The sequence below is a fragment of the Acinetobacter sp. IK31 genome (assembly GCF_035615195.1).
Taxonomy (GTDB): Bacteria; Pseudomonadota; Gammaproteobacteria; order Pseudomonadales; family Moraxellaceae; genus Acinetobacter; species Acinetobacter calcoaceticus_C.
The window spans coordinates 1-57,671 of record NZ_JANBOB010000016.1 but is presented as its reverse complement, the minus strand read 5'-3'; the positions used below and the strand labels follow the sequence as shown (position 1 = coordinate 57,671).

Sequence of the window (57,671 nt, the reverse complement as noted above, 5' to 3'; positions counted from 1 at the left end):
TGCAGCTTTTACAACAGTTTCTGGTTCTGTTTTCGCACGTTCACGGTATTCATCCCAAGTCCAGCCTACTGGTAGGTAGCCATTGAGTGGATCGTGTGCACTTGTTTGGTCTGTCACCATGTCTGGACGCACACCACGGCGAACAAGCTCAGGTAAAATCTCTGCAGCATTGCCATGAAGTGCAATTGAAATTACTTTGCCTTCTTTCGTGTAACGATCAATACGCGCTAAAGCGTCATCTAAATCAGTTGCTTGTTCATCTACATAACGTGTGCGTAAACGGAAATCGATGCTTGCTTGTTGGCATTCAATGTTTAAAGAACAAGCCCCTGCAAGTGTTGCAGCTAAAGGTTGAGCGCCACCCATGCCACCTAAACCGGCAGTAAGAACCCAACGACCGTTTAAATCGCCGTTGTAGTGTTGACGACCTGCTTCAACGAAAGTTTCGTAAGTACCTTGTACAATGCCTTGGCTACCAATATAGATCCATGAACCTGCTGTCATTTGACCGTACATTGCTAAAGCTTTTGCATCTAACTCGTTAAAGTGTTCCCAGTTTGCCCAGTGCGGTACAAGGTTTGAGTTTGCAATTAAAACACGTGGCGCATCTTTATGAGTTTTAAATACACCTACTGGTTTGCCTGATTGAACCAATAGAGTTTCATCAATTTCTAGATTTTTTAAAGTATCTACAATTTTATCAAAACATTCCCAGTTACGTGCAGCACGGCCAATACCACCGTATACAACCAACTCTTTCGGGTTTTCTGCAACGTCCGGATCAAGGTTATTCATCAACATGCGTAATGGCGCTTCAGTTAACCAACTTTTAGCTGTCAATTCAGTGCCGCGTGGCGCACGAATTTCTACATCACGAAATTTTGTTGTCGTTGTTGTCACAGGCGGACTCCTTCCTTTGAGCTTACATCAGCAGAACATCACTTGTTTCTGCATTTGTATAGTAATGTATTAACTTGTATATACATCCATATACTACACAAATATTTTAAAACGTGAAGAGGGTTTCAAATATTTTTTAAAAAAACTTAATAAGCTATTGAATTAAAATAATTTATTTTTATAATTTGCATAAAAAAAGCACACATCCTTTCACTAGACATGTGCTTTTAAAAAGCTATTTTTTAAATTTTAACGTTGAGTTAACTCAATAACATAACAATTTTTTGCCCAATTTTGAGGAAAATGAACTGATGTAATCGCAGTGGTTTTCTCAATTTTTAAAGTCTCGTGAGCAGTGAGTACAAAGGTTTTATCCTCAATCGCTACTTCTGTTTCTGAACCACTATTAAAAATAAAAATCAGGTCTGCCGAGCTTAAAAAAGTCTGTGCTTCTGTACCATCTACTCTCTGAAAGCGGGCATGAAATTTTGCAGAATCATAAATTAGATTTAAATCTCGAATTGCACCGTCAACTAATTCACTTTGTACCTGACTTTCGCCGTGGAAAGCAAAAATATCGCCCAGCTTTAACGACCTAGCAGGCAGATCATCGACATGTAATTCAATACCTTTCCCATCAAGTACAGTAATAATTCGCTGCTTATTTGGGAACAAGGAAAATGGTCCAGAAGTTGTCACATCTGCCATCGAAATTCGCCAGTCGAAATCAAGATCACCTAGGCTTCGCGCAATTTCTAAAGTATAGCCTGCACCATTTTTCCAAAGCATTTTTGTATATTGGTCTGCCTTGAGTACTTCAATCATTGCGTAAATTTGCCTTCGAGATAATAACGACTGCCGGGATAAGTCAGACGGGCACTAGAAATGAGTTGTTTGTTTGACCACGTACGGCGACGGATCAGTAAACATGGTTCAGTTTTAGTAATTTTTAACCACTTACACTCTTGCGGAGATGCTAAAACGGCTTCAACAATATGCTCGCCTTCTGTCACAGGTGCTTTCGCCATTAAGTATGCATTTGGAGTAATGGTTTTAAAATCTTGTTCTAAATAATCTGGGATGAGTGCTGCATCAACCAAACGATCTTCGACCTGAACTGGCACATCATTTTCATAATGCACAATAATTGAATGAAATAGCTTTTGCCCTTCGCGAGTCTGCATTAATACACTTTGTTCTGCATTTGCATAAATTTGTTCTAAAATTAAAACTTCCGCATGGTGCTTATGGTTTCGTGCAACAATCTCTTCGGCAATATTATTAATTTGAAAAAGCGCGGTTCGGCCTTGCCCTTCAGCAACAAAAGAACCAACACCCTGTATACGTACCAATAAACCCTCAGTCGTTAATTCGCGTAGCGCACGATTGACTGTCATGCGACTGCAACCAAGTTGATTGACCAACTCACTTTCAGAAGGAATTTTTTTATTTACAGCCCAAGAGCCTTCATAAATCTTTTGTGAAATCAGCTGTTTGACGCGTTGATATAAAGGAACTGGACTATCAGCTTCAATCGAAAGCTCAGCATGTTCTTGTTTTGATGTTCTGGGCATAGCAAAGTCTCAAAAAGGCAGCAGGCAAAGTTATATTTTAGTTGACATGTTATGTATATACAACCAAATACAACATGTGAATGAATAAAAATAAAAGATTTAATCTGGCTAAAAAACAAGCCAAATACAATATAAGCTAATTTAAAGTTTTATGTAGAGAAATTCAATTATATTAATATCTTATCAATATTTTCATTTAAGCAGTTAGTCGCCTTAAGCTTTGCCCAATTCAACTGTTTTCTATTCGTATTATTTTAATTACTCAATGATACTTAAAAATTTTATTTAAAATAACTGATCGATAGTATTCTTCTGCCACACAGTATATTAATAAACTGGAAGCACATCGAATGCGTAATTATAAAATAGATATTCTGCGAGGAATCTCTATCCTTTTGGTTCTTTTACATCATTTTAATATTCCCTATAAACTTAAAGACACATGGTTAGGTTTTAATTTCTTGGGTGAAGCATTTAGCACCTTACTTGCAAGAAATGGAAATTATGGCGTCACCATGTTTTTTGTGATTTCGGGTTTTTTAATTACCCATCACACTTTAAAAAGAGACAAACAATTCTCCGCAATTAACCTCAAGCATTTTTATATCCGACGAGCAGCCCGCATTTTACCGTGTCTGGTTTTACTCATTCTAGGTGTAAGTTTACTTGGGTCATTTGACTTAAAACCCTTTATAAACCAAGCCCCCAATGGCATTGAGGTCTCATATCCCTTAACTATATTTGCAGCTTTAACCTTCTGGATGAATATCCTGATTATCAAATTTGGTTGGGTAAACTACGCTTTGGGCGTGTTGTGGTCACTCTCTGTAGAAGAAGTTTTCTACTTTGTGTTTCCATTATTGTGCCTGCTCACGCGTAGTAATAAGGTATTTATTGCTGTACTTGTTGGAGTAATTTTATACGGACCTTATTTTAGATCTCTACATTTTGGAGAAGAAAGCGGTGCCTATTTATATCATTATTTTTCGAGTTTTGACGGCATAGCTATTGGTTGTTTAACAGCGATATTTTCTCATACATATCGACCAAATTGGACCTATAAAAAACCTCTTTCTTGGTTCATTATTTTGAGTATGACAGCCCTTTATTTATATGCTCCCATTAAAGAAGTCAGTACATGGGGTATTAGCTTATTTGCTTTCGCCTCAGCTTTACTCATTTTATGTTTTCAGCATTCTGCGGGAACGCAAACACATAGTCTGTTTACAAAAGTGATGGTCTGGTTGGGGCAAAGAAGTTATGAAACTTATTTGTTTCATCTGGTGGTGCTTGGTCTCATGAAGGTTGCTTTTATTCCAGCTCAAACCGACTCTAGCATCAAAATTATGCTTTTAATTGCCTATCTCATTGTGACTTTCATCATTAGTGCAGCAATTGAAAAATATTATTCCACCCCACTTAACAGCTACATTCGTAAGATATTTATCAAAGATAAATCATAAAAATAAGCCCCTTTTAAATAGGGGCTTTTCTTTGTTAAGCGATCAACATGGTTTCATCTTCTTGTTTAAAAGGATTCGACCAGCTCTGCCAAACTTGTGGACCTAAAGCCATTTCTTCATCATTTAATAAACAATAGTCTAATTTTTCTATTAAAGCTTGCTCATCCATTTGCATACCAATGAGAACCAGTTCCTGACGTGCATCACCTGTTTTTGCATCCCAAACCTTTTTAATTTGTTCGATGCTATCTAAGTCACTCGGCCAGTCTTCTTCTGCAACAGCAGCCCACCAATAACCTGCTAAGCCGTGCCGTGCCATTGCGCCCGCTTGCGACCATGAATAAGCCAATGTCGGTTCGGCAGCCAACCAGAAAAAACCTTTAGAACGTACAACACCCAGCCATTCAGCCTGTACCAAATCATAAAAACGCTCTGGATGAAAAGGTCGGCGCGCGCGGTAAACAAAGCTACTGATTCCATACTCTTGGGTCTCTGGCGTATGTTCGCCACGCAATTCTTTTAACCATCTCGGCGCTTGTGCTGCTTCATCAAAATCGAATAGCTGTGTATTTAAAATTTTATCTAAAGCAATCTTTCCAAATTGAGCAATTTCAATTCGGGCACGTGGGTTTAATGTCTTTAGAATTGCGGTGAGCTGCTCTTGCTGAGCTTGGTCAATCAAATCAATTTTGTTGACTATAATCACATCACAAAACTCAATTTGATCGATAAGAAGATCCACCACAGTTCGTTCATCTTGTTCGCCTAGCGACTCTCCGCGTTGCTGTAGTGAGTCCAGAGAGCTGTAATCTTTAAGGAAGTTAAAAGCATCGACCACGGTTACCATGGTGTCTAGTCGAGCAAACTCATTTAAAGAATTTCCATTTTCATCTGCAAAGGTAAAAGTTTCTGCAACAGGCAATGGTTCTGAAATACCAGTCGACTCAATCACCAATTGGTCAAAGCGTCCTTCATCGGCTAAACGTTTAACCTCAACCAGCAAATCTTCTCGTAGCGTACAGCAGATACAACCATTACTCATTTCAACCAGCTTTTCATCTGTTCTTGAAAGCTCCGCTCCACCTTCGCGTACTAAAGCCGCATCAATATTCACCTCAGACATATCATTCACAATCACGGCAATACGGCGGCCTTCGCGATTATTTAGAATATGGTTGAGTAACGTGGTCTTTCCTGCACCCAAAAAGCCAGATAAAACGGTAACAGGAAGCTTGGCAGATGACTTGGCGTTTGCAGTTGGCATGGCTTAATCTCTTAATAATATTAAAAACTTGGTCATCACTGATGATTTAAACGATCTACTCACAGGAGGTATTCATTTCTAAACCACAATAATGTTATGTTATGTTATAACATAACTATTAATCAAGTTTTTTATCTTCCTCCTTGTCTCGTTTGAGTTAACAAAAGGGAAGATTTAATATTTAAAAGCCTTGGCAAATTGACGTTTTATAGTGATGGTCAGGCCCCCACGCACGGAATCCTTGACTATCAATATGAATTTGTCCTGAAGCATAAACACCAAGGCCCATATTGAGTATTTGGCCTTTGGTTGCCCAGAACTGACAAAGTTTGGTTTTGGTTTGTTGGATATTGAACTGATCTAAATCACTAGGTTGTTCTGGCCCAATTCGGAAATCAAGCGCTGCATTAAAGACATGTCGAGATGCATCGGCACCCCCAGCACAGCGGTTTAAAGATAAAGCTCGATAGGCCGATGTCACCTCAAAATCATTAATTACCCCATCGTCAACCAATGCTTTTAAAATGCTGAGTGTCGGAACAATATTGGACCAAATCTCGCGTGGAGGCACTGCATAGGGTTCAACTCCACATTTTTGCCAATCTCGAGCTGAACGCAATAATTCATGGTCTGGAATTAAATCTGCGAGCCCTTTTTGCTTAAGAAACTGCTTATAAGCTTGTACAGACTGTCCATGATCTGCGGTTGCTACCCAAGCAACATAATCTTCGGGTTGCTGTTTTATTCTGACTACTTTTTTTGTAGGTTGAGGTAAAGTCTGCGTGTGCGGAGGAGTCGTTGACTTGGGTGGTTGAGTGCTACAAGCTGTGAGAGATAATAAAATTAAACCTAAATAACGCTTCATAAATATGCTCTATCTTCACTAATACTGGGAAAGATGCTCATCATTAAATTCAAGAAATGTTATATTATAACAACTATAAAATCTTTTAATTTCTGTTATTAAAATTTAAAAATAAAAAAGGACGTATGAGATACGTCCTTTTATAGCTACAACTTAAAATTTTATTAAATATCTGCTTCTACAGCAGTTAAAGACTGCTCTGCTTTCAGCTTACGACGTTTAAATTGATAAGCCATCATTAAACACAAAATCCAGCCAGGAATCATCATGACTGCAATACGCATGTCTGGTGTTAAAGACATTACAACTAAAATGCCCAACATAAACACGATGCATAGATAGTTGCTAAATGGATACATAAAGCTTGGGAACTTAGTCGTTTGACCTTGGCTTTGCATGTATTTACGGAATTTTAAATGTGTCCATGAAATCACAACCCAGTTAATCACAATGGCTGCAACCACGAGCATCATGAGCAAACCAAATGCTTTTTCAGGGAAAATATAATTTAACAATACACATAAAATAGTCACCGCAGCAGAAAGGATCACTGCATTGGTTGGAATACCACGTTTATTAATGTGTCCAAATGCTTTTGGTGCATTTCCTTGTTGTGCAAGGCCCAATAGCATACGGCTACTGCAATAACTTGTACCGTTATAAACTGAAACCGCAGCAGTCAAAATTACAAAGTTCAGCAACGTTGCAATACCTTGGCTATCTAAAGAAGCAAAGACCATCACAAACGGGCTACCGCCTTCAGCCATCTGGTTCCATGGAAATAGCGAGAATAAAACAAAAAGTGTCGCAATATAGAAAATCAAAATACGGTAAATAATTTGATTCACAGCTTTAGGTAAGGTTTTGTCCGGATCACGTGCTTCAGCAGCAGTAATACCAAAAAGCTCAATACCACCAAAAGCAAAAATAATGACCGCCATTGCCATCACTAAGCCTTCAACACCAAATGGGAAAAAACCACCGAGTGCCCAAAGGTTGCTAATACTCGCTTGTGGGCCAGCTGTACCAGTTGCTAGTAAATATGAACCGAAACCAATCATTCCCAGAATCGCCAAGATTTTGACAATAGAAAACCAGAATTCCATTTCGCCAAAAAACTTAACATGGAGTAAATTAATGCCATTAATTAAGACAAAGAAAGTTAAAGCAGATGCCCACGTTGGGATTTGCGGCCACCAATATTGTATGTAAAGACCAATTGCACTCAGTTCTGCCATACAGACAAGGACATTCAGTACCCAGTAATTCCATCCAGACATGAACCCAGCAAATGGTCCCCAGTATTTGTAGGCAAAATGACTAAAAGACCCACTTACTGGCTCTTCAACCACCATCTCGCCAAGCTGACGCATCATTAAAAAAGCAATAAATCCTGCAATCGCATAGCCAAGGATGACCGATGGACCTGCTAATTTAATCGATTGTGATATACCAAGAAAAAGCCCTGTGCCAATCGCCCCACCCAATGCAATAAGTTGGATGTGCCGATTACTCAAACCATGTTTCAGGTTTCCTTGCTCTTGTGCTGACATATGATTATTCTCATCCTTGTCACGTAATTTTTTTCCAATAAATTACGTATATCATAAATTAATCAAACTTTCATAGAGATTCATGAAAAATAATTGCGTGACTTTTCTCATGACCGCGAATGAAAACAGAAAATACAAGAAATGACAATTATTATGAAATGTGTAATCAAATTATGTATTGCGTAATTTTATGAATTCAGTATTATAAGGACATGAAGCAATTGGTTGTGCTCGGTCTATATCAAACTCATAAGACAAAAGTTGATCTAAATAAAGATTAAAAAACTTATTGAGTAGCTCAGTCCTAGACCGAACTTTTATTTATATAAGACCTGAGATGAAGACAAGGACGCGAAAATGGAACAAAAACTAAATTCTTTTATTGAAGTTTCACCTCAATCTGATTTCACTATTCATAATTTACCTTATGGTATTTTTAGCAGAACTGCCGAAAGCGAACGCCAAGTGGGTGTAGCTATTGGTGATTGGGTCATTGATCTCGCTGCTCTTGAAAAGCACGGTCTTTTAAAAATTTCAGATCAAGATACTTACTTTAATCAACCGACACTGAATAAATTTATTGAGTCTGGTAAAGCAAACTGGTCAAAAGTGCGTAAGACACTACAGTCTCTTCTCTCGACTAATAATTTAACGCTTCAACAAAATGAAGCATTACGTCAGGAAGTTCTGGTTAAGCAAGACAGCGTTACTTTGCATTTACCAATTCAAGTACCTGGTTATACCGATTTCTACTCTTCTAAAGAACATGCGACCAATGTGGGTTCTATGTTCCGCGATCCAAAAAATGCCTTACTTCCAAACTGGAGCGAACTACCAGTTGGTTACAATGGTCGTGCCAGCTCTGTTGTGGTAAGTGGTACCAACATTGTTCGCCCATCTGGTCAAATTAAACTTCCAAATGAAGAACGCCCTGTTTTCTCGGCAACCCGTAAACTCGATTTTGAACTTGAAACGGCGTTTATTGTGGGTAAACCGACAGAGCTCGGTCAGCCAATCGCGATTGAAAATGCTTGGGATCATATTTTTGGAATGGTATTGCTCAATGACTGGTCAGCACGCGATATCCAGCAATGGGAATATGTTCCACTTGGCCCTTTTAACGCTAAAACTTTTGCCAGTTCGATTTCACCTTGGGTCGTGACACTTGAAGCTCTTGAGCCATTTAAGGTTAAAGGGCCTCAACAAGATCCGAAACCAATGGGCTATTTACAAGAAAATGTCGCTAATAGTTACGATATTAATTTAAGCGTTGAAATTCAGACTCCAAAATCGACACAAACTGACGTGATCTGTAAAACCAATTTTAAATATATGTATTGGTCTATGTCTCAACAGCTCACTCACCACACTATTGCAGGCTGTAATGTTCAGGTTGGTGACTTGATGGGCTCAGGCACCATTTCAGGTTCCACACCGGATTCGTATGGCAGTTTGCTTGAGCTTACATGGAATACGACTAAACCTTTAACACTTGCCAACGGTGAAACTCGTGGTTTCTTACAAGACGGCGATACGCTCATTATGAAAGGTCACTGTGAAAAAAATGGGATGCGAATCGGCTTTGGTGAAGTGAGAAATACCGTTCTTCCTGCATTAACGTTCAATTTTGCAGAAACTTCGGAGCCTGACTATGAAGCTGTATAGTTACTTTCGTAGCTCTGCAGCCTACAGAGTACGGATTGGTCTAAACATTAAAGGTTTAGCTTATGAAACTGTTCCGGTACATCTAGTAAAAAACGAACAGCGAAGTGAAGACTATTTAAAGTTAAACCGCAGTGCTCTGGTCCCGACTTTAATTGACGGCGATTTAACCTTGTCTCAATCGTTAAGTATTTTGGAATATCTGGATGAACAATATCCAGAAACCAAATTACTCCCAAGAGATGTGCAAGAGAGAGCCAAAGTCCGTGCTTTTGCACAAGTGATTGCCTGCGATATGCACCCATTAAATAACCTGCGCGTACTGAAATATTTAAAAAATGAGTTAAATGTTTCAGATGAGCAAAAAAATTATTGGTATCAGCACTGGATTCTTGAAGGATTTCAAAATCTGGAACAGCAACTACAAAATTCAAATGGCCAATTTTGCTTTGGACATGAAGCAACAATTGCCGATTGCTGCCTGATTCCACAGATTTACAACGCGAAACGCTTCAAGATTGATTTATCTGCGTTTCCAAAAATTGAATCGATTTATCACCATTGTTTGTCTATCCCAGCCTTTTATAACGCGGCGCCAGAACAACAACCAGATTGGGAATAGTAAAAAGGAGTTTTAACATGACATTTGCCATTAAAAAAATACATCACGTTGCATATCGTTGTAAGGATGCGAAAGAAACTGTTGAGTGGTATAAAAAAATGCTCAACATGGACTTCATTTTAGCTTTTGCAGAAGACCATGTGCCTTCCACTAAAGCCTTTGACCCATATATGCACTTATTCTTAGATGCAGGTCAAGGCAACATTTTGGCATTTTTTGAATTACCGACTCAACCAGAAATGGGCCGAGACGAAAATACGCCTCAATGGGTACAGCATATTGCTTTTGAAGTCGAAGATGTAAATGCGCTGATGGCTGCGAAGCAACATTTAGAAGAAAATGGTGTGAAAGTTTTAGGTGTAACCAATCATGGTATTTTCCACTCAATTTACTTCTTTGACCCAAATGGCCACCGTTTAGAACTTACCTATAACGATGTACGCGCTGAAGAAAAAATTGCAAAAATTACTGAAGAGATGAAAGCAGAAATGTTAGAGGAATGGAGCAAAACTAAACGCGCGCCTCACCACACACATTTCTTACATGAAGCAGAGTTAGGTACCTAATTTTAAAAGAACGATCTAAAAAGTCGGCATTGATTAGAATTGTTTGCATGAACTGTTCTATATCAATGCCGATTTATATTATTTAAATCTGCTAAATTGCTAGAAAATTGCGCTATAAATGAGAGCAATATGATTTTCGAAAATTGTTGATTATTAAACATGTCAATTTCGCTAATAGAAAAAGGTGATTTCTATTTTTCAATAGGCTCAGGCATGATGTAAAACGCAGCAATTTCAATTTATGTTTTGAACATCACTGTTTAACAGTTGAAGTAAATTTATTAAGGGTATTTAAATGATTGAAGAAAAAGTATCTGGGGGGGTTCAATCACTTGAAGTCGGTTTATCTGTACTAAATGCTCTTTTAGAACACAATCAACCTATTATTCTCAAAGACCTGTCCAGTAAGCTAGAAATGCATCCTGCGAAGGTACACCGCTATTTGGTCAGCCTTATTCGCATGGAATATGCAAAACAGCTTGATGATGGTCAATATGCTTTAGGCGATCAAGCATGGCGCTTAGGTCTAAACTGTGTTCAGCATAGCGACACCCTACAACTGGTACAGCATTTAATTTACGACCTACAAAACAAAATTGGTTGCGGCATACAAATCAGTAAATGGTCACCGAAAGGCCCTGTGGTTGTTCAATCTATTGAATCTAACCACCCTATTTCGATTGTTACTAAAGTCGGCTCGATTATGCCTTTAGTCAATTCTGCTGCAGGACGCCTATTTGCTTCTTACCTTCCTGAGCATTTTGTTCGTCCATTAATGGAAGCAGAATGGCAAAAGCATCAAGAACTCGGTCTAAACATCGCACCACAAAACTGGCAAGCGTTTACAGAGCTCAAAGAAACCATTCGCCAGCAAGAAATGTCGGCAGCAAAGGGTGATTTACTAACAGGAATTAATGCAGTGGGTTTACCTGTGTTTAACTCAAATCAAAGCATTGAGTTTTGTATTGTCGCACTGGACAGCGAAATGTTTTTACCAGTTGACCCACAAAGTAAAACGATTGAAATCTTAAAAAGTGAAGTGAAGCTCATCAATCAATATATTAAAAGTCGCTAATCAATAGCCATAAAAAACCAAGAGATCAAACTCTTGGTTTTTTAGATCAGAAACAAAGCTCAGCTTATTTAGTTTCTAGAACACCACGGCGAATCTGGTCACGTTCAATCGACTCAAATAACGCCTTGAAGTTACCTTCGCCGAAACCATCATCATCTTTACGTTGAATAAATTCAAAGAAGACTGGACCAATCATGTTTTCAGAGAAAATTTGCAATAACAGTTTCTTCTGACCATCTTTAGTATTGCCGTCTAGCAAAATACCACGCTGTTTTAACTCGTCAGTCGGCTCACCATGCTCAGGTAAACGTTCTGGTAGCATTTCATAATACGTATTTGGTGGCGGTGTCATAAATTTCAGACCTAAGCCCTTTAACTTATCCCAAGTCGAAATTAAGTCGTCACAAATAAACGCGATATGCTGAATCCCTTCGCCATTAAAGTCAGACAGGAACTCTGCAATTTGACCGTTTCCTTTGTCCGAATCTTCGTTTAATGGAATACGGATCATACCGTCCGGCGCTGTTAATGCTTTAGACGTTAAGCCTGTATATTCACCTTTAATATCAAAGTAGCGAATTTCTTGGAAGTTAAAGATTTTTTCATAGAAATTTGCCCAATACTCCATACGGCCTTTGTAGACGTTATGAGTTAAATGGTCAATTTCGTTTAAGCCTGCACCCACTGGATGTCTTTGCGCGTCATCAAAGAAAACAAAGTCATTTTCATAAATATCGCGGTCAACTAAAAAGATTGGCATGCCACCAATACCTTTAATTGCCGGAATGTTGAGCTCCATTGGCCCAACTTTTGAATACATCGGTTCAGCACCAAGCTCTACTGCTTTTTGGAAAGCTTTTGCTGCATCACGTGTTTTAAAACCCATTGCACATGCTGATGGGCCATGTTCATTAAAGAAGAATGAAGCATAAGATTCTGGCTGATAATTCAGGATAATATTGATATTTCCTTGACGCCATAAGTACGCTTCTTTCGATCTATGTTTGGCTACTTTTGAAAAGCCGATTGTTTCAAAAACTGGATCTAATTCATTTTCTTTTGAAACAAACTCAATAAATGCAAAACCGCATAATTCTAATGGGTTCTCTAAAATATCCATCTAGTTTCCCTCTGGTGATTACCTGTTCCGTTTATCTCTATTGCTGATCAACTCAGCTCCTTTCTCTATAGAATACGTATTGATTGGGGAGTATTTGAACCGTCAAAATGCCTTAACCCAACGCATCCTATGAGAAAAAAACGAATCAATAAAACGAAGATATGATGAGCGTGAAGCTTTTGATGATTAATTCCCGTTCCATTTGGTGTTTGTTTTCCATACACACTGTCCTTTCTTATCTAAAAGTACGATTGAGATTTTTCACTAAACCCTTAAAAATCGTCTTTTCCTAAAAATCATTTATAGATTTATGGAGACCAACATCCTTGTTGGATCTCCAATGGCCATTTACCTTGAATTAGATGCTACTAAAAACAATTAAATTATGCAATACATAACTTAATTATGAATTGCATAATTTTGGTAATCTTTTAATTTGTCTGTTTTAAAATGAATTGTCATATTTCCTATTCTGTTTATGATTCTTTATCTTCAAAAAACCTCACTTGCTTTGGGTTTGGAAAACTATGCTTTTAGTCAGCGCATGTTTAATTGGTGAACCTGTTCGTTACGATGGCCGATCTTGTCTGCATGGTAAGCTTAAGCAGCTTCTTCTTGATAAAAAAGCCCATGCACTTTGCCCAGAGTTATTAGGTGGTTTTACCACGCCACGCTTACCCGCAGAAATTGTGGGAGGAACAGGACAAGATGTGCTAGATGGCAAAGCCAAAATTACCGATTCATCTGGTTTAGATGTAACAACGTTATATTTAAAAGGTGCTTACCGTACTTTAGAAATTGCTCAGCAAATAAAAGCAAACTACGTGGTTTTAAAAGAAAATAGCCCTTCTTGCGGTAGTCAAAAAGTTTATAACGGTAAGTTTCAAGGCGAAAAAATTGCAGGAACTGGAGTCACCACAGCACTTTTACAGCGCCATGGTTTTGAAGTTATTTCTGAAAATGAAATTGAAGATTGGTTAGCCACCAATCCAATTTAAATATAGCTACTCAGCTTTAATTTTAGCTACTTCATTTACATCTTTACGACTCGCCCAATAAGTCGCAAGTGCTGGGCCAGAAATATTATGCCAAAGACTAAAAATAGCACTTGGCACTGCCGTAATCGGGGAAGCCGCAAAATGTACTGCTGCGAGAGCAACACCTAAACCCGAGTTCTGCATACCCACCTCAACCGCAATTGCCTTACTGTCTGCATAAGGTAATTTAAAGAACCGTGCTGCGGTAAATCCTAACAAATATCCCAATCCATTATGCAATATTACAACGGCTAAAATGAGCAAACCCGACTGTAGAATGGCCGCTTTACTCCCACCAATAATGGCTGCAACAATCGCTACAATTGCAATGACTGAAACTAAAGGCATGACTTGAATATAGGACTCGACCTGACGTTTTAGCCATGTTCTTAAAATCAGACCAATCACGATAGGAAGTAATACCACCTGCAAAATTGAAATAAACATAGATGCCGCATCAATTTTTAGCCACTGACTAGCAAGCAAATAAAAAATAGCGGGTGTTAATACTGGCGCTAAAAGTGTTGAAACTGAAGTGCAGGCCACCGATAAAGCCACATTGCCTTTAGCCATATAGGTAATCACATTTGAAGCCGTTCCACCCGGACAACATCCCACTAAAATGACACCAACCGCAATTTCAGGAGGCAAATTAAATAATTTACACAAAACGTATGCTAAACCGGGCATCACCACAAACTGCGCCACTACTCCAATCAACACCGCTTTAGGGCTTTGTAATACCCCTTTAAAATCATCGACGGTCATGGTCATTCCCATACCAAGCATAATAATGCCCAAAATCCATGGAATGTACGCTTTCATCCAGACAAAAAATTCAGGCTGCCATAGCGCCAGAGCGGCAAAAACAATGACCCATAGGGCAAAAGTTTTTTGAATAAATTGGGTAAAGCGCAGGAATGCAGACATATTTTCGTTCCCTAAAAATTAAAACATCAAAGTCAAAACACGAGACCAATAAATTTAGCGCTCACTCAGCAAATCACTAGATTGAATACGGGCAACACCTTGTTGCTGCATGGTTTGCCACGCTTGCTCTAACGAACCATTTAGGTCAATCCCTTTACAAGCATCTTCAACCACTAAAGTTTTAAAACTTTGTTTTACTGCATCTAAAGCGGTCCACGCCACACAAAAGTCCGTGGCAATCCCCACCACATATACCGTATCAATACCACGCTCTTTTAAGTAACTGGTTAAACCAGTCATTGTGGACTGATCTGCTTCCATAAAAGCCGAGTAGCTATCAATATGAGCATGAAAGCCTTTTCGAATAATGAGTTGAGCTTTCGGAATATTTAAATCAGGATGAAAATCGGCATCTTTGGTGCCTTGTACACAATGTTTAGGCCAAAGTACCTGAGGTCCATAAGCGAGTTCAATGGTTTCAAATGGCTGCTTATTTTCATGATTTTCTGCAAAAGAAATATGATGATCTGGATGCCAGTCTTGCGTTAGAACAATATTTTCAAAACAATCAGCAAGTTGGTTAATCGTTGGAATAATAGTATCGGCATTGGCAACTGCTAAATTTCCACCCGGTGTAAAACCATTTTGTACATCAACTACGATTAAAGCCGCATTTTGTGGTTGTTTATTCATTTTCATGTCATCTTCAATCCCAATCGGGAAACTGCATTCTATCTTGCCATAAAAAAAGCCGATATTAAGTAAGGCTCAGTTGAATCAAGCTGTATTGTTATATTTACGAACCCTTCTCACCCCTGCAATAACGAGAACATCCTATCTTTTCCTCAAGTTTACATAGCGATTATCCATTAGGCGTATTGTTCTTATGCGTCTGATCAGTCATAATTTGCATAATTGTCATTCAACAATCTGTTATTGTTAGAACTGGACAATCAAAATACTGCAACCATCCCACATTTTGTTTTTCTTACCTCAGATTCGGATGGATAAATAGGATATTTTTAAAAATGACTCAGCAAGCACAGACCATTCAAGGCTCAATCGTCGCAATCGTCACACCAATGTTGAAAGATGGTGGTGTAGATTGGAAGGGTCTTGAGAAGCTGGTTGAGTGGCACATAGAACAAGGTACAAACAGTATTGTAGCCGTCGGTACTACCGGCGAAGCCTCAACATTGAGCATGGAAGAGCACACACAGGTTATTAAAGAAATTATTCGTGTAGCCAATAAACGTATTCCAATTATTGCCGGTACTGGTGCAAACTCAACCCGCGAAGCAATCGAATTAACAAAAGCTGCCAAAGATTTAGGCGCAGATGCAGCCTTACTTGTTACTCCATATTATAATAAGCCAACTCAAGAAGGCCTCTACCAACACTATAAAGCGATTGCTGAAGCCGTAGAATTACCACTTATTCTTTATAACGTACCTGGCCGTACGGGTGTAGATCTTGCAAACGATACAGCTGTACGTTTAGCAGAGATCCCTAATATTGTCGGCATTAAAGATGCAACAGGTGATGTACCTCGTGGTAAAGCTTTAATTGAGGCTTTAAACGGCAAGATGGCTGTATATTCAGGTGATGATGAGACTGCATGGGAACTTATGCTTCTTGGTGCAGACGGTAATATCTCTGTTACAGCAAATGTTGCGCCTAAAGTAATGAGCGAAGTATGTGCTGTTGCGATTGCCAAAGATGAACAACAAGCGAAGACGATTAACAATAAGATTGCAAATTTACACAATATTCTATTTTGCGAATCAAACCCAATTCCTGTGAAATGGGCACTACATGAGATGGGACTGATTGATACTGGTATTCGTTTACCACTCACTCCTCTCGCTGAGCAATATCGCGAACCTCTCCGCAATGCCCTAAAAGATGCGGGAATTATTTAATAAGAGCAATTTATGATGCAATTACGTCTTGGTTTAGTCCTTGCAGTTTCAGCCTTGAGTTTAGCTGGTTGTGGTCGCTTCGCAATTAATAATCACTCTTTAGATTATAAAAATGCCAAGCAACTTGCCCCGCTTGAGTATCCTGCCGATGCAACTGTACGACCAGCGACACCTTTGTATCCAGCCCCAACTGTAGACCAGCTCGCTATCGAGCACGCGCCGAAGTTTGAAAACGAGCGTGGTAACCGTTTTGCATTGCCACGCCCTGAACAAACACAGGGCAGCAATGCAACAGCAGATGCATCTGCTCAAACGACTACTGCGCTTGGACGCCCTCAGCTTGTGACCGACGGTAATAAAAACCCATTGTTAAAAATTGATGGGAATACAACCGAGATCTGGCAATACGCCAAAGCGACATTAAGTACTTTAAATTACAACATCATCGCTCAAGACAGCAATCAGGCGACAATTAAAGTAAATGACAATACTTATGTGCTTAAGCTGACTGGTGTGGGTTCTAGTCATACTCTTGCTCTATTTAATGTAGACAACACTTTCGCAAGCCCAGATGTGGCGGCTGAAGTGTTAAACCAGATTTACCAAAATTGGCCAGCCTAGTCATTTACTAGGCATTTTTTTTTAAAAGGTTCCCTCATGTTAAAACAAACCTTGCTCTATACTGGTAAAGCAAAATCTGTATATGAAACAGACAATGCCGACCATCTGATTTTAGTCTTTCGTGATGATGCCTCTGCGTTCAACGGCGAAAAAATCGAACAGCTAGATCGTAAAGGCAAGGTGAACAACCTTTTTAACGCCTTCATCATGGAAAAACTTGCTGCTGCGGGTATTGAAACGCATTTTGAAAAATTGCTTTCTCCAACTGAAGTGCTTGTTAAAAAACTTCAAATGATTCCTGTTGAATGCGTAATTCGTAACTACGCAGCTGGTTCTCTATGCCGACGTTTAGGTGTAGAAGAAGGTAAAGAGTTAACTCCTCCTACATTTGAATTGTTCTATAAAGATGACGGTCTAGGCGACCCAATGGTTAACGAATCTCAAGCGATTGCTTTAGGTTGGGCGACGGCTGAACAATTAGAGCAAATGAAAGTGTTAACTTACCAAGTAAACGATGTATTAAAAGCATTATTTGCTGAAGGTAACATGATTTTGGTGGACTTCAAGCTTGAATTCGGTGTTTTCCATGACCGTATCGTGCTTGGTGATGAATTCTCTCCAGACGGCTGCCGTCTATGGGACAAAGACTCTAAGAAGAAACTCGACAAAGACCGTTTCCGTCAAGGTTTAGGTGGTGTTGTTGAAGCTTATGAAGAAGTTGCTGCTCGTTTAGGCGTAGATTTATCTGCTATCTGATCGTTCAAACTTCATGAAAAACCGGGCTAAAGCCCGGTTTTTTTACATCAGGTATGTTAGAAAATAAAATAATGTAGATAGATTTGCCTATTAAAATAAATTAGCACACGAATTGCTTAATCTTCCTTTCTAACTGGTATTTCATCTGACTGATTGCTCTTATTCATGCAGTATTTTGCTTCTTTTCTGTCACAGTATGATTCAACTTATAAAAAAACACAGAAAGCTGTTAGGAATAGACTGGATTTATTCTGAACACTGCTTTAACAATAAATAAAAACGAGAAATATAAAATATTTATTCAGGGAGTAAACCAAATGGATCATAAAATAGAGGAAGAAAAAGTCGATCAAACCTTAAGCTGGCGGGAAAAAATAGCGGTTGAAGAACATGAGAAACTTTCACCCCGACTAGTCTATGAAATTATTCGCCGTGATGGTGCCGAGGAATTGGATCGACCAACCGCCGCACTGATCTTTTCAGGAATTGCCGCGGGTTTGGTCATCAGTTTTTCATTTGTATTTAAAGCGATTATCGCATCTTATATTCCGACTGATGCGATCTGGGCCGATTTAATCACCAATATCGGTTATACCATTGGTTTCCTGATCGCTATTTTGGGTCACATGCAGCTCTTTACCGAGAATACCATCACTACAGTTGTACCTTTATTCAAACCCTTTACCTTGGATAAATTACGAGCAGTAGGTCGCTTATGGGGGATTGTGATTCTATGCAATATCATTGGAACAGGTTTGGCGAGTTTATTTTTCCTAACGACTCACCTGTTTACTCCTGGTATTGACCAAGCACTCGATGAACTCGCCCATCATGTAGGTTCCTTTTCTGCAACCCAGAATATGCTGAAAGGTATTATGTCTGGGCTGTTAATTGCAGCATTGGTCTGGATGCTACCCTCAGTCAGTAATAAATTCCTGCTCATCTTTTTCATGACTTATCTGATAGGACTAGGCGACTTTACCCATGTAGTGGTTGGTTCTACAGAAATGTCCTATCTGGTCTGGCAAGGAGATGCTTCGATTAACCAATATCTGTTTACTTTCCTGATCCCCACCACCATTGGCAACATTATTGGTGGTACAGGCGTGTTTACCCTACTGATTTATGGTCAGGTGACTGAAGAACTGGAACAACATGATCATCGTTAGGTGTAGCTTGATACAACGAATAGGTTATTACTGTTCTTGCTGCCATCTGCGTTGCTGCAAGCGCTCACCTTCAACTTCACGCTTGTTTCTCGCAGACTCATAAACCTTGGTTCCCTTTAACTCTGGCGGCAAATAGTCTTGCAGCACAAAGTGCTCTGGGTAATCGTGAGGATAGAGATAATTAATTCCATAACCTTGCTGTTTCATGAGCTTGGTTGGTGCATTTCTTAAATGTAAAGGCACGGGTAAATTAGCTGTTTTTTCTGCAAGTTCTAAAGCTCGATTAATCGCGAGATAAGTACTATTACTTTTTGCACTCGTTGCTAAATAAACCGCCGTTTGGCCCAAAATAATTCGCGCCTCAGGCATACCCACAGCTTGGACAGAACGGAAGCATTCACCTGCAAGTAATAGCGCATTCGGGTTAGAGTTTCCAATGTCTTCAGAGGCTGCAATGAGCATACGTCTTGCAATAAAAACTGGATCTTCACCGCCTTTGAGCATACGTGCCATCCAATACAGAGTTGCATCTGGATCACTACCCCGAATCGATTTAATAAATGCAGAAACTAAATCGTAATGCTGCTCCCCAGATTTGTCATAACGTGCAATATTTTGCTGCGCTACTTTCACTACCACAGCATTGGTAATCGTGTTTTCAATCTCTGGTTCAAATGTACTGGCAATCAGGTCAAGTAAATTCAGTGCCTTACGGGCATCACCTGCAGCGAATTGAATAAGTGCATCATATTCTTCAATATGAATATAGCGTTCTTTTAAGAATTTATCGGCTTGAAGTGCATTATTAATGAGCGTCTGGATCGCTTCACTGTCTAGACTGTTTAAGGTATAAACCTGACAGCGTGATAAAAGCGCACTATTCACCTCAAAAGACGGGTTTTCGGTGGTCGCTCCCACTAAGGTAATTTTTCCTTTCTCAACTGCACCCAATAAAGCATCTTGCTGTGATTTATTAAATCGATGAATTTCATCAATAAAAACTACAGGGGTCAGTAAATCACCACTTTCTGCAATAATTTCACGTAATTCTTTCACACCCGTATTCAGCGCTGATAAGCTCACAAATGGTCGGTCTATCGCCTGAGCTAACAGCAAAGCAATTGTTGTTTTACCAACGCCCGGTGGCCCCCAAAAAATAATAGAAGGTAAATGTCCCTGATCAATCATTTGACGCAGAGGCGCGTTTTCACCTAATAAATGATCTTGCCCAATAATTTCAGACAAGTCTCTCGGGCGTAGGCGTTCGGGAAGTGGAATATGGGTGTCTGACATTTCAAATAGCTTTATCGTCTTTTATCTATAGTCTATTGTGTCTCACAGAAATCTACAATTTGTATCTATGAGACACGACCTTTATTTGCAGGCTGTTTTGTCACATTAAGATGCTTTCTTACTCAGCTTAAGTAAGCGTGCCTTTGAACCATCTTCAATGACCCAAATCGAACCATCTTGTGCTTCATGTAAGCCACGAATACGTTGTTTCATATCTAGTCTTTGCACTTCTTTCACAGGTTTATGCTGTAAATCCACAACAATAATCGCTTCGGAAGATAAGCCTCCAATTAAAGCCTTATTTTGCCATGCAGGAAATTGCTGACCACGATAGATAATAAGACTCGATGGAGAAATTACAGGAGTCCAGTCAATTTCAGGCGCTTTAAACTCTGGATGAGTGTGATGATCTGGAATAGGTTGGCCCGAATAATGGTCGCCATTTGAAACGATTGGATAACCATAATTTTCACCTTTTACGATGATATTAAGCTCATCACCACCTTTAGGTCCCATCTCAACCACCCATAGTTGTCCTTGAGCATCAAAGGCCATTCCTAACGGATTACGGTGTCCCAGTGACCATATTTCAGCAGTGACCCCGCCTTGCTTATAAAAAGGGTTACCTACGGCCGCTGTACCATCCTCATTTAAGCGCAAGATTTTACCTAAATTACTTTTCATGTTTTGAGCAGGATCAAACTTTTGTCGCTCACCTGAACTCACCCAAAGTTTTCCATCCGTACCAAAAAGCATCCGATGTCCATAATGGCCTTGACCTGAAACTTTGGGTACTTGCTGCCAAATCGGCTTCACATCTGTAAGTTTTGGCTGTTTGGGGTTAGATAAATCCAGTTTCGCGCGTGAAATAACGGCACCAGATCCTCCTTGCCCTTTTGTTGCATAGCTCAGATAAATCCAATGGTTTTTGGCAAAGTCAGGATGTAAAACCACATCACCTAATCCACCTTGTCCGCCATAATTCACTGTCGGAACACCAGAGACATCCAACATTTGTTTATTTTTAGGATTAAAAAGTTTTAATTTTCCTGGGCGTTCAGTGACCAATAAACGCTGATCTGGCAAACTTGTTATTGCCCAAGGTTCATCAAAATGTGCAACCGTTTCAACCTGATAAGATGGTTTGACTGAATTAGATTGTTCTGTTTTAGCCGAGGTTTTTTGTTCTAGATCTTTTGAATTGGTATTATTTGAGCCACAGGCCATCAACAATAAGAAACTACTACATAATAAAGGGGCTGCTAATCGTCTCATCATTTTTATCTCCTTTTGCTTTTATTGTTATATAACGGAGATGAGCAAAAAATTTACAATAAAAGTGTTACTTTATTATACGCTGTAATTAGACCTGTCTTTTGAAGATTCAATTAACGAACCCAACGTACCACATAATCTTCAAGATCATCCTCATGGACATTAACTTCAGAAATACAACGTCCTGCAACTGACTTTTTCGCTTTCACCACACTTTGTCTAGAGCCTGTATTCAAGTAATGCCAAGAAGGTAAATTTTTACCTTCATTCAAACGCTTATAGGCACAACTTGATGGCAACCAGTGAATTGTTTTTAAAGACTCAACCGTTAACTGTAAGCAATCCGGTACTTGTTGCTGACGATTGGAATAGTCCGAACAACCTCCTGTACTGCAATCAAGTAACTTACACGCCACTTTGGTATAAGCCACCTCATGGGTATCTTCATCTTCAAGCTTTACTAGACAACACAAACCGCAACCATCACATAAAGCTTCCCACTCAGCCTGAGTCAGTTGCTCAAGCGTGTAATTTTTCCAAAATAATGGGCGAAGTGAGGTCTCGGTAGACATAAGTTTTCAACGGCTGAATAGATGAAACAATGTGTAAGTATAGCATTGAAGTATGCCGTGCCTAAAAACAAGATAAATTTTTAGAATCACAAAATGATTGTTTAATATACATTTCAACCACATAAACGACACATTCGCTGCAAAAAACACGCTATATAGTAAAACGACAATGAAAAAATAAGGAGAACAACATATGTTCCGTTGGGCGATAATTTTTGCAGTGATTGCACTCATTGCCAGTCTATTAGGGTTTGGTGGTGTTGCAGGACTATCTAAAGACTTTGCCGTGATTTTATTAGTTGTGGCTGTAATTCTAGCTGTAATTGGGTTCATTTCCCGAGGCCGGACTTAAGTTTAAGCATCACCCCATAAAAAGAAGGAACTGGTTTCCTTCTTTTTTATTGCGCTGAAATATTTCTCTTTTTCTTTTGATGTAGATTCTTACATAGTTATTTATATCACTTTTATCTTTTTATGCTTTAATCAAGCGTGTTTAAATCTCTTTAAATTTCAGGATTAAGGTCATGAGTACAGCAATTAAAACCCGTGAAATTCAATATACTGCACCAGATGGCAGCCATTTAATTGGCTACTTTGCGGCTCCAGATAGTGAAACACCTGTTGCGGGTGTGATTGTTGGTCCTGAGTGGTGGGGTCGTAACGAATATACCGAACAACGTGCACGTGAGCTTGCCGAACATGGTTATGCTGCGCTTGCAATTGATATGTACGGCGATAAAAAAGTAACCACGACTGCAGCTCAAGCCTATGAATGGATGATGCAGACATTTGAAAATTTAGACACAGTTACTGATCGTGCCAATGCAGCGCTTCAAACTCTAGCTGCTCAGCCAGAAGTAAATAGTGAAAAACTTGCCGCTATTGGTTTTTGCTATGGTGGTAAAGTCGTGTTAGACCTCGCTCGCTCAGGTGCTCCACTGAAAGCAGTTGCAACATTCCATGGCACATTAACGCCTAAAGCACCTGCTCAAAAAGGCAACATTCAAGGTGAAGTTTTAGTACTACATGGTGAATTAGACAGTATGGTCACCTTAGAAGATGTTGCTAATTTTGAAAAAGAGATGCAAGCTGCTGAGGTTAAACACGAAGTAGTGGTTTTAGAAGGTGCTAAACATGGCTTTAGTAACCCGCTTGCAGATGAAAAAGCTAAAGCGAACGGTGTAGATCTTGGCTACAATAGCGAAGCGGAAAAACAAGGCCTTGCTAAAATGTACGCTTTGTTAGATCGTACTTTAAAATAAAAGAAGCAAATTTGGAGCAAATGTTTTTTCGCATTTGCTCCCTTAAATGTTTATGACTTTGCAATATTTTTACTGTATTTTTTAAACCATACTTCAATAACTATACTCCCGTTGAGCTAGAGCAAAGCCTAGTCTTATTTCCCGCACTCGGGGTTTAATGGAATAACATGAGAGGATACAACAATGACTGACAAGAAATGTCCGTATTGCGAATTTGATGAATATGACATCATTGATAAGAATGAATTTGCTGTAATTTTACCTGATTCTAATCCGTTATCTAAAGGCCACTGTGTGGTAACACCACTGCGCCATGTTCGTTCTTTTTTTGACATCACTTCTAAAGAACATCAAGGCCTGCTTACACTTCTTGAAATTGCGCGCCATGAAACACAGCTTCGCCATCAACCAGCCGGTTTCCATATTAGCTTCAATGATGGTGAAGTGTTTGGACAAAATTCAGATCATTTCCACATTCATGTCATTCCATACTATAAAAACCAACCGTTGAAACTTGACCAACGTTGGGGCATACAAAAGGATTAATCCTTTTTATTATTGAAACAGAGATTGCTCATTATCAGGTAATCTCTGTTTTAACACTCTCTTGTTCATTGTCTGCTTTAATCAAAATTTCAGCTATAATTTAGCCCTCTCTTTTCTTCTTTAGCTGTTCATGCCTGAATTTTCTTTTTCTGATGCCCTTTTAAGCTGGTTCGATCAACATGGTCGTCATGATTTGCCGTGGCAAGTCGTAGATGATCCATATAAAGTCTGGGTTTCTGAAATCATGTTGCAGCAGACTCAGGTAAAAACAGTTCTGCAATACTTTGACCGCTTTATGGAGCGTTTTCCAACAGTAGAAGCCCTAGGCCATGCAACTTGGGATGAAGTAGCTCCTTACTGGGCTGGATTAGGTTATTACGCTCGTGCACGCAATTTGCATAAAGCGGCTGGCCTTGTCACTCAGCAAGGTAAGTTTCCTGAAACACTAGAAGAATGGATTGCCCTACCTGGTATTGGCCCCTCTACCGCAGGCGCGCTGATGTCTTTGGGATTACGTCAGTACGGCGTCATTATGGATGGTAATGTAAAACGTGTATTAGCCCGTTTTTTTGCTATTGAAGATGATTTAAGTAAGCCCCAACATGAACGTGAAATGTGGAAATTAGCAGGGCAACTTTGTCCAACTCAGCGCAACCATGACTACACTCAAGCCATTATGGACTTGGGTGCAACCATCTGTACGCCTAAAAAGCCTCTTTGTTTATATTGCCCAATGCAAGCTCATTGCCAAGCTTACCAGCAAGGTTTAGAACAAGAATTACCTTTTAAGAAACCGAAAAAAACACCGCCTGTTAGAACAGCAGATGTTCTTATCATCCAGTGTGAAGATGAATGGTTCTGGCAACAACGACAATCTCATGGTTTGTGGGGTGGTCTATTCTGTTTACCGATTTTAGAAATTGAACACGAACGTCTTAGCTTAAGTCAGCAATTTAAACTGCAACCTCAAACGCAAAGCTTTCAGATCAGTCATAGTTTCACTCATTTTACATGGCTACTTAATGCTCACACGTTCCACGTGGAACCTGATCAAAAAGAACATCTGGCAATTGAACTCGAAGGACAATGGCTGAGCCCAGAACAAGCTGTTGCCAAGGGCGTTCCAACAGCCATGAAAAAATTGATCTCGACGAGTCGTTCGTGACATAGTGAGCAAAATAATTTTGATATGGCTGTGACAGGGAGTATTTTGTGCGACGATTTGTTTCTCATTTCTCACTTGGTTTTTTAATTCTTCTATTGGCTGCCTGTGCCAGTGCACCTAAAAAACCAGCCCCACTCTCACCAGCTCAAGTCAGCAAGCTTAAAAGTATGCAACTCGCGAATCGACTTCCTGTGCCTGTGAAAGGTGTCGACCGAGATGAGTTAAAAGATACGTGGGGAGCTGCACGCAGTCAGGGCCGTAGTCATGAAGGAATTGATATTTTGGCTCCACGTGGAACCAAAGTGTACAGTGCGACCGAAGGGCTTGTTGCAGATCTGCGCAATAATAATCTCGGTGGTAAAGTCATCTGGATTTTAGGTCCAGCAGGAACATGGCATTATTATGCTCACCTTGATGGTCACAAACGTGGACTAAATGTTGGTGATTATGTCAAAAAAGGTGATCTGATCGGTTATGTCGGCAATACTGGCAATGCACGTTATACTTCACCTCATTTGCATTATGGTCTTTATCTAGATGGTAAAGGGCGTGGTGCTGTTAACCCTTATTCTTATTTACGCTAGGAACATTGTATGTCGGAAGCGCTGATCAATCGCTTAGTAGAGTTTGCCGAGTCAGGCAATCAGCAAAAGATCATTTTAAATGGCAATAGCTATCAAGGCTGGATCATGGAAATCAGCGACGATGCCCTGCTAATCAGTACAGGTTTTTCAGATAAAGTGGGCAAAGACTTTTGGCTAAAGTTTGAAGACTTAACTCAAGCTGAACTGTATTATTGGGATACGCGCCCAAATGAATGGGTGTTATTTAAACTTTAAAATTCTAAGATAAATATAAGGAGCATCATCATGAAAATTCAACGCTGCGGATGGTGCTCCAACGATCCTCTCTATATTGCCTATCACGATGAAGAATGGGGAAAACCAGAACATGATGAAGCACGATTATTTGAAATGCTTTGTCTGGAAGGTCAGCAAGCGGGCTTATCTTGGATTACCGTACTCAAAAAAAGAGAAAGTTACCGTCAGCACTTTTTTAATCATCCGATTACAGAAATTGCTTCATTCACAGATGACTTTTTAGAACTCAAATTATCCGATGCAGGTTTAATTCGCCACTTAGGCAAACTTAAAGCCATTCGTGATAATGCCATTGCTTGGCAAGTACTCAAAGCACAAGTCGGTGATGTCACTACATGGCTTTGGCAATTTGTAGATGCTGCACCAAAGCAAAATGATGTTGAAGATTATCGTCGGGCACCAGCACAAACCGAACTCAGCGTAAAACTTTCCAAAACACTCAAAAAGAATGGCTTCAAATTCGTTGGCCCAACCACCTGTTATGCTTTTATGCAAGCAGTAGGCATGGTCAATGATCATGAAAACAATTGTCAATTTAAAGCTTCATAACCCACCAGAACGGTTCAAATCCGCTTAAGGAGTTTCCGATGAGCAATAATACAATTCAAGCTTATGCCGCTATGCAGGCAGGTGAAAAACTGGTTCCTTACCAATTTGATGCAGGTGAATTACAACCGCATCAGGTTGAAGTCAAAGTTGAATACTGTGGTTTATGCCATTCTGATATTTCTGTTCTAAACAATGAATGGCGTTCAACTGTGTACCCTGTTGTTGCAGGGCATGAAATTATTGGACGAATTGTTGCTTTGGGCTCAGAAGCTAAAGGTCTACAAATTGGACAACGTGTCGGTATTGGCTGGACAGCAGAAAGTTGCCAAGCATGTGATGAATGTATTGGTGGTCAGCAAGTACTGTGTACAGGTGGAAATGTTGCAACAATCGTGGGGCATGCCGGTGGTTTTGCCGATAAAGTACGTGCAGGCTGGCAGTGGATTATTCCCCTTCCCGATGATTTAGACCCAGAAAGTGCAGGTCCTTTACTTTGTGGCGGAATTACCGTTTTTGATCCACTACTCAAACACAAAATTCAGGCAACACACCATGTCGGTGTGATTGGGATTGGCGGTTTAGGTCATATGGCCATTAAGCTACTTAAAGCTTGGGGCTGTGAAATCACAGCATTTAGTTCTAATCCTGATAAAACTGAAGAGCTCAAAGCAATGGGCGCCGACCATGTGGTGAATAGCCGTGACACAGACGCGGTAAAAGCACAAAAAGGTAAATTCGATTTATTGCTCAGTACCGTAAATGTGACTCTAAATTGGCCTGCTTTTATTGCAACACTGGCACCAAACGGAACCTTACATTTCTTAGGCCTTACGCTTGAACCCGTTCCTGTTTCTGTAGGTTCACTTATTGGTGGTGCTAAGTCAATAACAGGCTCCCCTACAGGTTCACCTGCTGCACTGCGTCAACTTTTAAAGTTCGCTGCACGTAAACAAATTGCGCCTCAAATTGAGCTGTTTCCAATGTCACAGCTCAATGAAGCAATTGAACGTTTACACTCAGGTCAAGCACGCTACCGTATTGTGCTTAAAGCAGACTTTGCAGAATAAAACTAATTTACTGTTTTCATCTGTTGCCGTGACCATTCCGCCAAGTCACTAATTGCTTGGCGGACCTCTGCTGTTAATTCATGACCAGCGTTTAAACGAATGAAATGTCGATAACGTTCATCTTCACCAAAAACATGACCTGGAACCACAGTAATTCCTTCAGCTTTTGCAGTGTAATACAGCGCTAAGGTATCTACATTCTTAGGTAACTGTATCCAGAGTGCATAGCCTCCTTCTGGCTGGCTCAATGCAATTGGAAGGCCGTCAAAGGCTCTTAAAATACAGCTGCGGTACTGCTCGACTTGCCGCATTAAATTTGGCCGTAGTTGCTCTAAATGCTCTCGGTAACCACGGCTATAAATAAAATCTGCCAGACCTAATTGTAAGGGCGTATTCACTCCAATATTGCTTGCTAACAGCTCAAGTCTTAAATGCTGTAGTTTTGCACTTAAACAAAACCACCCTACCCGATACGCGCTCGACAGCGACTTAGAAACCGACCCACACCAAATAACATAGCCTTCACGGTCCCAATAGCGAATCGGTAGTGGGCGTTCATTACTGTAACCACACTCACCAAAAATATCGTCTTCAATAATAAAGCACTTATATTTCGCAGCTAATTCAGCAATCTTTTGTTTCTCTACATTGCTAAAACAATATCCCAAAGGGTTTTGATAGTTCGCTGTCATCAGGCAAACCTTCGCCAAACCTTGCTGCATTAAAGACTCTAAGCGTTCAAGATCAATACCACGATGATCTGCTGGAATCTCAACAATCTGTCTTTTTAAACTTGCTAATAACTGTAAATGACCATTATAGGTGGGTGTAGGAATAAGGATACTATCGCCCACTTCAGTGAGCTTCTGAACCACTAAAGACAAAGCAGGCATACAGCCATTGGTAATAAAAATTTCTTCCGGAGCAATGTAAATACCATCTTCACGCCAATGATCAGAAAGTGCTTTTCTTAATTGATCATGCCCTTGTTTATTACAGTAAAGAAAGTCTTGTGGCTGACAATTTTTTAAAGCACGTTGAATAGAACGGCGTAAACCATCCACAGGAATAAAATGAGGCGTCAACTGAATAGAACCCAACGGTACCAGATGACTTTGTAAGGCAGCCTCTTGAATCTGGTTATGCAACTCCAGATTTGAGACTTGTCGAGGTAAAGACAAAAAATCTGGGCTATCAGGAATAGGACTAGATTGAGCACGAGCAACCACGAAATAACCTGATTTCGGCTTTACATAAATGAGTCCCCTTGCCTCAAGCAATTCATAACAACTTTTTGCCGTGCTTAAGCTAATACTGTGCTGACGAGCAAAATCTCGTAAAGAAATAAGCTTCTGATGGGGTTTAAGCTCATCTTGATAAATACGATGAGCTAATTGATTGGCAAGAACCTGATATTGAAAAGTCATTCTGTGCTGCTTTTTTAAAAATTTCTGTATCTGTACTGGTTTATAGAACACCTTTACGCTATAGAAATCAACTCAAAGAGTAGCAAGATAATGAAATTAAACACTATATTATTATTTACTATTGTTTTAGTAGGTTGCCAACCTCAACCAAAAAACGAACAGCACAGACATACGGTTTGCCAAAGTCTGATTGAGGGTTATTTAAAAATGACAAATCAACAAGACTACAAAATGGAGCAACGCACTGATGATGAGACCAGTACGATTTCTCATTATCAATATAAGCGTAATAGCTCAAATGAAGTTGTAATGTTGAACTCGGTTTATTCAAAATTATATTTTAATTGCCGCCAACAGCAAAAAAGCTACTTTCTGGCCCAGCATTCATCAGAAGGACAAATCACTCCAATTTTAGAAGTTCATTTTCCAAGTAATGCTTATGTTAGTTTTAGAGAGCGTTTTTAAAACCATCTTTTAACTGTTCTGCCAAAAACTCAATGAATAAACGGATTCGTTTTGGTAGATGCTCTTGTTGATAATACACAGCATGGATGCTTTGATATTGATGTTCAATTTGATCTTCAAATAATGCAATCAATCGCCCTTCTTGAATATCTTTCCAAATTTCAAATTCAGATAACCGCGCAATGCCATGCCCTCTAATGGTAAGTTGACGTACCGTCTCTCCACTCGATGCTTTAATTTTTGATTGTGCAAAGAAATATTCATCACCGACTTTAATCGGCCAGCTATTAATATAGGCAGGTCTAGTGAATCCAATCAAATCATGTTGTTCGAGTTCCTGTGGTTGTGTGGGTGTGCCTTTAACCGCCAAATAATCCGGACTTGCCACAATATATAAACGGCTTTTGCAAACTAATTTTGCATGAAGACTCGAATCATTAAGTTCCCCAAATCGAAATGCTACATCAGTTTTATGCTGCAATAAGTCAATCACTTGATCATTACTATTTAACTCAATTTCAATATCTGGATAGCACTCACGAAACTTATGCATTAATGGTGCAATCACGTGTAAAACAAAAGGTGTAGCCGAATCAATGCGAATGAGTCCCGCAGTACCCTGATCAGATTTTTGTAGTTCTTCTTCAGCTGCATTCAGCTCATTTAAGATTTTACGAGCCTTTATAAGAAACTGCTGCCCTTCTTGAGTCAATTTCAACTTACGTGTTGTTCGCTCTAACAAGGTGACATCTAACTTAGTCTCTAAGCGTGTTAAAGATCGACTAATCCCTGAAGGTGTTTGTTTTAAATGTTCTGCGGCAGCGACAAACGAACCTGTATCAATAATTGTGATAAAGGCAACAAGTTCTTCAATTGTTGATTTCATGGCTTATTCTATTATTGACTAATCATCAAAGATATTTTGCTTATTCATCTATTTTTTCGCAACAATAATCCGAGCAAAATGCACCTCAAGTTAAACAATTATTTAAATTCAGGTGAATACATGAATATCCCACGTTTTGGCCTAGGAACTTTCCGTCTAAAAGAGCAAGCGGTGATTGATTCTGTTAAAAATGCTTTAGATGTAGGTTACCGTGCAATTGATACGGCTCAAATTTATGACAATGAAGTAGCAATTGGTCAAGCCATTGCCGAAAGCGGTGTATCACGTCAGGACTTATTTCTAACCACAAAAATCTGGGTAGATAATTTTGCTCAAGATAAGTTTATTCCAAGCTTAAAAGAAAGCTTACAAAAGCTTCATAGTGACCATGTCGATTTAACTTTGATTCACTGGCCAGCACCAGATTTAGGTGTTTCGATTCCTGAAATCATGCAGCTTTTACTTGAAGCAAAACAACAAGGCCTTACTAAACAAATTGGTATCTCAAACTTCAATATTGAGCTTACCCAACAAGCAATTGACACAATTGGCGCAGAGCATATTGCAACCAACCAGATTGAACTAAGCCCCTACCTTCAAAACCACAAACTTGTGAACTTCTTACAAGAGAAGAATATTGATGTCACTTCATATATGACGCTTGCGTACGGCAAGGTGCTTCAAGACCCAGTTCTAGCTGAAATTGCAGCAGCTCATCAAGCAACAACAGCGCAAATTGCGCTGGCATGGGCATTGCAACGTGGCTTTGCGGTCATTCCATCTTCGACTAAACGTGAAAACCTGATGAGCAATTTAAAAGCACAGGATATCGAGTTAACTTCGGCTGAAATGCAACTGATTGCCGAACTTGATCGTAACAGTCGTGAAGTTAGCCCAGAGCCATGGGCACCTGTTTGGGACTAAACTCATGAATACTCAATCAAATACGGCGTTTTCGTTATTGGCATTAGCCATTGGTGCCTTTGCCATTGGCACCACTGAATTTTCACCAATGGGATTGTTGCCGAATATCGCGAATGATTTAGGAATTTCAATTCCAACGGCCGGAATGTTAATTACAGGTTATGCACTTGGCGTAATGCTAGGTGCACCTTTCATGACCTTGTGGTTTGGTGGTTTTGCACGACGTAATGCACTTATTTTTCTCATGGCGATCTTTACGGTAGGTAACTTGATAGCGGCGTTTTCACCAAGTTATATGAGCTTATTAGGTGCGCGTCTCATCACCAGCCTTAACCATGGTGCTTTCTTCGGGATTGGCTCTGTTGTAGCAGCAAGCATTGTCCCCACACATAAACAAGCTAGTGCTGTAGCCACCATGTTTATGGGCTTAACCATTGCTAATATTGGTGGTGTGCCTTTGGCAACATGGGTTGGGCAAAATATTGGTTGGCGCATGTCTTTCCTTGCGATCTCCGTGCTTGGCATCATTACCATGCTCGCTTTATGGAAAGCCCTACCACAAGGTATGGTTGCCCAAAAACCAAATGTGAAAGCTGAATTGAAAGTATTAACGCGCATGCCTGTAATACTTGCATTGCTCACTACAGTACTCAGTGCGGGGGCAATGTTTACGCTATATACCTATATTGCGCCAAGTTTGACTGAGTTTACCCATGCTTCACCTACCTTCATTACTTTTATGCTGATGTTAATTGGTGTCGGTTTCTCGATTGGTAACCATTTAGGTGGCCGCTTTGCAGATTTATCTATCAACAAAACCCTAATTGGTTTCTTGGTTCTGTTGATTGTGATGATGGTGACTTTCCCAATTCTTGCACAAAGCCAGATTGGAGCAGCCGTTGCATTAGTGATCTGGGGCGCAGCCACTTTTGCTTTAGTTCCACCTTTGCAAATGCGTGTAATGTCAGTCGCTCACGAAGCACCAGGCCTTGCCTCTTCAGTAAATATTGGTGCGTTTAACCTCGGTAACGCAGTAGGAGCAGCAGCAGGTGCGTTAGTACTCGATTTAGGTTGGGGTTATAGCGCAGTTTCATTTGCTGGTGCTTTACTGGCTGGGTTAGGTTTGTTATTGGTTTTATTCCAAATCAAACGCGAAAGCAGCCCCACTCCCGCCTTGCAACAATGTTCAGATTAATAAAAAAGCGCCTGATTTCAGGCGCTTTTTTATTAAAGTTATTTATTTTAAAATATCTGGTAATTTCGGTTGTTCATAAATCGGACTGGTCACTTCGCGCTTCATTTTCAACAACATCTGGTAAGGTTGCTGTTGAACAAACATATTCACAAAACTTAATGGAATTGCACCCGCAGGGTCCGCATAACCACTGGTGGTTACTTTCACCTTATTGTTTGCAAGCTTCAGGAACGTCCAATCACCTTCATAACGAGTTAAGCGTACTACATCAGGTTGTATCGGATAATTTCCACTAATTGCAGTATTTTTAATCGTTACAACGCCATTTGCGGCCTTACTCATTTTACCTTTTACAACGACATCGCGATCTTTCAAAGGAAACGGAAAATCCAACACCATGTAGAGTGTGAATTCACCTTTTTTCTCATCTTGAGACAACATCTGAACCTTGCCCATATAAGGCACCCACTGATCGGCACGATTTACATCTAAAATCACTGCAACAGCGCGTTCGAGTGGCACATCAAATGTCGTTTCTGCTTTATATTGAAAGACTGGATTATCATTCTTTTGATAAGTCCAGACTTTAATATTATTACGGTCCAAGCTGAGTTTAGCTTTTTCCGTAGAAGCAGCCCCCGTCCAGAGGCTGCTCAAGCAAAGAAGAGTGGTCAAGGCAATTTGTTTTTTATTCATGTTCTGCTCTATCTTTTTTTTCTCGCTACACATGGAATACGGACAGGGTTTTAAACCTGTACGTCGTTCAATCCTAAAACATCTTTCATGTCATATTTACGCGCTTCACGGCCCACAACCCATGCCGCAGCTCGCACTGCGCCAGCAGCAAAGTTCATACGGTTAGTCGCTTTATGAGTCACTTCAACGCGCTCACCTTCACCAATGAACATAACAGTGTGTTCGCCAACAATATCACCCCCACGAATGGTTTCGAAACCAATCGTTTGACGGTCACGTGGGCCTGTATGTCCTTCACGTCCATAAACAGCAACTTCTTTTAAGTTACGGCCTAAAGTATCTGCAATCGCTTCACCCATCATTAACGCTGTACCTGATGGCGCATCTACTTTATGACGGTGATGAGCTTCAATCACTTCAATATCTACTGTATCGCCAAATACTTTTGCTGCAAGCTCAAGTAACTTGATTGATACATTTACACCTACTGAATAGTTCGCAGCGTAAACCACAGGTGTATGAGTGGCAACTTCGTCTAACTCAGCTTTTTGCTCATCTGACATACCCGTTGTGCCAATGACCATGGCAACCCCAGCTTCACGGCAAAGCTTCAAATGCTGAGCAGTCGCAACTGGCGCAGTAAAATCAATGATTACATCGCAGTCTTTCAGAACATCTGCCAAACTTCCTGAAACCTTCACACCCACTGAACCAATACCAGCAAGCTCACCTGCGTCAGTGCCGACCAAACTACTTTCTGGACGCTCTACCGCAGCAGCCAATTGATAGCCTGCCTGTTGAACTGCTTGAATAAGCGTACGGCCCATACGACCGCCTGCACCTAAAACACCAATGCGTGGAGCTGCTGACATAATCCTTCTCAATCTTCTGTTTTACGTAATTTGTCTACTATATCAAAACTCTTTGCTCACGATAAAAAGTAAAAATTATTTTTTGAAATGAGCTGAAATTTAATCTGTTTTCACAAAAGTTAAAGAATTGATCGGCACACTACTCAGCCACGAATGAAAAAAAGATGACTATAAGGAGTTCAGCATGCATTCGAGAGTTATTGGCTTTACAGTGATAATGGGGATTATGAGTTCAATGGCATTTGCAGAACCTGCAATTCAGCCAGGGGACACATTAGAGAGCTTATCTAAAGCGCGTATTACGACTAACGTAAATATTCAAACAGCAACGCCTACAGCTCAAACGAGCGTAGCAAGCGAGGCTAATACTGACGTTAAAGTTGAAGATATTGACCCGATCATTGAAGAAAAAACAGCTGAAACTCCCAAAGTAACCATACAACCACTTACTCAAGCCGGTGTAGAAGCTGCGGCAGTCTCAATTATCGAAAATACACCTACTCTTGCTTCTAGTGAACCGACTATAAGTGTTGATGATATTGATGTTGCTCACCCTACAGAGTAAGCAGAAGTAATTTTCTTTTAAGCAGAATAAAAATAATAAGATGAATCAGCGCAATAAAAAGGCGGATATTTTATCAATATCCGCCTTCTTTTTAATTTCTTATCTAATCAAGTATTAATCGAACAAACGATCAAAGAATGATTTTTTCTTTGGAGAAGAAGCACTGTCTTCGCCATCAAAAGAAGCTTGCAACTCTTTAAGTAATTCACGTTGGCGAGCATTCAAGTTCACAGGCGTTTCTATCACAATACGGCAAAGCAAATCACCCACCATACTGCTACGAACTGGACGAACACCTTTACCACGTAAACGGAATAATTTGCCTGTTTGAGTTCCCTCAGGAATCTTCAAGCTAACGCGACCTTCCAATGTTGGAATTTCAATTTCTTTACCAAGTGCAGCATCAGCAATGCTCACTGGCACATCCATATAAAGATCAGCACCATCACGTTGGAAAATTTCGTGTTCGCGAACAACCACTTCAACGTACAAGTCACCTGATTGGCCATCACGAATTGCTTCGCCTTTACCGCTCAAACGAACGCGATCACCATTATCTACACCCGCTGGAATGGTAACTTCCAACGTTTGCTGGCGATCAGCTACACCTGAACCATGACATGCCTGACAAGGGTTTTTAATAATTTTACCTTGACCACGACAAGTACCACATGTTTGTTGTACTGAGAAGAAACCTTGCTGCATACGTACTTGTCCTGAACCATGACAAGTTTTACAGGTTTCAACATCTTTTGGATTTTTTGAACCTTTACCATCACACATATCACATGGTGCTGGAGCAGTAAAAGTAATGGTTTTTTTCACCCCTTTTACAGCTTCTTCAAGGGTAAGTTCCATTACATAGCGTAAATCTGATCCGCGACGTTGACGTTGTTGACGTCCACCGCCACCGAATGCGCCACCGAAGATATCACCGAACTGGCTAAAAATGTCTTCTGCACTAAATCCGCCAAAGCCACCACCGCCGCCGCCACCAAAGCCACCTTCGAACGCATTATGTCCCATGCGATCGTACATGCTTCGCTTTTCGCTGTCCGATAAAACTTCATAAGCTTCAGCAGCTTCTTTAAATTTCTCTTCAGCTTCGGCATTGTCAGGGTTTCTATCAGGATGATATTTCATCGCCAATTTACGGTAGGCTTTTTTGATCTCATCATCACTTGCGGTTTTTGAAACGCCTAAAACCTCATAATAATCACGTTTAGCCATTTTTGGCGGTGCTCCTCACGGAATTTTATCAATACTCTATTGCCGACTAAATGGGGGGCTTTAGCCGAATTTACAAGGGGAAAATGTTTAAAAAATAGATATATTAAAAAACTGCCTTATTTTTTAAATATTTAGACAAGCCTTTTAACCATGCATTTAATAGGAATAACCACGCAATGGCGCTAAAAACTACACCAGCAACAGTAGAGGCGGTTACCCAAAGGTTACTGTCCCATGCAAAAAAGAACAGCGGAATAAACCAGACCACAGCAAAAATTGCCATACAAAGAAATAGAATTCCGTTGCGCATAATCCATAGCGCATGTGCATGAATCCAGACTTCTGCATTATCTACAACAGCCACTTTACGCGCAACCAAATAAGCAAACGCCGCAAAAATAACCGTAAATAATGCAAGAAACATGAATACATAAGAAATTACAATATAACGGCGATGCTGTTGGATATGGTCTTGCCCCATCTGTATTTCACCTCAATTCACTGCATTTTGCCTATTTTTTATGCAGTGAAATAATCCTGTATTTTTTGTGTAAAGACAGGTGCTACTATATTGGAGTTTTCAATATTTCGCACCTTTATTCACAAAAAATTTATGTATTTTATGCGGTTTTTTTCACCTTAAACCACGCTGCGTAGAGCGCAGGTAAGAAAAATAATGTCAGTAAGGTGGCAACAATCAAGCCGCCCATGATCGCAACTGCCATCGGACCAAAGAAAATACTCCTTGAAAGTGGGATCATTGCTAAAACGGCAGCCAAGGCAGTCAAAATAATCGGACGGAATCGACGTACTGTCGCCTCAATAATCGCTTCCCATGTTGGATGACCTGCCTGCCTGTCTTGTTCAATTTGATCAATCAAAATAAGCGAGTTACGCATGATCATGCCAGAGAGCGCAATTGTGCCCAACATAGCCACAAAACCGAATGGTTTGTTAAATAGAAGTAAGAATAAAACCACACCAATCAAACCCAGCGGAGCTGTTAATAACACAATGGTCGCGCGAGATAAGCTTTTGAGCTGAATCATCAGTAATGTCATGACAACCGCTAAAAACAGTGGCATACCCGCATTAACAGAGTTTTGCCCACGTGCAGACTCTTCTACCGTTCCACCAACTTCAACAAGATAGCCACTTGGTAATTCAGCACGTAACTTATCCATTGATTCAGCTAACTCACCAACCACTGTAGCTGGCTGCAATTGAGTCCGAATATCTGCACGAACAGTAATGGTTGGTAAGCGGTTACGATGCCAGATTAAGCCATCTTCAAACTTATATTCAATTTTAGCAATCTGGGCTAAAGGCACAGTCGTTCTATTGGTCGTTGGTACGGCTAAGCTTGCCAGTGAAGCTACTTCAACTCGCTCTGCCTGATCACCACGTAAACGGATTTCAATGAGTTCACGCTTTTCACGATATTGCTCAATCGCACTACCTGTAATTGATGCATTAATGAAGTTCGCCAAATCCAGACTAGAGACACCCATTTGTCGAGCACGATCTTGGTCAATTTGAATTGAAATAATCTTACTCGGCTCACCCCAATCTAAATGTACATTGGTCGTATTCGGGTTTTCGCTCATCAGTTTAGCGACTTTCTGTGCCTCTTGACGTACCAGATTTTGATCTTCACCCGACACACGATATTGCAATGGATAACCAACAGGTGGTCCATTTTCCAGTAATGACACGCGAGTACGAACTTGCGGAAGTAATTGCTTAATTTGTGTTTCTAACGAGCGACGAATTTCATCACGATCATCAAGTGATGATGCGAGTACAACAAACTGCGCAAAGCTGGCTTGTGGCAGTTGCTGGTCTAATGGTAAATAAAAACGTGGTGAACCTGTACCGACATAGGCCACATAGTTATCAATACCTTTTTGTTTAGACAGGAATTTTTCAACCTTTTTCACAGCTTGTTCTGTCGCTGTTAAAGAAGCACCTTCTTCAAGTTTTAAATCGACTAAAATCTCGGCACGGTTTGAAGGTGGGAAAAACTGCTGAGGAACTATCTTAAACATCAGCACAGATAGCACAAAAATACCTACCGTTGTCGCAATCACGGTTTTACGATAGGTCACACAAAATTCGACCATCTTTCTAAAACGTAAATAGAAGCTAGATTGATAAGGATCGTAGTGATGGTCCTGTGAAATGGCTACAGTTTGCGGTTGCGGTTTCTTAGTTAATCTTGCCCATAAACGGACATACCAAGGGGCCTGATGACCTGTTTTGGTAAAATCTGGTAATAGCTTTTCACCTAAATAAGGTACGAATAAAACTGCTGCAACCCAGGATACAAGCAAAGCAATTGTCACCACCTGAAAGATAGAACGAGTGTATTCACCTGTACCAGACTGAGCTGTCGCGATAGGTAAGAAACCAGCCGCGGTAATCAGTGTTCCAGTGAGCATCGGAAATGCTGTTGTTTTCCACGCAAATCCGGCGGCTTTAATCCGGCTATAACCCTGCTCCATCTTAATTGCCATCATCTCGACGGCAATAATGGCGTCATCGACTAACAAACCTAGAGCCAAGATCAGAGCACCCAGTGAAATCTTATGCAGGCCGACATCGAATAGACTCATACCTGCAAAAGTCATTGCTAAAACTAGAGGAATAGAAAAAGCGACAACTAATCCCGTGCGGAAACCTAAAGAGAAAAAACTCACCAACAAGACAATAATAACTGCTTCAGCAAGTACCTTTATAAACTCTTGAATACTGCGTTGTACTGCGACAGGTTGGTCAGAAACTTTTTGCAGCTTCATGCCTAAAGGCAAAGTTTTTTGCAGTTGAGCAAATTCTGTGTCGAGATTTTTACCCAAGGCAATAATGTCACCACCCTTACGCATCGATAAAGCAATACCAATGCCATTCTCACCCATGAAACGCATACGTGGCTGAGCAGGTTGACTAAAACCACGGTAGACATCGGCGACATCACCAAGCTGGATGGTTTTATCACCTACCAGCAAAGGCATTTTCTTAATTTCATCAACGTTTTGTAAATGACCACTTACCCGAATCTGAATACGGTCTGTGCCTGTTTCAAAAAAGCCAGCACTTGCCATACTATTTTGTTTCTGTAAGGCATCTTGAATAGCAGTCACTGGAATACCAAGCTGTACCGCTTTGGTATTAGAAATCTCAATCCAGATTTTTTGATCTTGCAGACCAATTAATTCGACCTTACTGACATCCTTGACGCGTTGAAGCTGTAATTGCAAACGATCTGCATATTCTTTTAGAAGCGCATAGTCAAAGTCTTTGCCTGTCAGTACATAAATATTGCCGTAAGTGTCTCCAAATTCGTCATTGAAAAATGGACCTTGTACGCCGTTTGGTAGTTCATGGCGTATGTCATTCACCTTCTTACGAACGTTGTACCAAACATCGGGAATCTTGTCAGAAGTAAGTGAATCCTTGGCCACAAAAGTGACTAATGACTCGCCTGGACGGGAGTAAGCCATAATCTTGTCATACTGCCCTGTTGTCATGAGTTCCTTTTCGATACGGTCCGTAACTAAAGTAGAAACTTCTTTGGCAGTCGCTCCAGGCCAGTAGGTCTGTACCACCATGACCTTAAAGGTAAATGGTGGATCTTCACTTTGTGATAATTTTGAATAAGAGATCGCACCGATAATGCCAAGCAACAGCATAAAATAAAGGACGATGCCTTTATTATTTAATGCCCATTCCGAAAGGTTGAATTTCATGGCTGGGTTGCTCCCTGAATTTTCACCCCACGGTTTTCACGATCAATCGGATGAATCTTCTGTTTATCACGTAGCAAATGTACGCCGCCAATCACAACCCAATCATTTGGAGCCAAACCAGATAACACTGGTACGCTGTCTTTTCCATATGCACCAATCGTTACAGGTACTTTACGCAATGTCTGATTCGCATTAACGACCCATACGTAAGGCTGATTATCTGTTGCTGAAACACTCGACAGTGGCACACTCATCACATTGGTTTGAGTAGAGCTAAAAAATACGCGTGCGCTTTGTCCAAGCTGAATAACAGATTGACCTTCTTTGAGTGCAACCTTGACCGTAAATGTACGAGACTGATCAGCCGCTGGGGAAACTTCGCGCACATATCCAGCAAATCGGTCATTCGGTTTAGACCATAAAGTGACCCATGCTGCCTGCCCCACTTTGATCTCGGCAACCGCTTGTTCTGGCACGCCAATGACAACTTCACGCTCTCCATCAATTGCCAGCTGATAAGCCGCTTGGCCCGCTGCCACCACTTGTCCAATTTCAATGTTTCGCGCAGTAATCACCCCGTTTTTATTAGAAACGAGTTGGTTATATCCTGTCTGGTTAGCAGAAACTTCATAGTTAGAACGAGCTTGCTGTAGAGCCGCTTGCGCCGAGTCATATTGATTTTTTACTGTGTCATATTGCGAACGGCTAACCGCATTTATTGGTAATAATTGCTGAAAACGTTTTAACTCATCTGATGCTGTTTTTGCTGAAGCCTGTGCATTGTCCAGTTGTGCCTTAGCTGCATTTAATTGTAGCTGAGCATCAGCCACATCAAGCTTTGCTAAAACCTGCCCAACTTTAACTCGATCACCGACATCAACGTAACGTGCCGTAACCTGTCCACCTACACGAAATGCCAAAGCTGTTTGTTGTCTGGCTTGTACATCGCCTGCATAGCTTTTTTGTTCATTGAGGGTAGTCAAAGGTTGAGCCACCATCACATAGGGTATTTCTTCTGTTTTTGGGGCTTCTTTACTACACCCCATTAATGTGACCGTACAAACAATCACCATACTCATGATGAGAGGTTTTAACAGATTCATATCTTATCGCTCTTATTCAAACTGATTTTTTAAGGCACAATATGCTTGCATCATAAATTGTTTATTTTTTAATTAATATACTCATGGGTACATTAATTAAAGAAAAACTTATAAATTGCTATTTTTTAAATTTTTGTCAGAGGATTTTGTGCAAACAGTTAATCAAAGTGGACGCCCCAAAGATCTAGAAAAACGTGCTCGGATCCTACAAGCCGCGAAAGCTATTTTTTTAAAATCTGGTTATCACGGTACCAGCATGAACCAGATTGCACAGGAAGCAGGTGTCACTAAGCTCACGGTTTATAACCACTTTCAAGATAAAGCCAACCTGTTTATCTGTGCAATTACAGAAACCTGTGAAGAGACACTGTGTACTAAACAATTTGAATTAGATGCATCGGCAGACTTTTATCAAGCGCTCTTTATTGTATGTTCACGCGCCTTGCAAATTATTTACTCACCTGAAGCGCTTAAACTTGAGCACGTTTTATTTGAACTCGCAGCAGAACAAAGCCCTTTAGCTGAACAATTTTTTACTGCATCTCATACCCGACTTCAAAATCAGTTAGCCGCATTCCTCCAAAAAGCAGCTGAATTAGATTTTATTCAAGCCGATGATCCGATCTATCAAACAGAGCTTCTTTTAACTTTATTGCTTGGTGTACGTCACCATAAGGTTCTACTTAGAATTATTGCTGTACCTAATGCACAAGAGCTAGACCAGATTATTCAAGATGCAATTAATTTATTCTTACTCAAATATCGGAATTAAACCAAAGTCCGATTGCTAAAAGTTGCCCTGAGTGCATGTCTACTTTTAAGATGCCATAGGCGAATTAAATGTTATTTTTTAAGCAAAAATTCACATTTTCTTACGCTCAAAGCTTGGAATGTTTGTTAATCGCGCTATATTCGATAAGAATAAGAACAGGAGAAAATAGCATGGTTCAGCAAATCGATGCGCCACTGCGTGAGGATGTCCGTTTACTTGGCAATTTGTTAGGTGAAACCCTAAAACAACATGCAGGACAAGAACTGTTTAATCAGATCGAGCAAATCCGTGCTCTTGCCAAAGGTGCACGTGATGGTCAAGCTGAAGCCGAAAAGCAACTAGAACAATTATTTTTGGAACTACCCGATGAAGAGCTACTTCCTCTTACCCGCGCTTTTTCTCATTTCCTAAATTTTGCCAATATCGCCGAGCAATATCATGTGGTTCGTAGCCGCAGACAGGCAGAATTTGATTCGGATGCCAACTCTCCGAATCCGCTTGTTCATCTATTTGAAAAATTCAAAGACAAAAGTATTTCGACAGAAAAACTATTCCAACAAGTTTGTGATCTTGATATCGAGCTGGTACTTACGGCACATCCAACTGAAGTTAGTCGTCGTACACTCATTCAGAAATATGATGATATCAATGCGTGTTTGTCTCAGCTTGATCAGCAAAAACTTACTCCCCGTGAACGTCAAAGTGCACTTGCGAACTTAAAGCAACAAATTAGTTCGGCATGGCAAACCGATGAAATTCGTCAACATCGTCCGACTCCTGTTGATGAAGCAAAATGGGGCTTTGCAACCATCGAACAAACGCTCTGGAATGCTGTACCTAAATTTGTTCGTGAGTTAAATGAGTTGGTCCAACAAAATTGCCAACAAAATTTACCACTGAACATTGCACCAGTGCGTTTTGCATCTTGGATGGGTGGAGACCGTGACGGCAACCCAAATGTTACTCATCAAATTACGCAAGAAGTGCTGTGGTTATCTCGCTGGCAAGCTGCCGACCTATATCTAAGAGATATCGAAAACTTACGCTGGGAACTTTCGATCCAAACCTGTTCTGAAGAAATGATTCAGGCCATTGGTAACCAACATGCAGAACCTTATCGTGAATATTTACGTGCAACACGAGAACGCTTAAAAGCGACTCGTCACTGGTTAGCTCAACGTTTGCAAGGCTTAGAAGCAGACGACAGCAATGTCATTAAAAGCAAAGATGAACTTTTACAACCTCTTTTGCTGTGCTACCGCTCTTTAATCGACAGTAACCTACCAGAAATTGCCAATGGTCAATTGCTCGACTTTATCTATCGTGTGAACTGTTTTGGTATTGAACTACTTAAACTCGACATTCGCCAAGAATCAGGTCGTCATCGCCAAGCCATTTCAGCAATTACCGAATATTTAGGTTTAGGTAATTTTGAATCGTGGACCGAACAAGCGCGCCAAAACTTCCTGATTCAGGAACTACAAAGCAAACGACCACTTTTACCAAAATATATTAATGAACCTGAAGGCAGTTTGATTGGACACCCAGATGTTCAAGAAGTATTTGCGACCATGCGTACTTTGGCAGACCAGCCACCTGAATCTTTAGGGGCCTATATTATTTCTATGGCTGAATATCCAAGCGATGTTTTAGCTGTATTATTATTGCAAAAAGAAGCTGGCATTCAGCACCCTCTACGTGTAGTTCCCCTATTTGAAACCTTAAAAGATTTAGATGGCGCTGCAACTACCATGAACACGCTGTTCAATATGCATTGGTATAAACAGCACATTCAAGGTAAACATGAAGTCATGATCGGTTACTCCGACTCTGCAAAAGATGCTGGTTTCATGTCTGCCAACTGGGCGCAATACCGCGCTCAAGAAGAGCTGACTGCAATTGCTCAAACACACGGCGTACAGTTGACTCTGTTCCACGGTCGTGGTGGTTCAATTAGTCGTGGTGGTGCTCCAACTCAACAGGCACTATTTTCACAGCCACCGGGTTCGATCTCTGGTGCAATCCGAGTTACAGAACAAGGTGAAATGATCCGCTTCAAATTCGGTTTAGAAGGAATTGCCATGCAAAACCTTGAAATCTATACCGCTGCCACACTCGAAGCGACCTTACTCCCACCGCCTGAACCTAAAGCTGAGTGGCGTGAAATCATGAACCGTATGACAGATCACTCTGTTAAGGTCTATCGTCAAACAGTGCGTGAAAACCCACACTTCGTTAAATATTTACGTACCGTCACACCTGAGCTTGAATTACAAATGCTGCCATTAGGCTCACGCCCAGCAAAACGTAAAGTCAGTGGTGGTATTGAATCTTTACGTGCGATTCCTTGGGTGTTTGCATGGACCCAAATCCGTTTAATGCTACCTGCATGGCTAGGTACAGGGGCCGCTATTAACGAAGTGATTGCAGACCAGCAAAAAGCAACACTCGATGAAATGCTACAACAATGGCCTTATTTCCAGACCCTCATTGATATGCTGGAAATGGTATTGTCTAAATCTGACGCCAATATTGCGCTCTATTACGAGTCACATCTGACTGAAGATGAAGATTTAAAAATATTGGGCAATGAATTACGCCAGCGTTTAAAAGATGCTGTTGAAACCCTGCTTGCATTAAAAGATGAATCAAAACTGCTGAGCAATAATGAAGTTCTTGATCAGTCTATGCAGGTTCGTAAGCCATATTTACTTCCTTTGCATCTTTTACAGGCTGAACTGATGAAACGTCGCCGTGACTATCTTGCTGAGCGTCAGGCAGAAAACACACCTGTTGATCATGCGCTTATGGTGAGTATTGCAGGTATTGCTGCTGGTTTACGTAATACAGGCTAAGCTGATTTTACCGATCGTTTGACAAAGCAGTGCATCTTGATGTGCTGCTTTTTACTTGCAAAATTCTCTATTTTTCTTAAATTTTCCTCGATTTTCTATTTTTTAGAATATTTTTTTAAAATCAAAAAATTAGGCTTTATAAGAAAAAAATAACTAATTCCTTATATTTAGAATTCATAGAATTATACCAATCGTTAAAAAATAATTATTTTTCACTCACATACTTCTCTCTAGAGATTAAATGCATTCTCAAGAAAGAGTATCATTGCACCAATTAAAGAATAATGAGCTTATTTTATGTCCAATTGGTTTCCAAAATGGCAGCCTTACCAAGGTGATATTGACCACCGACCGGTCTCTACCAATGAATATCTCCCACCAGTTCAAAGTGCTATTTTAGGTATCCAGCATGCTTTTGCCATGTTTGGAGCAACCGTTTTAGCACCATTACTCATGGGTTTTAACCCGAATCTTGCCATTTTAATGTCTGGAATCTGTACCATCCTGTTCTTCTTAATTACAGGGGGCCGTGTTCCAAGTTATTTAGGTTCAAGCTTTGCTTTTATTGGGGTTGTTGCAGCAGCAACTGGACATATTACGGGTTCTGGCGCAAATCCAAATCTGTCTATGGCGTTAGGTGGAATCGTAGCGTGTGGTGTGTTTTACGCCCTCATCGGTTTTATTGTGATGCTCACTGGTACACGCTGGATTGAAAAACTCATGCCGCCTGTCGTTACTGGCGCAATTGTAATGATCATTGGTTTAAACCTTGCGCCCGTTACCATTAAAGGTGTTGCAGGCCAACCTTTTGAAATGTGGATGGCACTCATTACTGTACTTTGTATGGGGAGCATTGCGGTCTTTACTCGCGGCTTATTACAACGTCTACTTTTATTGGTCGGTCTAATTTTGGCCTACGTGATTTATGCTATTACGACCAATGGTTTAGGTTTTGGTAAACCAATCGATTTTAGCCAGATTTCAGCGGCTGCATGGTTCGGCATCCCAAGTTTTTCGCACCCTACTTTTGACACTAAAGCCATGCTAATTATTGCACCCGTTGCTCTTATTTTAGTGGCAGAAAATCTAGGGCATATTAAAGCTGTAGGTGCGATGACGGGAGAAAACCTGACTCCACAATTAGGCAAAGCATTTGTCGCTGATGGCTTGGCAACCACGCTCTCTGGTAGCGTAGGTGCACCGGGTATGACGACTTATGGTGAAAACATTGGTGTTATGGCGGTAACTCGCGTGTACTCAACCATTGTTTTTGTTATTGCTGGTGTCTTCGCAATTTTCTTAGGTTTATCTCCAAAGTTTGGTGCAGTCATTAGCACCATTCCAAGCGCGGTTCTCACAGGCGCGTCTATTGTCGTGTTTGGTTTAATTACCATTGCTGGTGCGAAAATCTGGATTGAAAATAAAGTCGATTTTTCCAACAATAAAAATCTGATTGTTGCTTCTGTAACAATTATTTTAGGTGCTGGAAACTTTGAATTGACGTTTGGTAATTTCAATTTAGGTGGCATTGGTACAGCAACTTTTGCAGCCATTATTTTGAACTGGTTATTTAGTTTAAAAGATAAAACTTAAGTTCCTAAAGGCAGCATCCGCTGCCTTTTTTATTATTATTTTTCACCACCTTTCTATTCCAGTTTTTAGTATGATGAATTTTTGTATTTCAATACGTTCCTATTATGCGTTTTGATTTTTTCGATTTACAACTGGTTCTTCATATTGTCTCTACAGGTAGCTTGACCAAAGGTGCTAACCGTTCTGCTATTTCCCTTCAAGCTGCTAGCGAACGCATTAAAAAACTCGAACAATATTTTGATACACCTTTATTTATTCGCCATACCACTGGCCTCGAGTTAACATCTGCTGGACATGCTTTTGTCGAACATGCTCGTCAGCTTATGGCACAAAAAGATCAACTAGAACAAGAAATGCAGCGCTTTAGACAAAAAGCTCCAGAATCATTGACGCTTTGGTGTAACTCCTCGGCACAAAGTGAATATTTGCCCCCGCTCTTGCCTCAATATCTGGTACTTCATCCTGAAATTAATATCGATTTACATGAAGCTGAAAGCTCCGAAATTGTAGAAGCATTAACTAAAGGTGTGGCCAGATTAGGACTCGTTTCAAGCTTTTTTGACACTCGGCATTTACAGACGCAAGAATTCGCTAGTGATCCTTTAGTTTTGATCTGCCCTGCCGAACATGCTTTAGCACAGTACCGAGAACTAAATTTGGTAGATGCTTTGAACTATGGCTTTATTGGCCTTATGCCGCATCACTCTTTGCAACAATCCATTGAAACCCAAGCCAAGCTATTAGGTTTTAACATACAGTATCGTTTACGTTTACCTAATTTTGGCGCAATTGCAGAAGTTGTTGCTAAGGGAGTCGGAATTGCCATTATGCCAGCCCGTGCAGCTCAACGCTTGCAACCTGACTATCGTTTCCATTCAATTCAATTACTCGGAGCATGGGCAAATCGTAAATTGTTATTAGCCACCCAAAATTTTGCTCAACTCCCTCAAAGCTATCAATTGTTTTCCAAGTTTTTACTACAACATCGTCCTCAAGAAGACGGACGTTAGTGCAAAATCATATATATTCCCAACGACATTAAACCTATAAAAAATATACGGCGAAATATCTGCTCATTGAGTCGATAACGGATTTTTTTACCTATCCACATTCCTACTAATGCCGCCAATAAAGCCGCGAAAGATAAACGATAATCCAGTGTTATTCCTGACATAGGGTTATGCTGTAAAAAGACTGCCAGACAAATAGTTGATACCGTAAAAGTCAGCCCCAAAGCCTGTACTAATTCATCACGTTTTAAATGTAAAGACTGCAAATAAGGTACGACAGGAATAATAATGACTCCGGTTGCGACAGTGACTGCTCCGCCAATATACCCAATCACAGGAGATAACCAACGCTCATACTTCCCTAAGTGCGGAAGCTTTTTAACGCATAGGCCATACAACCCATATAAAGCTAGCATACAGCCCAACAAAATCTCGCTACTGTGCCCATGGCTTTGATTTAAAGTAGGTAAAAAGCTCCATATTGACCCAACCACAATACCGACGAGCAAAGTCCAGAAACGGCGAATAAAAGACCAGACATGACCTTCAGCAAAAAGCTGCCAGACATTGGTCACCATTGAAGGAACGATCAGAAGTGAAGCTGCTTGAAATGGGCTCATTGCTATGGTGAGTAGGCCCATCGATACGGCAGGTAAACCTAAACCAATCATGCCTTTAATCATGCCAGCAAAGGCAAATACCACCATAATAATTGCTAAAAAAGTCACTGTTTATCTCCGATTCCTTACAAGGTTATGCTACGGAAAAAACAGGCCTTGCCCTATTCTTGTTTTTAGGAGAAGGCCTCAATTAGAAGTTGAGGCCGTTTTATATTTTTCTTCTAATACATTGCTAAAAATACTTTCAATCATCCAAACTCGGTACAAGCTATTAAAGACATAGCTTTGATCATTAATACGCAACTCTAAAACTGGTAAATCAGGCTGATGCTTATTTTTGCAAAGTGCATCATTTTGCGCTAGAACAGATGGTATATCCTGCTCGGTTAACTGCTCAATTCCCAACTGTTGCTGTAATTCTTGGAAATGCTTTTGGAAAGATAAGTCTTTTCCTTTCGTCCAGACTGCTTGCAAAATACTAAATATCGTATCGATTTGCTGATTTTCCGACACGCTATAGAAAAGCTTTGCCATTTCAAGCGTACTTTCTTCTGTAGGGCGGCAAAAAGGGGTAAAAGCTACATCTGTTCGTTTAGAAACACGTGTTGCCAAACTCCAGTCAAACCAGTCTCGGCCTTGATAGCTTAAAGGGTAAACTTTTAATTGAATGTCGTAATAATCAGCCAGTTCTTCCTTAATATAGGCAAGCAACAGCCAACTCATCGGATCTTCTAAAGCAATATATATATCGAGTTCAGGATGAAGTGTCTGAATCTCAGTCAGTGCCTCAGCATCATTAATTAAATGTTCACGCCATTCGATATGATTAATTAAAAAGATTGGATTGCCTGTAAGCAGTTTTTGCTGTTTTAGACGACGAGTTAAACGCAATAAATCATCTACTGCATGATATTTACGTCCACCAAACTCAAAATATGCCGCCGTTACAGCCTCATCCGTAAAAATACGTTCTGAAAAATGTTGAGGAAGCTGATGTTTAACCGCCATGGCATGAAGTGTACGCAGCTTTCCATATTGTTGCTGCCAAAGCATGTGAAAAATATCTTCTAATAAGTGTAAGAAATTCTGACCTTGTAATGGGGTTCTTTTTAATATGACAGCGGCCTGTTTTAAAGATTCTTGGCTTGGGATTTCGGGAAATTCATCAAAAGCAAAACGGTGTTGTTTGGCCAATATTTTGGCATCATTTAAACAATAATTTTGCCATTCTTCATGCGACATACTGTTCGGAGGTTCAGATGCCGTGTGGGAAATAATAATTTTTAAAGGTTTGAGCTCATCACTTAAAATTTCATCGAGCTGAGACAATTGCTGAACAGCTAAATAGCTATATACATCATCAAGTCGTAAATAAATACTTAAACCATTTTCCGTGGGTAACACCGCTTGACGAGACGGTTTTTGGTAAAACCAACTCGATCGGATAGGGTCAAACCAACGGCGTAGCAGTGACATGAATAGTGCCTCTAAAAAAATAAATCCTAAGCGAGATCAAAGATTGCTTTGATCATAGTCAAGGTATAACAGTAGTCAAGATTGAAAGTATGACTACCTAAGATCACGCAGAAAATAAGTCATGTTTTTAGCAAGTTTCTGCGTAGGTGAAGATTTTATCACCATTTTATGTCAATCCCATAGAATGATCTAAAAACACCTTTTTCTACAAGCTGATTTTTTTTACCAGACATGAAAAATGCACCCTCAACATGATAGCAATTCATCGTGTTGATAGGTGCATGCTTTCTACTCAATTATTAAAATTGAATATTTTAGAGAACGCGTACAGCTCCTTTTGCTGCACTTGTTGTATGCATTGCATAAACTTTTAACGCTTTTGATACCTTACGTTTACGTTCTTCTTTCGGATGCCAGCCTTTCGCTTCTTGAACTGTACGACGGTGCGCCATAGTCGCATCATCAACATTTAAATGAATGGTACGGTTTGGAATATCAATTTCAATGGTATCACCATCTTCAACCAAACCAATTGCACCACCTTCAGCAGCTTCTGGCGAAACATGTCCAATCGAAAGACCTGATGAACCACCAGAGAAACGCCCATCTGTAACTAATGCACAGTCTTTTCCTAAACCTTTTGATTTAAGATAGCTGGTTGGGTAAAGCATTTCTTGCATACCCGGTCCACCACGTGGGCCTTCGTAACGAATAACAACAACATCGCCAGCTTTAATATCATGACCCAAGATTGCATCTACAGCAGCATCTTGACTCTCAAACACGCGCGCTGTGCCGGTAAATTTTAAAATAGATTCATCTACACCCGCAGTTTTTACAATACAGCCATCAAGAGCGATGTTGCCGTATAGCACAGCTAAACCACCATCTTTAGAGAATGCATGTTCTGCATTGCGGATAACGCCTTTTTCACGATCGCCATCTAAAGTTGCATAGTAACGATTTTGAGAGAATGCAACTTGTGTTGGTACACCACCTGGAGATGAGCGATAGAACTCATATACGTCTGCATCTTCAGTACGAATAATATCCCACTTGTCCAACGCATCTTTTAACGTTTTCTCATGGACTGTTGGTAGTGATACATCAAGTAAATTCGCACGATCAAGTTCACCTAAAATGGCCATAATGCCACCTGCACGGTGTACATCTTCCATATGAACATCTTGTTTTGCAGGCGCTACTTTAGACAATACAGGAACTCGACGTGATAACTCGTCAATATCATCCATAGTAAAGTCAACTTCTGCTTCACTTGCAGCAGCCAATAAATGTAGAACTGTATTGGTTGAGCCACCCATTGCAATATCAAGCGTCATCGCATTTTTAAATGCAGCCTTTGTTGCAATTGAACGAGGTAAGATGCTTGCATCTTCTTGTTCATAATAGCGCTTAGCCAATTCAACAATAAGCTGACCCGCTTTTAAGAATAATTTTTTACGGTTAGCATGAGTCGCAACAATCGAACCATTACCCGGTAAAGATAAACCTAAAGCTTCTGTTAAACAGTTCATTGAGTTTGCAGTGAACATACCTGAACATGAACCGCAGGTTGGACATGCCGAACGTTCAAATTCTTCAACTTCTTCGTCTGTATAACTTTCATCAGCCGCAACAACCATTGCATCAACAAGGTCAATCGCTTTTTCATTACCACGGAATTTGACCTTACCTGCTTCCATTGGTCCACCAGACACAAAAACTACAGGAATATTCAAGCGCATCGCAGCCATGAGCATTCCCGGAGTAATCTTGTCACAGTTAGAAATACAGACCATAGCATCAGCACAATGCGCATTTACCATGTATTCAACTGAGTCAGCAATCAAATCACGTGAAGGCAGTGAATAGAGCATGCCGTCATGCCCCATTGCAATACCGTCATCTACTGCGATCGTATTAAACTCTTTAGCAACACCACCTGATGCCTGAATTTCTGCTGCAACAAGCTGCCCTAGATCTTTAAGATGTACATGGCCCGGAACAAATTGAGTAAATGAATTGACCACCGCAATAATCGGTTTGCCGAAATCCTCATCTTTCATTCCTGTTGCACGCCATAAGCCACGTGCGCCAGCCATATTTCTTCCGTGTGTCGATGTTTTTGAACGATAGTCAGGCATTAGTGTTTCCAACAAGTTGTGCTTGAGCGAAATTTCTCCCACTCTGGCTGAATGATTCTGATATAGCGTTAGATCAGTCGGAATATTGACTCATCATCATAATTTGATCATTCTCCATTCTATAGAAGCAAATAATATTCTGAAAGCCAAGAACAGTAATAGTCAGTCAATATTTGGCAAAACTTCCATGAATAATTTTTTATTTTTTCATAACCTTTTTTTATCAATAAAAATTTTTGAATAATTTTTTGTTCACTATTTAAAAACCAAACGCCTCAATAGCTATGAGTTTAGGGCTTCAATCGTTTTTCACGTATACTACCCACAAACTCTTTTTGGAATGCATTTGTGAAAATTATTTTTGCTGGCACCCCTGAATTTGCTGCAACAGCATTGGCGGCTTTATTAAAAACTTCCCATGAAATTATCGCGGTTTATACCCAACCAGACCGTAAAGCTGGTCGCGGACAAAAATTAACACCATCTTCCGTAAAACAGCTTGCCCTTGAACATAATATTCCTGTTTATCAACCACTTCATTTTAAAGCGTCTACAGAAGAAGGGCTTGCAGCTCAACAAGAACTTGCAGCTTTAGGTGCTGATGTAATGGTAGTCGCTGCCTATGGTTTGATTCTTCCACAAGCTGTGCTCGATACACCTAAATATGGCTGTTTAAATATCCACGGTTCATTATTACCACGTTGGCGTGGTGCTGCACCAATTCAACGTGCGATTGCAACAGGTGATAAAGAAACAGGTATTACGATTATGCAGATGGCTGCCGGTTTAGATACAGGCGATATGATGTATAAGACCTTTTGTCCAATCACTAACGAAGACACCTCAGGCAGCCTACACGACAAATTAGCAGCTCAAGGTGCAGAAGCGATTTGTGCAGTTTTAGAATCAGAAGCAACATTACAAAAATATCTGGCAGAACGCGAAGTTCAAGATGAAGGCTTAACGGTATATGCACATAAATTAGTAAAGTCGGAAGCTCGAATTGACTGGTCAATTGATGCTGTTCAACTTGACCGAAATATTCGTGCTTTTAATCCTTGGCCAGTTGCCTTCATTCAGCTTGATGAGAACAACGCTCTACGTGTCTGGAACTCAACAATTTCAGCTCAGACTAAATCAAATACCCAAGCTGGTGAAATTATTTTAATTGATAAGCAAGGTGTACATATTGCGTGTGGTCAAGACTCGTTTATTTGTCTGACCAGTGTGCAATGGCCAGGCGGCAAAGCAATGAATGCCCAACAAATTGCACAAACCCAGAAACTTCATGTAGGACAAATTCTGCCATGAGTCAGGCCTTTTCTCATTCGTCACGTTTTAACTTACGTGCTCAAGTCGTCCAGACTCTATTAAAAGTTCAGCAAGGTCACTCTCTTGCCAGCATTTTAAATACACAGCTTAATCAAGTCGCAGAACGAGACCGTGCGCTATTTCATGAACTTGTTCTAGGAACATTACGTCAATGGTTTGCTCTTAAATCAATTAGCTTACCTTTACTCAGTAAGCCATTAAATAATGAGACTGTTGAAACTTGTCTGTATGTTGGTCTCTACCAAATTTTATGCACACGTATTGCAGCACACGCTGCGATCTCAGAAACAGTAGATGCTACCAAACAACTTGGGTTCCCCGCACTCAGCGGTATTGTTAATGCGATCCTCCGTCGAGCTACTCGTGAAGATGAGTTTCAACAAGGTTTACAACATGCACATGGCTTACCGAGTTGGCTTTATAAACGTGTAAAAAAAGATTGGGGAGAACAAACCGAATTTCTTTGCCAATCTTTAAAACAAATTGCTCCTTTAACCTTAAGGGTTAATCAACGCCATATTGGTCGAGATGCTTATTTAGCAAAACTACAAAGTTTAGACATACAAGCACGTGCGTGTATTTTATCTGAAGCAGGCATCGTTCTTGAACAATCGGTTCAAATTACTCACTTACCTGGTTTTGAACAAGGCTGGGTTTCTGTACAAGATGAACACGCTCAACTTTGTGCAGAACTCTTGCCAGACTTAAATAATAAAACTGTGATTGATGCCTGTGCAGCACCAGGTGGAAAAACAGCTCATTTACTCGAAAAATTTAAGCCAGCACAACTGATTGCTATTGATCAGGACTCTAACCGTTTAGTCCGTGTGACTGAAAATTTAAATCGTTTAGCACTTGATCAGAGCCATACAGAAATTCTAGCAGCAGATGCAACCGAATGGGTTCCAGCACAGCCAGTAGACTGTATTGTGCTAGATGCACCTTGCTCTGCAACAGGCGTTATTCGCCGCCATCCTGATATACGTCTGTTACGCCAATCTACAGATATTGCTCAAACTGCCGATTTACAAAAGCAGATTTTGGAGCACATGTGGCAACAGCTTAAAGTTGGAGGCACGCTGCTCTATATTACCTGTTCGATTTTAAAAATCGAAAATGAGCAACAAATGATGGCTTTTTTTGCTGAACATACAGATGCAAAAGAGATCAAGATTGTAGCTGATTGGGGAATTGAACAAATTCATGGTCGACAGTTGCTACCACAAGCACAGTCTGGTGATGGATTCTATTATTGTAAAATTCAAAAAATCGCATAAAAAAAGCAGGCTTCGAGCCTGCTTTTTATTAGATCAGTATCAAAGCGTATGCTGATCTTTTACCTCTTCTAAAACGTCATCTAACTCTTCAGGATGCTTCGACAAATGCAGAATGGATAAAGCTAATCCACCCCATAAAAACACCATCGAAATTACCATCATTACGATTGCTGAAGTATTCATTATTCTATTCTCCTAGCGATCTTTCATTTTGCTTAACGCGATTGCAACGACCGCACAGAAAATCACACTGCCCCAGCCGAATACACCTTGCAAACTCATACTATAAGTATCATAGCCATTTTTGATCAAATTAAAAACAGTCATACTGAGTGTGGTTAACAAGATTAATGACGTAATGACCGTTAGAGTAAAATCCCATCCCTTACCCAATTGAATGGTTGAGATACGGTTCACATGATCACGAAGTTCCATCAACGCAGAACGCTTAAACCAAGCTATACTAATAATCGATAGTAATGCACCACCAATAATCCCGATGTTATTAATAAAGTGGTCAACAATATCAACAAGTTTAATTGCGTTTACACTTGAGAATAAGATAATCGATACAAGCGCACTACCGCCGCCAATAATTGTTACAGCTTTTTTACGGCCCCATTTCAACTTATCTTGCATTGCTGCAATAGGCACTTCCAAAATACTTACCATCGAAGAGATACCTGCGACGAAAAGTGAAGAGAAGAATAAGAAACCAAATAAATCGGCGCCTGTACCTAAACTTGAAATAATTTTAGGGAATGCAATAAATGCTAACCCAATCCCACCACTCACTACATCTTTAACTTCAGTACCAGCCGCATGTGCCATAAAGCCAAGCGCTGCAAAAATACCAATACCTGCCAAAATCTCTGTTGACGCATTAGCAAAACCAACGATTAAGCCAGAACCAGTTAAATTGGTTTTCGGTTTCAAATAAGATGAATAAGTCACCATAATCCCGAAACCAACAGATAGTGAGAAGAAAGTATGGCCATACGCGGCTAACCAAACTTTATAATCCATCATTGCAGACCAGTTTGGCGTAAAGAATGCATTCAAACCTTGAGCTGCACCTGGTAAACGCAATGACTGAACCACTAAAATAGTAAATAAAATGAATAATAAAGGCATGAAAATCTTATTTGATAATTCCACACCTTTTTTCACGCCACCATAAAGAATGATTAAAGTAAGTGCCCAAATCCCCACAATCGGCCAGAATAAATGACCTACAAACTGTAGATCAAAACCAGTCGCTTTTGAGGTTTGCAAATAAGTATTAAAGAAGAAACCTTCTGGATCACTTCCCCACATTTGACCAATAGAAAAGTAAACGTAACTGCCTGCCCACGTCAGAACGCTTGCATAATACAAACCGATGATGATACAGACACATACCTGCCACCATCCTAATGTTTCTCCACCTTTAAATAAGGCACGATACGCTTTAGGAGGCGAACCAGTACTACGATGACCAACCGCATAATCTAAAAATAGTAAAGGTAAACCAGCAGTAATAAGTGCCAATAAATAGGGAATAAGAAACGCACCACCACCATTTTCATAAGCAACGTATGGAAAGCGCCAAATATTACCTAAGCCTACAGCCGAACCAACGGCTGCAATAATAAAACCAGATCGTGACGTCCAGTTTTCACGAGAATCTGTCATAGAACACCTAATGTTAAAAGATTGCTTATTTTTACTGCTATTGTTGATTGTTATTCCGCATGCAAAAAAAGAACCAAAAGAATACTTTTGTGTTTGTAGAAAATAAAAAGAACCTTTTGAGTATTTTTATTCCCTTAACAAACAAGCAAAAATAGAAAATTCTTCCTTAAAGATTTTTGTCCATTTTTTGCTCCTATATAGCTGAACAATACCTGTTTTTATTTCTTTTTACTGTAATTTCCGTCAGAAATTTTACGAATTTTCTAAGTTTTTTTCACAATTGGTTATTTTTCAGCTTATCTTTACGCCCTAAAGCTTAGGTTCAGACATTATTGTTCAATGATATTTTATTCCAATTCATTGAAAGAGCTCTTCAATTACTCGACTTATCCAGTAATTTATTCTTAACTCTTCAGTTTTCAATTAAGATTTAAATGTCACCTTACTGTTAGATGACAAAATTTATACTAAAATTTTTATATGCTTAGTGACATCAAAATTAATAAATAAATATTAGTTATTTGAAATACATGAATTTTTATTCAGTCTCAAAAAATCTTATAGATATATACTCGATAGGCTTATTTTTTATCAATGCATCTGTAGCAAGATGTCTATATCATGCGCTTAAAGATTTCTTTTATGCGGATGTTCAAAGTGAAAATATTAAAAATATCTTTATTAACGCTCGGGATGGGCTTAAGTGGCTTTGCTCAAGCAGACTTTGTTGGAGTAAAAGGAGACGTAGGCTACTGGTTTTATGATGGTAAAGCTAATATGTCTTCTCAATTCCCTAATGATCAAGATTTAGATCAAAAAGGCAGTGCTCAGCTCTCATTGTCAGTAGAACACCCGATTCCATTTATTCCAAATGCAAAAATTCGTTATGTAAATTTAGATACTCAAACTAAATCAGAAACCTTAGGTCAAGCTAATTATAAAGTTGATTTAGATCATAGCGATTTTATTCTCTATTATGAATTACTAGACAATATTGTGAGTGTAGATGCGGGACTTGGTGCAACTGTATTAAATGGTGATATCACTGCGTATACAGGCAAGCGTGTGGATATTGATAAAACATACCCTATTGCTTATTTGTCTGGTGAAGTAAAACTTCCATTTACGGGCTTAAGTGCTAAAGGTGAAGCAACTTATACAAACTTTGACGATGCACGAATCACAGATGCATCAGCAGAAGTAAAATATAAATTTGCAGATAATCTACTCATTGATCTTGGTTTAACAGCAGGCTATCGCGTACTCAATATCGATTTAGATGACTACGATAACAACGATCTTAAGTTTGAGTTTAAAGGCCCCTATGTAGGTTTAGAAGCTCACTTCTAAACCAGAAAAAACTCAAAATTTCTCTCATACTTAAAAAGAACTCCCTGTGAGTTCTTTTTTAATTAACTCATACCTACATAACCTGAATATTTTCGAATTCTTTGGCACCATGCCTGAATGTTGGGATATAAATTTAAATCGAAGCCACCTTCATCAGCTACATGGGTATAGGCATATAGTGCAATATCAGCAATGGTAAGGTTCGGTCCAGTAAGATAATCATTCTCTATTAATACTTTATCCATAATAGATAATGCCTTATGCCCTTTTGGCTGTAAATTATAATATTCGGCTCTTCTATCTTCTGGTAAACCTAAATATTTATTAATAAAACGGGCAACAGCAATAAATGGTTCATGGCTATACTGCTCAAAGAACATCCACTGATACATTTTGGCTTTAATAAAAGGATCTCTAGGAATAAATTTTGTTCCCTCAGCTAAGTAACCTAAAATAGCATTCGATTCACTCAAAACACGACCATCATCCAGAGCTAATACAGGTATTTTTCCATTAGGATTTAAGGATAAAAACTCTGTTGTTTGAGTATCTTTTTTTAAAATATCAATATGAATCCATACATGCTTAATATTTAATAAGAAAAGTAATAATTTAATCTTATAACAATTACCGGAACCTACATCCCCATAGATTCTCATAAGTAGTTCTCCCTTATTATTTTAGCTTAAATAGATAATTTTCTTATTATTTATAGCATAAATCTTTCATGGTATTTCCAGTTTACTTTCC

At 39.9% G+C, this 57,671-nt stretch carries 55 protein-coding genes (1 of these 55 running past the window's edge); 29 read left to right on the top strand and 26 right to left on the bottom strand.

The genetic code is table 11. From position 1 onward, the window contains the following. From hutU to hutC, 3 genes are all read right to left on the bottom strand, one after another. Positions 1-900: the 5' portion of a urocanate hydratase gene (gene hutU, locus MSG66_RS08920; protein WP_133971127.1), read on the bottom strand. Its footprint begins 777 nt before the window's first position; only the first 900 of its 1,677 coding nucleotides appear in the window; it begins with the start codon at positions 898-900; its stop codon lies beyond the left edge, outside the window. A gap of 249 nt (positions 901-1,149) precedes the next feature. Continuing rightward, positions 1,150-1,725 (bottom strand): HutD family protein, encoded by a 576-nt coding sequence (locus MSG66_RS08915; protein ID WP_202743222.1) that lies wholly within the window; start codon positions 1,723-1,725, stop codon positions 1,150-1,152. Beyond that, positions 1,722-2,474 (bottom strand): histidine utilization repressor, encoded by a 753-nt coding sequence (gene hutC / locus MSG66_RS08910; protein ID WP_017391094.1) that lies wholly within the window; start codon positions 2,472-2,474, stop codon positions 1,722-1,724. The genes MSG66_RS08915 and hutC overlap by 4 nt, the downstream gene beginning before the upstream one ends. Before the next feature lie 350 nt (positions 2,475-2,824). On the opposite strand from hutC, the gene MSG66_RS08905 reads away from it, so the two are divergent. Beyond that, the gene (locus tag MSG66_RS08905; RefSeq protein WP_324653715.1) at positions 2,825-3,937 is read left to right on the top strand and encodes an acyltransferase; all 1,113 of its coding nucleotides are present in this window, start codon (positions 2,825-2,827) and stop codon (positions 3,935-3,937) included. Positions 3,938-3,971: 34 nt separating this feature from the next. On the opposite strand, the gene zigA is transcribed toward MSG66_RS08905, so the two are convergent. From zigA to MSG66_RS08890, 3 genes are all read right to left on the bottom strand, one after another. Beyond that, a complete protein-coding gene (gene zigA, locus MSG66_RS08900; RefSeq protein ID WP_324653713.1) occupies positions 3,972-5,201 on the bottom strand; it encodes a zinc metallochaperone GTPase ZigA in 1,230 nt (409 codons plus the stop codon). Between the two features lie 181 nt (positions 5,202-5,382). Next, positions 5,383-6,066 (bottom strand): D-Ala-D-Ala carboxypeptidase ZrlA, encoded by a 684-nt coding sequence (gene zrlA, locus MSG66_RS08895; RefSeq protein WP_262473058.1) that lies wholly within the window; start codon positions 6,064-6,066, stop codon positions 5,383-5,385. A 164-nt stretch (positions 6,067-6,230) separates the two neighbouring features. Beyond that, positions 6,231-7,619, bottom strand: a complete 1,389-nt coding sequence (locus MSG66_RS08890; protein WP_324653710.1) for an amino acid permease — start codon at positions 7,617-7,619, stop codon at positions 6,231-6,233. 357 nt (positions 7,620-7,976) lie between these two features. Here MSG66_RS08890 and fahA point away from each other — a divergent pair, with 357 nt between their 5' ends. The 4 genes from fahA to MSG66_RS08870 all read left to right on the top strand — a co-directional run bounded on the left by fahA (position 7,977) and on the right by MSG66_RS08870 (position 11,544). Then, entirely contained in the window at positions 7,977-9,284 is a 1,308-nt protein-coding gene (gene fahA / locus MSG66_RS08885; protein WP_324653708.1) for a fumarylacetoacetase, read from the top strand. After that, positions 9,271-9,903 (top strand): maleylacetoacetate isomerase, encoded by a 633-nt coding sequence (gene maiA / locus MSG66_RS08880; RefSeq protein WP_133971115.1) that lies wholly within the window; start codon positions 9,271-9,273, stop codon positions 9,901-9,903. Before fahA ends, maiA begins: the two co-directional genes overlap by 14 nt. Positions 9,904-9,920: 17 nt before the next feature. Then, positions 9,921-10,469, top strand: a complete 549-nt coding sequence (locus MSG66_RS08875; protein ID WP_324653705.1) for a VOC family protein — start codon at positions 9,921-9,923, stop codon at positions 10,467-10,469. A 295-nt stretch (positions 10,470-10,764) separates the two neighbouring features. Beyond that, entirely contained in the window at positions 10,765-11,544 is a 780-nt protein-coding gene (locus tag MSG66_RS08870) for an IclR family transcriptional regulator (protein WP_324653703.1), read from the top strand. Positions 11,545-11,608: 64 nt separating this feature from the next. Here the strand turns inward: MSG66_RS08870 and hppD are convergent, their stop codons facing one another. Next, entirely contained in the window at positions 11,609-12,664 is a 1,056-nt protein-coding gene (gene hppD / locus MSG66_RS08865) for a 4-hydroxyphenylpyruvate dioxygenase (protein WP_042895913.1), read from the bottom strand. Positions 12,665-13,191: 527 nt separating this feature from the next. Between hppD and MSG66_RS08860 the strand changes: the two genes are divergently transcribed. Beyond that, entirely contained in the window at positions 13,192-13,662 is a 471-nt protein-coding gene (locus MSG66_RS08860) for a DUF523 domain-containing protein (protein WP_324653700.1), read from the top strand. Between the two features lie 6 nt (positions 13,663-13,668). Here the strand turns inward: MSG66_RS08860 and MSG66_RS08855 are convergent, their stop codons facing one another. Both MSG66_RS08855 and pncA read right to left on the bottom strand, forming a co-directional pair. Next, complete coding sequence (locus tag MSG66_RS08855; RefSeq protein ID WP_042895916.1) at positions 13,669-14,631, bottom strand: bile acid:sodium symporter family protein; 963 nt, start codon at positions 14,629-14,631, stop codon at positions 13,669-13,671. A gap of 54 nt (positions 14,632-14,685) precedes the next feature. Next, on the bottom strand, positions 14,686-15,330 hold the full coding sequence (gene pncA, locus MSG66_RS08850) for a bifunctional nicotinamidase/pyrazinamidase (RefSeq protein ID WP_324653697.1): 645 nt from the start codon (positions 15,328-15,330) through the stop codon (positions 14,686-14,688). A gap of 329 nt (positions 15,331-15,659) precedes the next feature. Between pncA and dapA the strand changes: the two genes are divergently transcribed. The 4 genes from dapA to MSG66_RS08830 all read left to right on the top strand — a co-directional run bounded on the left by dapA (position 15,660) and on the right by MSG66_RS08830 (position 19,099). Then, positions 15,660-16,553 (top strand): 4-hydroxy-tetrahydrodipicolinate synthase, encoded by an 894-nt coding sequence (dapA, locus tag MSG66_RS08845; RefSeq protein WP_324653695.1) that lies wholly within the window; start codon positions 15,660-15,662, stop codon positions 16,551-16,553. Between the two features lie 15 nt (positions 16,554-16,568). Further along, entirely contained in the window at positions 16,569-17,174 is a 606-nt protein-coding gene (locus tag MSG66_RS08840) for a lipoprotein-34 precursor (NlpB) (protein ID WP_133976107.1), read from the top strand. 36 nt (positions 17,175-17,210) lie between these two features. Further along, positions 17,211-17,930 (top strand): phosphoribosylaminoimidazolesuccinocarboxamide synthase, encoded by a 720-nt coding sequence (purC, locus tag MSG66_RS08835; protein ID WP_133971101.1) that lies wholly within the window; start codon positions 17,211-17,213, stop codon positions 17,928-17,930. Positions 17,931-18,247: 317 nt separating this feature from the next. Further along, a complete protein-coding gene (locus MSG66_RS08830) occupies positions 18,248-19,099 on the top strand; it encodes a formate/nitrite transporter family protein (protein ID WP_262473051.1) in 852 nt (283 codons plus the stop codon). 27 nt (positions 19,100-19,126) lie between these two features. On the opposite strand, the gene MSG66_RS08825 is transcribed toward MSG66_RS08830, so the two are convergent. The 3 genes from MSG66_RS08825 to MSG66_RS08815 form a co-directional block, all read right to left on the bottom strand. Further along, positions 19,127-20,392 (bottom strand): replication-associated recombination protein A, encoded by a 1,266-nt coding sequence (locus tag MSG66_RS08825; protein ID WP_202743233.1) that lies wholly within the window; start codon positions 20,390-20,392, stop codon positions 19,127-19,129. Positions 20,393-20,497: 105 nt separating this feature from the next. Next, a complete protein-coding gene (locus MSG66_RS08820) occupies positions 20,498-21,670 on the bottom strand; it encodes a PQQ-dependent sugar dehydrogenase (protein WP_324653690.1) in 1,173 nt (390 codons plus the stop codon). A gap of 110 nt (positions 21,671-21,780) precedes the next feature. Next, positions 21,781-22,239, bottom strand: coding sequence for a YcgN family cysteine cluster protein (locus tag MSG66_RS08815; protein ID WP_133971095.1), 459 nt, complete (start codon positions 22,237-22,239; stop codon positions 21,781-21,783). A gap of 193 nt (positions 22,240-22,432) precedes the next feature. Between MSG66_RS08815 and MSG66_RS08810 the strand changes: the two genes are divergently transcribed. From MSG66_RS08810 to ahr, 8 genes are all read left to right on the top strand, one after another. Further along, positions 22,433-22,591, top strand: a complete 159-nt coding sequence (locus MSG66_RS08810) for a DUF1328 domain-containing protein (protein ID WP_002053759.1) — start codon at positions 22,433-22,435, stop codon at positions 22,589-22,591. A 172-nt stretch (positions 22,592-22,763) separates the two neighbouring features. Beyond that, complete coding sequence (locus MSG66_RS08805; RefSeq protein ID WP_042895933.1) at positions 22,764-23,501, top strand: dienelactone hydrolase family protein; 738 nt, start codon at positions 22,764-22,766, stop codon at positions 23,499-23,501. Positions 23,502-23,684: 183 nt separating this feature from the next. Then, the gene (locus tag MSG66_RS08800; protein ID WP_042895935.1) at positions 23,685-24,047 is read left to right on the top strand and encodes an HIT family protein; all 363 of its coding nucleotides are present in this window, start codon (positions 23,685-23,687) and stop codon (positions 24,045-24,047) included. Between the two features lie 130 nt (positions 24,048-24,177). Next, positions 24,178-25,212 carry an A/G-specific adenine glycosylase gene (gene mutY, locus MSG66_RS08795; protein WP_133971093.1) on the top strand — a complete coding sequence of 345 codons (1,035 nt, stop codon included), beginning with the start codon at positions 24,178-24,180 and terminating at the stop codon, positions 25,210-25,212. Positions 25,213-25,259: 47 nt separating this feature from the next. Next, on the top strand, positions 25,260-25,796 hold the full coding sequence (locus MSG66_RS08790; protein WP_262473049.1) for a M23 family metallopeptidase: 537 nt from the start codon (positions 25,260-25,262) through the stop codon (positions 25,794-25,796). A gap of 9 nt (positions 25,797-25,805) precedes the next feature. After that, positions 25,806-26,051 carry a hypothetical protein gene (locus MSG66_RS08785; RefSeq protein WP_001287364.1) on the top strand — a complete coding sequence of 82 codons (246 nt, stop codon included), beginning with the start codon at positions 25,806-25,808 and terminating at the stop codon, positions 26,049-26,051. 30 nt (positions 26,052-26,081) lie between these two features. Further along, complete coding sequence (locus MSG66_RS08780) at positions 26,082-26,642, top strand: DNA-3-methyladenine glycosylase I (protein ID WP_324653685.1); 561 nt, start codon at positions 26,082-26,084, stop codon at positions 26,640-26,642. 38 nt (positions 26,643-26,680) lie between these two features. Further along, the gene (gene ahr / locus MSG66_RS08775; RefSeq protein ID WP_324653683.1) at positions 26,681-27,709 is read left to right on the top strand and encodes an NADPH-dependent aldehyde reductase Ahr; all 1,029 of its coding nucleotides are present in this window, start codon (positions 26,681-26,683) and stop codon (positions 27,707-27,709) included. A 2-nt stretch (positions 27,710-27,711) separates the two neighbouring features. On the opposite strand, the gene MSG66_RS08770 is transcribed toward ahr, so the two are convergent. Beyond that, complete coding sequence (locus MSG66_RS08770) at positions 27,712-29,136, bottom strand: PLP-dependent aminotransferase family protein (protein ID WP_324653681.1); 1,425 nt, start codon at positions 29,134-29,136, stop codon at positions 27,712-27,714. A gap of 90 nt (positions 29,137-29,226) precedes the next feature. Between MSG66_RS08770 and MSG66_RS08760 the strand changes: the two genes are divergently transcribed. After that, positions 29,227-29,601, top strand: a complete 375-nt coding sequence (locus MSG66_RS08760; protein ID WP_324653679.1) for a hypothetical protein — start codon at positions 29,227-29,229, stop codon at positions 29,599-29,601. On the opposite strand, the gene MSG66_RS08755 is transcribed toward MSG66_RS08760, so the two are convergent. Continuing rightward, positions 29,585-30,487 (bottom strand): LysR family transcriptional regulator, encoded by a 903-nt coding sequence (locus MSG66_RS08755; protein ID WP_133971082.1) that lies wholly within the window; start codon positions 30,485-30,487, stop codon positions 29,585-29,587. The genes MSG66_RS08760 and MSG66_RS08755 overlap by 17 nt on opposite strands. A gap of 120 nt (positions 30,488-30,607) precedes the next feature. Here MSG66_RS08755 and dkgB point away from each other — a divergent pair, with 120 nt between their 5' ends. Together dkgB and MSG66_RS08745 are read left to right on the top strand one after the other, a co-directional pair. Continuing rightward, positions 30,608-31,411: a 2,5-didehydrogluconate reductase DkgB gene (gene dkgB, locus MSG66_RS08750; RefSeq protein WP_324653677.1), complete on the top strand. Its 804-nt coding sequence runs from the start codon at positions 30,608-30,610 to the stop codon at positions 31,409-31,411. Positions 31,412-31,415: 4 nt separating this feature from the next. Beyond that, positions 31,416-32,606, top strand: a complete 1,191-nt coding sequence (locus MSG66_RS08745) for an MFS transporter (protein ID WP_324653676.1) — start codon at positions 31,416-31,418, stop codon at positions 32,604-32,606. 42 nt (positions 32,607-32,648) lie between these two features. Here the strand turns inward: MSG66_RS08745 and MSG66_RS08740 are convergent, their stop codons facing one another. Further along, positions 32,649-33,302 carry an START domain-containing protein gene (locus tag MSG66_RS08740; RefSeq protein ID WP_324653674.1) on the bottom strand — a complete coding sequence of 218 codons (654 nt, stop codon included), beginning with the start codon at positions 33,300-33,302 and terminating at the stop codon, positions 32,649-32,651. A 50-nt stretch (positions 33,303-33,352) separates the two neighbouring features. Next, entirely contained in the window at positions 33,353-34,174 is an 822-nt protein-coding gene (gene dapB / locus MSG66_RS08735) for a 4-hydroxy-tetrahydrodipicolinate reductase (protein WP_017391117.1), read from the bottom strand. Positions 34,175-34,358: 184 nt separating this feature from the next. Between dapB and MSG66_RS08730 the strand changes: the two genes are divergently transcribed. Further along, on the top strand, positions 34,359-34,739 hold the full coding sequence (locus MSG66_RS08730; RefSeq protein WP_324653672.1) for a hypothetical protein: 381 nt from the start codon (positions 34,359-34,361) through the stop codon (positions 34,737-34,739). 114 nt (positions 34,740-34,853) lie between these two features. On the opposite strand, the gene dnaJ is transcribed toward MSG66_RS08730, so the two are convergent. The 4 genes from dnaJ to MSG66_RS08710 form a co-directional block, all read right to left on the bottom strand. Continuing rightward, complete coding sequence (gene dnaJ / locus MSG66_RS08725; protein ID WP_324653670.1) at positions 34,854-35,969, bottom strand: molecular chaperone DnaJ; 1,116 nt, start codon at positions 35,967-35,969, stop codon at positions 34,854-34,856. 103 nt (positions 35,970-36,072) lie between these two features. Further along, a complete protein-coding gene (locus tag MSG66_RS08720; protein ID WP_042895967.1) occupies positions 36,073-36,450 on the bottom strand; it encodes a hypothetical protein in 378 nt (125 codons plus the stop codon). A gap of 139 nt (positions 36,451-36,589) precedes the next feature. Further along, entirely contained in the window at positions 36,590-39,715 is a 3,126-nt protein-coding gene (locus MSG66_RS08715) for an efflux RND transporter permease subunit (protein ID WP_324653667.1), read from the bottom strand. After that, complete coding sequence (locus MSG66_RS08710; protein WP_324653665.1) at positions 39,712-40,818, bottom strand: efflux RND transporter periplasmic adaptor subunit; 1,107 nt, start codon at positions 40,816-40,818, stop codon at positions 39,712-39,714. Before MSG66_RS08710 ends, MSG66_RS08715 begins: the two co-directional genes overlap by 4 nt. A gap of 148 nt (positions 40,819-40,966) precedes the next feature. Here MSG66_RS08710 and MSG66_RS08705 point away from each other — a divergent pair, with 148 nt between their 5' ends. The 4 genes from MSG66_RS08705 (at position 40,967) to MSG66_RS08690 (ending at position 47,048) form a co-directional block, all read left to right on the top strand. Next, positions 40,967-41,590 (top strand): TetR/AcrR family transcriptional regulator, encoded by a 624-nt coding sequence (locus tag MSG66_RS08705; protein ID WP_133971064.1) that lies wholly within the window; start codon positions 40,967-40,969, stop codon positions 41,588-41,590. A 170-nt stretch (positions 41,591-41,760) separates the two neighbouring features. Next, positions 41,761-44,445 (top strand): phosphoenolpyruvate carboxylase, encoded by a 2,685-nt coding sequence (gene ppc, locus MSG66_RS08700; protein WP_324653663.1) that lies wholly within the window; start codon positions 41,761-41,763, stop codon positions 44,443-44,445. Positions 44,446-44,742: 297 nt separating this feature from the next. Beyond that, complete coding sequence (locus tag MSG66_RS08695) at positions 44,743-46,038, top strand: solute carrier family 23 protein (RefSeq protein ID WP_042895980.1); 1,296 nt, start codon at positions 44,743-44,745, stop codon at positions 46,036-46,038. Positions 46,039-46,142: 104 nt separating this feature from the next. Continuing rightward, complete coding sequence (locus MSG66_RS08690) at positions 46,143-47,048, top strand: LysR family transcriptional regulator (protein WP_324653659.1); 906 nt, start codon at positions 46,143-46,145, stop codon at positions 47,046-47,048. On the opposite strand, the gene MSG66_RS08685 is transcribed toward MSG66_RS08690, so the two are convergent. The 3 genes from MSG66_RS08685 to ilvD form a co-directional block, all read right to left on the bottom strand. Then, complete coding sequence (locus tag MSG66_RS08685; RefSeq protein WP_202743251.1) at positions 47,045-47,776, bottom strand: sulfite exporter TauE/SafE family protein; 732 nt, start codon at positions 47,774-47,776, stop codon at positions 47,045-47,047. The two genes, MSG66_RS08690 and MSG66_RS08685, sit on opposite strands and share 4 nt — an antisense overlap. A 78-nt stretch (positions 47,777-47,854) precedes the next feature. Next, complete coding sequence (locus tag MSG66_RS08680; protein WP_324653656.1) at positions 47,855-49,144, bottom strand: hypothetical protein; 1,290 nt, start codon at positions 49,142-49,144, stop codon at positions 47,855-47,857. 314 nt (positions 49,145-49,458) lie between these two features. Next, the gene (ilvD, locus tag MSG66_RS08675) at positions 49,459-51,288 is read right to left on the bottom strand and encodes a dihydroxy-acid dehydratase (RefSeq protein ID WP_003654323.1); all 1,830 of its coding nucleotides are present in this window, start codon (positions 51,286-51,288) and stop codon (positions 49,459-49,461) included. 348 nt (positions 51,289-51,636) lie between these two features. On the opposite strand from ilvD, the gene fmt reads away from it, so the two are divergent. Beyond that, positions 51,637-52,599: a methionyl-tRNA formyltransferase gene (fmt, locus tag MSG66_RS08670; protein WP_324653652.1), complete on the top strand. Its 963-nt coding sequence runs from the start codon at positions 51,637-51,639 to the stop codon at positions 52,597-52,599. Further along, positions 52,596-53,897, top strand: a complete 1,302-nt coding sequence (gene rsmB / locus MSG66_RS08665) for a 16S rRNA (cytosine(967)-C(5))-methyltransferase RsmB (RefSeq protein ID WP_202743253.1) — start codon at positions 52,596-52,598, stop codon at positions 53,895-53,897. The genes fmt and rsmB overlap by 4 nt, the downstream gene beginning before the upstream one ends. 39 nt (positions 53,898-53,936) lie before the next feature. Here the strand turns inward: rsmB and MSG66_RS08660 are convergent, their stop codons facing one another. Further along, on the bottom strand, positions 53,937-54,080 hold the full coding sequence (locus tag MSG66_RS08660; RefSeq protein WP_003654330.1) for a methionine/alanine import family NSS transporter small subunit: 144 nt from the start codon (positions 54,078-54,080) through the stop codon (positions 53,937-53,939). A 12-nt stretch (positions 54,081-54,092) separates the two neighbouring features. Then, the gene (locus MSG66_RS08655; RefSeq protein WP_133971052.1) at positions 54,093-55,571 is read right to left on the bottom strand and encodes a sodium-dependent transporter; all 1,479 of its coding nucleotides are present in this window, start codon (positions 55,569-55,571) and stop codon (positions 54,093-54,095) included. Positions 55,572-56,219: 648 nt separating this feature from the next. Here MSG66_RS08655 and MSG66_RS08650 point away from each other — a divergent pair. Beyond that, positions 56,220-56,921, top strand: a complete 702-nt coding sequence (locus MSG66_RS08650) for a TIGR04219 family outer membrane beta-barrel protein (RefSeq protein WP_262473167.1) — start codon at positions 56,220-56,222, stop codon at positions 56,919-56,921. A gap of 62 nt (positions 56,922-56,983) precedes the next feature. On the opposite strand, the gene MSG66_RS08645 is transcribed toward MSG66_RS08650, so the two are convergent. Beyond that, a complete protein-coding gene (locus MSG66_RS08645) occupies positions 56,984-57,580 on the bottom strand; it encodes a glutathione S-transferase family protein (RefSeq protein ID WP_324653648.1) in 597 nt (198 codons plus the stop codon). Between the last annotated feature and the right edge of the window lie 91 nt (positions 57,581-57,671).

What these genes read in the sequence shown, in the direction of transcription:
- MSG66_RS08915 (WP_202743222.1), bottom strand. Translation starts at nt 1,725, where the DNA reads ATGATTGAAGTACTCAAGGCAGACCAATATACAAAAATGCTTTGGAAA.
- hutC (WP_017391094.1), bottom strand. Translation starts at nt 2,474, where the DNA reads ATGCCCAGAACATCAAAACAAGAACATGCTGAGCTTTCGATTGAAGCT.
- MSG66_RS08905 (WP_324653715.1), top strand. Translation starts at nt 2,825, where the DNA reads ATGCGTAATTATAAAATAGATATTCTGCGAGGAATCTCTATCCTTTTG.
- zigA (WP_324653713.1), bottom strand. Translation starts at nt 5,201, where the DNA reads ATGCCAACTGCAAACGCCAAGTCATCTGCCAAGCTTCCTGTTACCGTT.
- zrlA (WP_262473058.1), bottom strand. Translation starts at nt 6,066, where the DNA reads ATGAAGCGTTATTTAGGTTTAATTTTATTATCTCTCACAGCTTGTAGC.
- MSG66_RS08890 (WP_324653710.1), bottom strand. Translation starts at nt 7,619, where the DNA reads ATGTCAGCACAAGAGCAAGGAAACCTGAAACATGGTTTGAGTAATCGG.
- fahA (WP_324653708.1), top strand. Translation starts at nt 7,977, where the DNA reads ATGGAACAAAAACTAAATTCTTTTATTGAAGTTTCACCTCAATCTGAT.
- maiA (WP_133971115.1), top strand. Translation starts at nt 9,271, where the DNA reads ATGAAGCTGTATAGTTACTTTCGTAGCTCTGCAGCCTACAGAGTACGG.
- MSG66_RS08875 (WP_324653705.1), top strand. Translation starts at nt 9,921, where the DNA reads ATGACATTTGCCATTAAAAAAATACATCACGTTGCATATCGTTGTAAG.
- MSG66_RS08870 (WP_324653703.1), top strand. Translation starts at nt 10,765, where the DNA reads ATGATTGAAGAAAAAGTATCTGGGGGGGTTCAATCACTTGAAGTCGGT.
- hppD (WP_042895913.1), bottom strand. Translation starts at nt 12,664, where the DNA reads ATGGATATTTTAGAGAACCCATTAGAATTATGCGGTTTTGCATTTATT.
- MSG66_RS08860 (WP_324653700.1), top strand. Translation starts at nt 13,192, where the DNA reads ATGCTTTTAGTCAGCGCATGTTTAATTGGTGAACCTGTTCGTTACGAT.
- MSG66_RS08855 (WP_042895916.1), bottom strand. Translation starts at nt 14,631, where the DNA reads ATGTCTGCATTCCTGCGCTTTACCCAATTTATTCAAAAAACTTTTGCC.
- pncA (WP_324653697.1), bottom strand. Translation starts at nt 15,330, where the DNA reads ATGAAAATGAATAAACAACCACAAAATGCGGCTTTAATCGTAGTTGAT.
- dapA (WP_324653695.1), top strand. Translation starts at nt 15,660, where the DNA reads ATGACTCAGCAAGCACAGACCATTCAAGGCTCAATCGTCGCAATCGTC.
- MSG66_RS08840 (WP_133976107.1), top strand. Translation starts at nt 16,569, where the DNA reads ATGCAATTACGTCTTGGTTTAGTCCTTGCAGTTTCAGCCTTGAGTTTA.
- purC (WP_133971101.1), top strand. Translation starts at nt 17,211, where the DNA reads ATGTTAAAACAAACCTTGCTCTATACTGGTAAAGCAAAATCTGTATAT.
- MSG66_RS08830 (WP_262473051.1), top strand. Translation starts at nt 18,248, where the DNA reads ATGGATCATAAAATAGAGGAAGAAAAAGTCGATCAAACCTTAAGCTGG.
- MSG66_RS08825 (WP_202743233.1), bottom strand. Translation starts at nt 20,392, where the DNA reads ATGTCAGACACCCATATTCCACTTCCCGAACGCCTACGCCCGAGAGAC.
- MSG66_RS08820 (WP_324653690.1), bottom strand. Translation starts at nt 21,670, where the DNA reads ATGATGAGACGATTAGCAGCCCCTTTATTATGTAGTAGTTTCTTATTG.
- MSG66_RS08815 (WP_133971095.1), bottom strand. Translation starts at nt 22,239, where the DNA reads ATGTCTACCGAGACCTCACTTCGCCCATTATTTTGGAAAAATTACACG.
- MSG66_RS08810 (WP_002053759.1), top strand. Translation starts at nt 22,433, where the DNA reads ATGTTCCGTTGGGCGATAATTTTTGCAGTGATTGCACTCATTGCCAGT.
- MSG66_RS08805 (WP_042895933.1), top strand. Translation starts at nt 22,764, where the DNA reads ATGAGTACAGCAATTAAAACCCGTGAAATTCAATATACTGCACCAGAT.
- MSG66_RS08800 (WP_042895935.1), top strand. Translation starts at nt 23,685, where the DNA reads ATGACTGACAAGAAATGTCCGTATTGCGAATTTGATGAATATGACATC.
- mutY (WP_133971093.1), top strand. Translation starts at nt 24,178, where the DNA reads ATGCCTGAATTTTCTTTTTCTGATGCCCTTTTAAGCTGGTTCGATCAA.
- MSG66_RS08785 (WP_001287364.1), top strand. Translation starts at nt 25,806, where the DNA reads ATGTCGGAAGCGCTGATCAATCGCTTAGTAGAGTTTGCCGAGTCAGGC.
- MSG66_RS08780 (WP_324653685.1), top strand. Translation starts at nt 26,082, where the DNA reads ATGAAAATTCAACGCTGCGGATGGTGCTCCAACGATCCTCTCTATATT.
- ahr (WP_324653683.1), top strand. Translation starts at nt 26,681, where the DNA reads ATGAGCAATAATACAATTCAAGCTTATGCCGCTATGCAGGCAGGTGAA.
- MSG66_RS08770 (WP_324653681.1), bottom strand. Translation starts at nt 29,136, where the DNA reads ATGACTTTTCAATATCAGGTTCTTGCCAATCAATTAGCTCATCGTATT.
- MSG66_RS08760 (WP_324653679.1), top strand. Translation starts at nt 29,227, where the DNA reads ATGAAATTAAACACTATATTATTATTTACTATTGTTTTAGTAGGTTGC.
- MSG66_RS08755 (WP_133971082.1), bottom strand. Translation starts at nt 30,487, where the DNA reads ATGAAATCAACAATTGAAGAACTTGTTGCCTTTATCACAATTATTGAT.
- dkgB (WP_324653677.1), top strand. Translation starts at nt 30,608, where the DNA reads ATGAATATCCCACGTTTTGGCCTAGGAACTTTCCGTCTAAAAGAGCAA.
- MSG66_RS08745 (WP_324653676.1), top strand. Translation starts at nt 31,416, where the DNA reads ATGAATACTCAATCAAATACGGCGTTTTCGTTATTGGCATTAGCCATT.
- MSG66_RS08740 (WP_324653674.1), bottom strand. Translation starts at nt 33,302, where the DNA reads ATGAATAAAAAACAAATTGCCTTGACCACTCTTCTTTGCTTGAGCAGC.
- dapB (WP_017391117.1), bottom strand. Translation starts at nt 34,174, where the DNA reads ATGTCAGCAGCTCCACGCATTGGTGTTTTAGGTGCAGGCGGTCGTATG.
- MSG66_RS08730 (WP_324653672.1), top strand. Translation starts at nt 34,359, where the DNA reads ATGCATTCGAGAGTTATTGGCTTTACAGTGATAATGGGGATTATGAGT.
- dnaJ (WP_324653670.1), bottom strand. Translation starts at nt 35,969, where the DNA reads ATGGCTAAACGTGATTATTATGAGGTTTTAGGCGTTTCAAAAACCGCA.
- MSG66_RS08720 (WP_042895967.1), bottom strand. Translation starts at nt 36,450, where the DNA reads ATGGGGCAAGACCATATCCAACAGCATCGCCGTTATATTGTAATTTCT.
- MSG66_RS08715 (WP_324653667.1), bottom strand. Translation starts at nt 39,715, where the DNA reads ATGAAATTCAACCTTTCGGAATGGGCATTAAATAATAAAGGCATCGTC.
- MSG66_RS08710 (WP_324653665.1), bottom strand. Translation starts at nt 40,818, where the DNA reads ATGAATCTGTTAAAACCTCTCATCATGAGTATGGTGATTGTTTGTACG.
- ppc (WP_324653663.1), top strand. Translation starts at nt 41,761, where the DNA reads ATGGTTCAGCAAATCGATGCGCCACTGCGTGAGGATGTCCGTTTACTT.
- MSG66_RS08695 (WP_042895980.1), top strand. Translation starts at nt 44,743, where the DNA reads ATGTCCAATTGGTTTCCAAAATGGCAGCCTTACCAAGGTGATATTGAC.
- MSG66_RS08690 (WP_324653659.1), top strand. Translation starts at nt 46,143, where the DNA reads ATGCGTTTTGATTTTTTCGATTTACAACTGGTTCTTCATATTGTCTCT.
- MSG66_RS08680 (WP_324653656.1), bottom strand. Translation starts at nt 49,144, where the DNA reads ATGTCACTGCTACGCCGTTGGTTTGACCCTATCCGATCGAGTTGGTTT.
- ilvD (WP_003654323.1), bottom strand. Translation starts at nt 51,288, where the DNA reads ATGCCTGACTATCGTTCAAAAACATCGACACACGGAAGAAATATGGCT.
- rsmB (WP_202743253.1), top strand. Translation starts at nt 52,596, where the DNA reads ATGAGTCAGGCCTTTTCTCATTCGTCACGTTTTAACTTACGTGCTCAA.
- MSG66_RS08660 (WP_003654330.1), bottom strand. Translation starts at nt 54,080, where the DNA reads ATGAATACTTCAGCAATCGTAATGATGGTAATTTCGATGGTGTTTTTA.
- MSG66_RS08655 (WP_133971052.1), bottom strand. Translation starts at nt 55,571, where the DNA reads ATGACAGATTCTCGTGAAAACTGGACGTCACGATCTGGTTTTATTATT.
- MSG66_RS08650 (WP_262473167.1), top strand. Translation starts at nt 56,220, where the DNA reads ATGTTCAAAGTGAAAATATTAAAAATATCTTTATTAACGCTCGGGATG.
- MSG66_RS08645 (WP_324653648.1), bottom strand. Translation starts at nt 57,580, where the DNA reads ATGAGAATCTATGGGGATGTAGGTTCCGGTAATTGTTATAAGATTAAA.